This is a genomic window from Micromonospora salmantinae, from assembly GCF_022230905.1.
Lineage (GTDB): Bacteria > Actinomycetota > Actinomycetes > Mycobacteriales > Micromonosporaceae > Micromonospora > Micromonospora salmantinae.
Window position 1 is genome coordinate 571,916 of the sequence record NZ_JAKKFG010000004.1, and the last position, 57,671, is coordinate 629,586.

46 protein-coding genes (2 of these 46 running past the window's edge) are annotated in these 57,671 nt (G+C 69.8%); 24 read left to right on the plus strand and 22 right to left on the minus strand.

Going from position 1 to position 57,671, the window contains the following annotated elements:
• The 3 genes from PSH03_RS04860 to PSH03_RS04870 form a co-directional block, all read left to right on the plus strand.
• Positions 1 to 1,472, plus strand: the 3' portion of a protein-coding gene (locus PSH03_RS04860; RefSeq protein WP_238688385.1) for an AMP-binding protein. 235 nt of this gene lie to the left of the window's left edge; 1,472 of the gene's 1,707 nt are visible here — the last part of the coding sequence; its start codon lies off the left edge, out of view; the stop codon is at positions 1,470 to 1,472.
• Between the two features lie 177 nt (positions 1,473 to 1,649).
• Positions 1,650 to 2,765, plus strand: coding sequence for a serine hydrolase domain-containing protein (locus PSH03_RS04865; protein ID WP_210780604.1), 1,116 nt, complete (start codon positions 1,650 to 1,652; stop codon positions 2,763 to 2,765).
• 140 nt (positions 2,766 to 2,905) lie between these two features.
• Positions 2,906 to 3,262 (plus strand): YciI family protein, encoded by a 357-nt coding sequence (locus PSH03_RS04870; protein WP_210780711.1) that lies wholly within the window; start codon positions 2,906 to 2,908, stop codon positions 3,260 to 3,262.
• Positions 3,263 to 3,325: 63 nt separating this feature from the next.
• Here the strand turns inward: PSH03_RS04870 and PSH03_RS04875 are convergent, their stop codons facing one another.
• From PSH03_RS04875 to PSH03_RS04890, 4 genes are read right to left on the minus strand one after another with little or no spacing between them, the layout of a single operon-like run.
• Positions 3,326 to 4,486 (minus strand): epoxide hydrolase family protein, encoded by a 1,161-nt coding sequence (locus PSH03_RS04875; protein WP_210780603.1) that lies wholly within the window; start codon positions 4,484 to 4,486, stop codon positions 3,326 to 3,328.
• Positions 4,487 to 4,490: 4 nt separating this feature from the next.
• Positions 4,491 to 5,876, minus strand: coding sequence for an FAD-dependent oxidoreductase (locus PSH03_RS04880; protein ID WP_238688386.1), 1,386 nt, complete (start codon positions 5,874 to 5,876; stop codon positions 4,491 to 4,493).
• Between the two features lie 14 nt (positions 5,877 to 5,890).
• Entirely contained in the window at positions 5,891 to 7,267 is a 1,377-nt protein-coding gene (locus tag PSH03_RS04885) for a condensation domain-containing protein (RefSeq protein WP_238688387.1), read from the minus strand.
• Positions 7,268 to 7,296: 29 nt separating this feature from the next.
• Complete coding sequence (locus tag PSH03_RS04890; RefSeq protein WP_238688388.1) at positions 7,297 to 8,658, minus strand: extracellular solute-binding protein; 1,362 nt, start codon at positions 8,656 to 8,658, stop codon at positions 7,297 to 7,299.
• Between the two features lie 266 nt (positions 8,659 to 8,924).
• Here PSH03_RS04890 and PSH03_RS04895 point away from each other — a divergent pair, with 266 nt between their 5' ends.
• On the plus strand, positions 8,925 to 10,556 hold the full coding sequence (locus PSH03_RS04895) for an MFS transporter (RefSeq protein ID WP_210780600.1): 1,632 nt from the start codon (positions 8,925 to 8,927) through the stop codon (positions 10,554 to 10,556).
• 70 nt (positions 10,557 to 10,626) lie between these two features.
• Here the strand turns inward: PSH03_RS04895 and PSH03_RS04900 are convergent, their stop codons facing one another.
• From PSH03_RS04900 to PSH03_RS04920, 5 genes are all read right to left on the minus strand, one after another.
• Positions 10,627 to 11,973: an FAD-binding oxidoreductase gene (locus tag PSH03_RS04900; RefSeq protein WP_238688389.1), complete on the minus strand. Its 1,347-nt coding sequence runs from the start codon at positions 11,971 to 11,973 to the stop codon at positions 10,627 to 10,629.
• A 27-nt stretch (positions 11,974 to 12,000) separates the two neighbouring features.
• Positions 12,001 to 13,491 carry an FAD-binding oxidoreductase gene (locus tag PSH03_RS04905; protein ID WP_238688390.1) on the minus strand — a complete coding sequence of 497 codons (1,491 nt, stop codon included), beginning with the start codon at positions 13,489 to 13,491 and terminating at the stop codon, positions 12,001 to 12,003.
• Positions 13,492 to 13,633: 142 nt separating this feature from the next.
• Positions 13,634 to 14,506, minus strand: coding sequence for a phytanoyl-CoA dioxygenase family protein (locus tag PSH03_RS04910; RefSeq protein WP_210780597.1), 873 nt, complete (start codon positions 14,504 to 14,506; stop codon positions 13,634 to 13,636).
• Between the two features lie 7 nt (positions 14,507 to 14,513).
• Positions 14,514 to 14,783: a phosphopantetheine-binding protein gene (locus PSH03_RS04915; RefSeq protein WP_210780596.1), complete on the minus strand. Its 270-nt coding sequence runs from the start codon at positions 14,781 to 14,783 to the stop codon at positions 14,514 to 14,516.
• Positions 14,784 to 14,991: 208 nt separating this feature from the next.
• Entirely contained in the window at positions 14,992 to 16,173 is a 1,182-nt protein-coding gene (locus tag PSH03_RS04920; protein WP_210780595.1) for an acyl-CoA dehydrogenase family protein, read from the minus strand.
• Positions 16,174 to 16,409: 236 nt separating this feature from the next.
• Here PSH03_RS04920 and PSH03_RS04925 point away from each other — a divergent pair, with 236 nt between their 5' ends.
• The 7 genes from PSH03_RS04925 to PSH03_RS04955 all read left to right on the plus strand — a co-directional run bounded on the left by PSH03_RS04925 (position 16,410) and on the right by PSH03_RS04955 (position 26,924).
• On the plus strand, positions 16,410 to 17,564 hold the full coding sequence (locus PSH03_RS04925) for an epoxide hydrolase family protein (RefSeq protein WP_238688391.1): 1,155 nt from the start codon (positions 16,410 to 16,412) through the stop codon (positions 17,562 to 17,564).
• Complete coding sequence (locus PSH03_RS04930) at positions 17,561 to 18,499, plus strand: cyclase family protein (protein ID WP_210780593.1); 939 nt, start codon at positions 17,561 to 17,563, stop codon at positions 18,497 to 18,499. The genes PSH03_RS04925 and PSH03_RS04930 overlap by 4 nt, the downstream gene beginning before the upstream one ends.
• A 26-nt stretch (positions 18,500 to 18,525) precedes the next feature.
• Positions 18,526 to 19,683 (plus strand): methionine adenosyltransferase, encoded by a 1,158-nt coding sequence (gene metK, locus PSH03_RS04935; protein ID WP_210780592.1) that lies wholly within the window; start codon positions 18,526 to 18,528, stop codon positions 19,681 to 19,683.
• A gap of 104 nt (positions 19,684 to 19,787) precedes the next feature.
• On the plus strand, positions 19,788 to 22,994 hold the full coding sequence (locus PSH03_RS04940) for a non-ribosomal peptide synthetase (protein ID WP_210780591.1): 3,207 nt from the start codon (positions 19,788 to 19,790) through the stop codon (positions 22,992 to 22,994).
• A 13-nt stretch (positions 22,995 to 23,007) separates the two neighbouring features.
• The gene (cmdF, locus tag PSH03_RS04945) at positions 23,008 to 24,612 is read left to right on the plus strand and encodes a tyrosine 2,3-aminomutase (protein ID WP_210780590.1); all 1,605 of its coding nucleotides are present in this window, start codon (positions 23,008 to 23,010) and stop codon (positions 24,610 to 24,612) included.
• Positions 24,609 to 26,141, plus strand: coding sequence for a 4-hydroxyphenylacetate 3-hydroxylase family protein (locus PSH03_RS04950; protein ID WP_210780589.1), 1,533 nt, complete (start codon positions 24,609 to 24,611; stop codon positions 26,139 to 26,141). The genes cmdF and PSH03_RS04950 overlap by 4 nt, the downstream gene beginning before the upstream one ends.
• Before the next feature lie 6 nt (positions 26,142 to 26,147).
• Positions 26,148 to 26,924 (plus strand): SDR family oxidoreductase, encoded by a 777-nt coding sequence (locus PSH03_RS04955; RefSeq protein ID WP_210780710.1) that lies wholly within the window; start codon positions 26,148 to 26,150, stop codon positions 26,922 to 26,924.
• On the opposite strand, the gene aroH is transcribed toward PSH03_RS04955, so the two are convergent.
• On the minus strand, positions 26,859 to 27,287 hold the full coding sequence (gene aroH, locus PSH03_RS04960) for a chorismate mutase (RefSeq protein ID WP_238661001.1): 429 nt from the start codon (positions 27,285 to 27,287) through the stop codon (positions 26,859 to 26,861). The genes PSH03_RS04955 and aroH overlap by 66 nt on opposite strands.
• A 16-nt stretch (positions 27,288 to 27,303) precedes the next feature.
• Positions 27,304 to 28,107 carry a TIGR03084 family metal-binding protein gene (locus PSH03_RS04965; protein ID WP_210780587.1) on the minus strand — a complete coding sequence of 268 codons (804 nt, stop codon included), beginning with the start codon at positions 28,105 to 28,107 and terminating at the stop codon, positions 27,304 to 27,306.
• Between the two features lie 229 nt (positions 28,108 to 28,336).
• On the opposite strand from PSH03_RS04965, the gene PSH03_RS04970 reads away from it, so the two are divergent.
• Positions 28,337 to 28,774 (plus strand): SCP2 sterol-binding domain-containing protein, encoded by a 438-nt coding sequence (locus PSH03_RS04970; protein WP_210780586.1) that lies wholly within the window; start codon positions 28,337 to 28,339, stop codon positions 28,772 to 28,774.
• Positions 28,775 to 28,845: 71 nt separating this feature from the next.
• Here PSH03_RS04970 and PSH03_RS04975 read toward each other — a convergent pair whose 3' ends face one another.
• From PSH03_RS04975 to PSH03_RS04995, 5 genes are all read right to left on the minus strand, one after another.
• Positions 28,846 to 29,280 (minus strand): SgcJ/EcaC family oxidoreductase, encoded by a 435-nt coding sequence (locus tag PSH03_RS04975; protein ID WP_210780585.1) that lies wholly within the window; start codon positions 29,278 to 29,280, stop codon positions 28,846 to 28,848.
• A 377-nt stretch (positions 29,281 to 29,657) separates the two neighbouring features.
• Positions 29,658 to 30,311 carry a MerR family transcriptional regulator gene (locus PSH03_RS04980; RefSeq protein ID WP_210780584.1) on the minus strand — a complete coding sequence of 218 codons (654 nt, stop codon included), beginning with the start codon at positions 30,309 to 30,311 and terminating at the stop codon, positions 29,658 to 29,660.
• A gap of 119 nt (positions 30,312 to 30,430) precedes the next feature.
• The gene (locus PSH03_RS04985) at positions 30,431 to 31,222 is read right to left on the minus strand and encodes a helix-turn-helix domain-containing protein (RefSeq protein WP_247668695.1); all 792 of its coding nucleotides are present in this window, start codon (positions 31,220 to 31,222) and stop codon (positions 30,431 to 30,433) included.
• Positions 31,223 to 31,572: 350 nt separating this feature from the next.
• Complete coding sequence (locus PSH03_RS04990; protein ID WP_238688392.1) at positions 31,573 to 33,207, minus strand: GMC family oxidoreductase N-terminal domain-containing protein; 1,635 nt, start codon at positions 33,205 to 33,207, stop codon at positions 31,573 to 31,575.
• Positions 33,204 to 33,755 (minus strand): DUF5987 family protein, encoded by a 552-nt coding sequence (locus tag PSH03_RS04995; protein ID WP_238688393.1) that lies wholly within the window; start codon positions 33,753 to 33,755, stop codon positions 33,204 to 33,206. Before PSH03_RS04995 ends, PSH03_RS04990 begins: the two co-directional genes overlap by 4 nt.
• Positions 33,756 to 33,916: 161 nt before the next feature.
• Here PSH03_RS04995 and PSH03_RS05000 point away from each other — a divergent pair, with 161 nt between their 5' ends.
• Entirely contained in the window at positions 33,917 to 34,915 is a 999-nt protein-coding gene (locus PSH03_RS05000; RefSeq protein ID WP_238688394.1) for a DUF1702 family protein, read from the plus strand.
• A complete protein-coding gene (locus tag PSH03_RS05005; RefSeq protein ID WP_210780580.1) occupies positions 34,912 to 35,874 on the plus strand; it encodes a DUF1702 family protein in 963 nt (320 codons plus the stop codon). The genes PSH03_RS05000 and PSH03_RS05005 overlap by 4 nt, the downstream gene beginning before the upstream one ends.
• 115 nt (positions 35,875 to 35,989) lie before the next feature.
• On the opposite strand, the gene PSH03_RS05010 is transcribed toward PSH03_RS05005, so the two are convergent.
• Together PSH03_RS05010 and PSH03_RS05015 are read right to left on the minus strand one after the other, a co-directional pair.
• Complete coding sequence (locus PSH03_RS05010; RefSeq protein ID WP_210780579.1) at positions 35,990 to 36,547, minus strand: copper resistance protein CopC; 558 nt, start codon at positions 36,545 to 36,547, stop codon at positions 35,990 to 35,992.
• A gap of 1 nt (position 36,548) precedes the next feature.
• On the minus strand, positions 36,549 to 37,118 hold the full coding sequence (locus tag PSH03_RS05015; protein ID WP_238688395.1) for a hypothetical protein: 570 nt from the start codon (positions 37,116 to 37,118) through the stop codon (positions 36,549 to 36,551).
• A gap of 235 nt (positions 37,119 to 37,353) precedes the next feature.
• Between PSH03_RS05015 and PSH03_RS05020 the strand changes: the two genes are divergently transcribed.
• The 8 genes from PSH03_RS05020 to PSH03_RS05055 all read left to right on the plus strand — a co-directional run bounded on the left by PSH03_RS05020 (position 37,354) and on the right by PSH03_RS05055 (position 50,922).
• Positions 37,354 to 38,409 carry a carboxymuconolactone decarboxylase family protein gene (locus PSH03_RS05020; RefSeq protein WP_210780577.1) on the plus strand — a complete coding sequence of 352 codons (1,056 nt, stop codon included), beginning with the start codon at positions 37,354 to 37,356 and terminating at the stop codon, positions 38,407 to 38,409.
• A 37-nt stretch (positions 38,410 to 38,446) separates the two neighbouring features.
• Positions 38,447 to 39,502, plus strand: coding sequence for a carboxymuconolactone decarboxylase family protein (locus PSH03_RS05025; protein ID WP_210780576.1), 1,056 nt, complete (start codon positions 38,447 to 38,449; stop codon positions 39,500 to 39,502).
• A 361-nt stretch (positions 39,503 to 39,863) separates the two neighbouring features.
• A complete protein-coding gene (locus tag PSH03_RS05030) occupies positions 39,864 to 41,828 on the plus strand; it encodes a CRTAC1 family protein (protein WP_210780575.1) in 1,965 nt (654 codons plus the stop codon).
• A 5-nt stretch (positions 41,829 to 41,833) separates the two neighbouring features.
• The gene (locus tag PSH03_RS05035) at positions 41,834 to 42,829 is read left to right on the plus strand and encodes an RnfABCDGE type electron transport complex subunit D (RefSeq protein WP_238688396.1); all 996 of its coding nucleotides are present in this window, start codon (positions 41,834 to 41,836) and stop codon (positions 42,827 to 42,829) included.
• Positions 42,826 to 48,591: a type I polyketide synthase gene (locus PSH03_RS05040; protein WP_238688397.1), complete on the plus strand. Its 5,766-nt coding sequence runs from the start codon at positions 42,826 to 42,828 to the stop codon at positions 48,589 to 48,591. Before PSH03_RS05035 ends, PSH03_RS05040 begins: the two co-directional genes overlap by 4 nt.
• Positions 48,588 to 49,028, plus strand: coding sequence for an acyl-CoA thioesterase (locus PSH03_RS05045; protein ID WP_210780573.1), 441 nt, complete (start codon positions 48,588 to 48,590; stop codon positions 49,026 to 49,028). The genes PSH03_RS05040 and PSH03_RS05045 overlap by 4 nt, the downstream gene beginning before the upstream one ends.
• A complete protein-coding gene (locus PSH03_RS05050; protein WP_210780572.1) occupies positions 49,025 to 49,576 on the plus strand; it encodes a flavin reductase family protein in 552 nt (183 codons plus the stop codon). Before PSH03_RS05045 ends, PSH03_RS05050 begins: the two co-directional genes overlap by 4 nt.
• Positions 49,573 to 50,922: a cytochrome P450 gene (locus PSH03_RS05055; RefSeq protein ID WP_238688398.1), complete on the plus strand. Its 1,350-nt coding sequence runs from the start codon at positions 49,573 to 49,575 to the stop codon at positions 50,920 to 50,922. Before PSH03_RS05050 ends, PSH03_RS05055 begins: the two co-directional genes overlap by 4 nt.
• A gap of 215 nt (positions 50,923 to 51,137) precedes the next feature.
• Here PSH03_RS05055 and PSH03_RS05060 read toward each other — a convergent pair whose 3' ends face one another.
• Both PSH03_RS05060 and PSH03_RS05065 read right to left on the minus strand, forming a co-directional pair.
• The gene (locus PSH03_RS05060; protein WP_238688399.1) at positions 51,138 to 51,857 is read right to left on the minus strand and encodes a DUF8817 family protein; all 720 of its coding nucleotides are present in this window, start codon (positions 51,855 to 51,857) and stop codon (positions 51,138 to 51,140) included.
• A 280-nt stretch (positions 51,858 to 52,137) separates the two neighbouring features.
• Positions 52,138 to 53,298, minus strand: coding sequence for a hypothetical protein (locus PSH03_RS05065; RefSeq protein ID WP_238688400.1), 1,161 nt, complete (start codon positions 53,296 to 53,298; stop codon positions 52,138 to 52,140).
• Positions 53,299 to 53,662: 364 nt separating this feature from the next.
• Between PSH03_RS05065 and PSH03_RS05070 the strand changes: the two genes are divergently transcribed.
• Entirely contained in the window at positions 53,663 to 54,727 is a 1,065-nt protein-coding gene (locus PSH03_RS05070; RefSeq protein WP_238688401.1) for a trypsin-like serine peptidase, read from the plus strand.
• Positions 54,728 to 54,971: 244 nt separating this feature from the next.
• On the opposite strand, the gene PSH03_RS05075 is transcribed toward PSH03_RS05070, so the two are convergent.
• On the minus strand, positions 54,972 to 56,015 hold the full coding sequence (locus tag PSH03_RS05075; protein ID WP_238688447.1) for an NAD(P)-dependent alcohol dehydrogenase: 1,044 nt from the start codon (positions 56,013 to 56,015) through the stop codon (positions 54,972 to 54,974).
• A gap of 136 nt (positions 56,016 to 56,151) precedes the next feature.
• Entirely contained in the window at positions 56,152 to 56,901 is a 750-nt protein-coding gene (locus PSH03_RS05080) for an SDR family NAD(P)-dependent oxidoreductase (protein WP_238688402.1), read from the minus strand.
• Between the two features lie 157 nt (positions 56,902 to 57,058).
• On the opposite strand from PSH03_RS05080, the gene PSH03_RS05085 reads away from it, so the two are divergent.
• Positions 57,059 to 57,671, plus strand: partial view of a TetR/AcrR family transcriptional regulator gene (locus PSH03_RS05085; RefSeq protein WP_238688403.1) — the 5' portion only. Its footprint extends 125 nt past the window's final position; the window shows 613 of its 738 coding nt (coding positions 1-613); its start codon is at positions 57,059 to 57,061; its stop codon lies beyond the right edge, outside the window.

A 57,671-nucleotide genomic window follows, 5' to 3' on the forward strand; every position in this document is an offset into this window, starting at 1 on the left:
CCGCGGGTCTGCTGGATGCCGGGTTACATCCGGGCGAGTCGGTGATCCTGCAGATCACCAACAGCGCTCTCGCGGTGGCCACCTGGTACGGCCTGCTCAAGGCCGGCCTGATCCCGGTGTGCACGCTGGCGATCCACCGGCGCCACGAGATCGAGGAGATCGCGCGGCAGACCCGCGCCTCGGCCCACCTGGTGCAGGCCGATCTGCGCGGCTTCGACCTGGTGGCGTTCGCCGACGAGATCCGCCGGTTGGTGCCGAGCATCCGTCTGCTGGCCACCATCGGGGGCCGTCCCGGCGCGTCCGGTCAGGAACGGATCGAGGATCTCGTCGACCGCCCACTGTCCGACGCGCGGGCGGCCCGGCTGGCGCAGATCGACGCGAACACCGACCTCGACGCGCCCGCCGTCTTTCAGCTCTCCGGTGGCACCACCGGCGTACCCAAGGTGATCCCCCGGCTGCACCCGGAATACTGGTACAACGCGGTCGCCACCGCCCGCTGGTGGGGTTTCACCCCGCAGGATCGGCTCGGTTTCGGCCTGCCCCTGGTGCACAACGCCGGTGCCACCAACGCGTTGCACGCCGCGCACTCGGTGGGCGCCGCGCTGCTGCTCGCCACACCCGTCGCCGATGATCTGCTGGCCCTGATGGACGACGAGCGGGCCACCTGGTTCATGAGCCCGCCGGGCCTGATGAACGAGTACCTGCGGCATCCACGGTTCGACGGCGCCTTCGCCAGTGTCCACAGTTGCGTGCTGACCGCGGCGAAGGTGCCCCGGGAGCTGTTCGACGCGATCGAGGCGCGCGGGGTGCACGTCACCCAGGCGTTCGGGATGACCGAGGGGTTGTTCCTGTTCACGCCACGCGACGCGTCGCCGCACCTGCGCGCCTCAACTGTGGGCGTGCCGATCAGTCCGCTGGACGAGGTGGTCCTGCTGGAGCCCGGCACGCTGCGGCCGACGCCGCCGGGGGAAATCGGTGAGCTGTGCGCGCGCGGTCCGTACACAGTGCCCGGCTATCTCGGCGTGCCGGTCGGCACCGACTCGGCGTTCACGCCCGACGGGTTCTACCGCAGCGGCGATCTGGTCCGCGCGCACCACCTGGACGGTCTGGTCGCCTACTCGATCGAGGGCCGGGTCAAGGACCTGATCAACCGGGGCGGCGAGAAGGTCAACGCCGAGGAGGTGGAGCGGATCCTGCTCGGTCACGAGTTGGTGGTCGACGCGGCGTTGGTGGCGATGCCGGACGAGCGGCTGGGGGAGCGCGCCTGCGCCTACCTGGTGTGTCGCCCGGACGGACCGCTGCCGACGCTCGACGACGTCCGGCACTACCTGGAGGAGTTCGGCCTGGCCCGGTTCAAGTGGCCGGAGCGGATCGAGTTCGTGGACGCGTTGCCGCGTACCCCGATCGGCAAGATCTCCAAGCAGTGGCTCCGCGAGGACATCGTGCGTCGCCTGGGTGGCCCGCGCACCTGAGACCCCGCAACACCCGAAGGCCGGCCGTACGTCAGTACGGCCGGCCTTCGTCGTCGTGTTTCCGGAGAGTCGGATCTGAGTAGAAAGTGGCTTTGATGGCAAAATGCCGGGAGTGGCTCCGACCTACAGGTGAGGGGCACGCTTCGAGTGCCATGACGACCGGGTAGGAGGCAGACGATGAGCGATCTTCAGAAGCAGGTGCAGGTGCTGGTCGACGGGCTGGTGGACGACGGTGTCGAGGACGGCGTGCAGGTCGCCGTCTATCGCAACGGTGACCTGGTGGTCAACGTGGTGGCAGGGGTCGCGGACACGGCTGCCGGCCAACCTGTTCGGCCCGACACCCTCTTCTACTCGGCGTCGACGGGTAAGGCGGCGGCCTCCACCGTGGCGCACGCGCTGGTGGACGACGGTGTGTTCGACTACGACACCCGGGTCGCCGACCTCTGGCCGGAGTTCGCCGCGCACGGCAAGGGCGAGGTGCGGATCCGGCACGTACTGACACACTCGGCCGGTGTGCCGGCGGTCCCCGCGGACACCACGATCGAGCAGCTCACCGACTGGAACGGCATGTGTCAGCTCATCGCCGACATGGAGCCCTGGTGGGCGCCCGGCGAGCGGGTCGGCTACCACGCCGCCACCTTCGGCTACCTGATCGGCGAGGTCGTCCGCCGGGCCACCGGCAAACCGATCTCGACAGTTCTCGCCGAACGCGTCGCCGGGCCCATCGGGATGGCCGACGAGTTGTTCTTCGGGGTGCCGCAGGAGCAGCTCGGCCGGGTGGCCCGACTGACCGACGACCCGGGGGGCAAAGCCGCGTTCGCCTCGATGCCACCGGATTTTCCGCTGTTCAAGGCCGTTCCGCCGGCGATCGTGCCGAACGCGGACTTCGGCAACAGGGTGGACGTGCTGACCTCGGACATGCCGTTCGCCGGCACGATGAGCGCCCGGGCGATCGCGAAGATGTACGCGGCACTCACCGGTGAGGTGGACGGCGTACGGCTGATCTCCCCGGAACGGCTGCGCGAGGCCACCACGCTGGCCACCGCCGGCCTCGACGACGAGATGACCGGCGGCACCTCGACCTGGGCGCTCGGCTACTGCCTGGGCTGGCCGGGCACCTCCGACCCGTCGGACCGACCGACGGTCTTCGGCATGGTGGGCATCGGCGGCAGCGCCGCGTTCGCCGACCGGGCGACCGGAGTCACCGTCGCGGTGACCAAGAACCGGTTCAACCCGATCGAGATGAACATCGTGCAGCGGGTCACCGAACTCGCCGACGAGGCGTTCGTCTGAGCCCTCCGGACACCGGCCCGCTCGCGGGAAAAGTGGGAAAAACCGTGGATCGATGACACATTTGGCGGCGCGGCTCCGACTGCACTATGAAGGATGCCGATCCGGCACAGCCTCTGCGAAGGAGTTCTTCCGTGAAGTACATGCTGTTGATCCACGCGAACCCCGCAACTGTCACGGGACGGTCCGAAGCCGAGACCATGAAGGTCTACGCCGAGATCGACGCCATCACCAAGGAGCTGTCCGAGTCCGGTGAGCTGATCGGCGGCGAGGTCCTGGCCGACGTGTCGCAGTCGAAGGTCGTCCGCGTCACCGGCGGCGTCCCGGTGACCACCGACGGCCCGTTCGTCGAGGCCAAGGAGCACCTGGCCGGCTACCTGATCGTCGAGACCGACAGCGAGCAGCGCGCGATCGACATCGCGGCCCGGTGGCCGGACGCCAGTGAGGGCGGCGCCATGGAGGTTCGGCCCATCATGGACATCGGCGGAACCGAGATGTGAGGTGGGACTGCGGGCCGGGCCACCCCGCTGTGGCCCGGCCCGCGCCCTCGCCGACGCCGCTGGTCAGTTGGGCAGCCCACGGACGAACGTCCGCAGGTCGGTGACCAGGAGAGCCGGCTGCTCAAGGGCGGGGAAGTGACCGCCCCGGTCGTACTCCGACCAGTGCGCGAGCGTCGGCAGGATGCCCTCCGCGAAGCGCCGCACCGGTCGTACCGCGTCCTCCGGGAACGCCGCCACGCCGACCGGCATGGCCAGCGGCCACGGGCCACCCCAGGTCCGCGCGAAGTCGGCGTCGCGGTGCGTCGACTCGAAGTAGAGCTGCGCGCTCGATCCCGCGGTCGCCGTCAACCAGAAGATCGTGACCGTGGTGAGGATGTGCTCGCGGCTGATCGCGTCCTCCGGTGCCTTGTCGGCGGCGGACCACTCCTTGAACTTCTCCACGATCCAGGCGAGCTGCCCGACCGGGGAGTCGGTGAGCCCGTAGGAGAGCGTCTGCGGTCGCGTCGACTGGATCTTCTGCCAGCCCATGCCGTCCTGCTGGAAATCCAGCGCGAAGCCCAGTTTCGCCTGGTCGGCGGGGCTGAGTTCGGCGAACTCGGTGAAGTCCGGCGGTGGGAACGTCACGCACATGTTGAGGTGCACCCCGCGTACGTGCTCCGGGTCGGCCAGACCCACGCGCAGCGAGATCGGTGAGCCCCAGTCGCCGCCCTGGGCCACGTACCTGTCGTAGCCGAGGTCCGCCATCAGCCTGGTCCACGCCCGGGCGACGCGCTCGGTGTCCCAGCCGGCCTGCCGGGTCGGCCCGGAGAAGCCGTACCCCGGGATGGTGGGGACGACGACGTGGAACGCGTCGGCCGCGTCACCACCGTGAGCGGCCGGGTCGACCAGCGCGTCGATGATGTCGACGAACTCGAAGCCGGTGCTCGGCCAGCCGTGCGTGAGCAGCAGCGGCGTGGCGCCCGGCACCTGCGAGCGGACATGCAGGAAGTGCACCTGGGCGCCGTCGATCTCGGTGACGAACTGCGGTATCTCGTTGAGCCGACGCTGGGTGGCGGCCCAGTCGTAACCGGAGTGCCAGTACTCGGCCAGCTCCCGCAGGTAGCCGACCGGCACGCCACGGCTCCACCCCACGTCGGGGATCTCGTCCGGCCACCGGGTCGCGGCGATCCGTCGGCGCAGGTCGTCGATGTCGGACGGTGGAACGTCGATCTGGTACGGGCGCATCGTCCTACCTCTCGGGTTGTGGCCGGCTGACCGGGGCAGCCGCCAGGGTCGGCGCCGGCGGCGGTACGGGCCGACCGGCCTTGCGCAGCACACGGACGATCCGGTCGGGGCGGAGCAGGCTGGTCGGCGGGTCGATCAGCCCGGCCACCCGGATGAAGCCGTTGGTCAGTTCCGCGTCGTGTACTGCGGCCCGCTGGTACCGGGCGACATACGCGTTGATCGTGCGCACCTTCGCGGTGCGACGACCCTGAACTCCCGCGTAACCGAGGTCGGCGCTGGCCGAGAAGTCCCACGGTGAGTCGATCTCGGCGGCGATTCGACGGAAGAACTCCCGCCAGTGCGGGATCGCGCCCTGGCGCAGAAGGCCGCCGAGTACCACCGACTCCACAGCGGCCACGGTCATGCCCTGGGCGTAGATCGGGTTGAAGCTGCACACCGCGTCGCCGAGCACCAGGAACCGATCCGGGAACCGGGTCAGGTGCTCGTAGCGGCGTCGGACGCTCGCCGGGTAGCGGAACTGCACGGGGTCGTCGAGCGGCTCGCAGTCGGCGAGCACTTTGGCGATCTCGGGCACCGGCACCGAGCGGACGAACTCTGCGAAACCCTCCGGATCGGTGGGCGGATGGTCGCCGAGAATGCCGGTCAGCGACAGCTCCAGCCGGTTGTCGTCGCCGGGCAGGCGGTAGAAGAAGGCGCCGCGTGGCTGCGCCGGCGTGGCCGCCGGGATGATCGCCAGATCGCTGCCGAACGGGTCGTACGGCGCCTGGTAGTGCCGCGTCGTGTAGGCGAGGTCGATCTTCACCTTGTCTTCGGTGGGCCGCGCGTACCCCAGCTCCGCCAACCAGGCCGGCGTGCGCGAGCCCCGGCCGGTGGCGTCGATGACCAGGTCGGCGTCGAGCACCTCGGGAGTGCTGCCGGGTGTCTGCGCCTGGATCCGCGCGCCGGTCACTGTCGCGCCGTCCGCGGTGACCGCCAGCCCGAGGACGTCGCGCTGCTGCAGGAACCGGACGTTGGGAATGGCCTGCACCCGCTTGCGCAGATGGTACTCGAGCACGGGTCGGGTGGCGGGCACCGAGAGCAGCCCGGAGGTCGACGGCTTGAGCCGCCGCCCACCGAAGATCCACTGGATGTCGCCGTTGAAGTCACCGGGCTTGACGCCGGCGTTGACCAGGTCGGCCATCAGGCCGGGGAACTGCCGTTCGAAGATCTGCTGGCCCTTCGCGACCAGTCCGTGCGCGTGCCGACCGTGCGGGACTCCCCGCCGGTACGTCGGGTTGTCCACGACCTCGTCGCGGTCGACGAGCACCACGTCGTCGAACGACTCGGCTAGTTCCTTCGCCGCGAGGAGCGCCCCGAGGCTGGCGCCGAGCACGACCACACGGTCGCCCACCTTCCGGCCCGTTGTCACCGTTCTCCCCCGATCGTGGTCAGTGCCGCGTCCGGCCGGGTCAGCAGCTCGCGCAGCAGGTGCAGATAACGGTCGACGAGGTCGTCGATCGTCTTCTGATCGAACAGGTGGGCGCTGAACCCGATCGCGCCGACGATGTCGTCGGACGGGCCGAGATGCAGCGACCAGAGGATGCCGTCGGGCATGTCGGAACCGACCGGCTGGGAGATGACCCGCCGCCACACCGCCGAGTACTCCAGGTCGCCCACCCGCTCGCGCTCCATCACGAACGGCGGCTGGATGACCTGGAAGAGGCAGGGCACGACGCCGGGCCCGACCGACGCCATCAGCTCGGGCGCCTCCTGCAGGACGTGCAGCAGCGGCACCTCGTGGGAGTACGCGCCGAGGCAGGTGGCGCGGGTCCGGGTGACCACGTCGCGGAAGGTGGTGGCGTCGGACAGGTCGGTCCGTAGCGGAACGAAGTTGAAGAACGAGCCGACCGTCTCCTGGAACCGACCGTGCCCGCGTCCGGGAGTGAACGTCGGCACGGTCAGGTCGGTGCTGCCGGTCCAGCGGCTCGCCAGCACGTAGAAGGCGGCCAACAGCACCATGAACGGTGAGGTGTGCGTGTCGGCCGCGAGGGCCGTGGTCGCCGACCGGAGTTCGGCGTCGGTGACGAAGCGGTGCCAGGTGGTGGTCGGCACGGTGTCGGCCGCCAACTCCCGGTCCGCCGCGGTCACCATGATCCGCCCGCCGGCCAGCTTGTCCCGCCAGTACTCACGGGCCGCCGCCAGCGGTGGAGCGTCCGCCTCGTCGTGCTGGGCGGCGATGTACTCGCGGTACTGCGGGGCCGTGCCCGCGGTGGGTGTCTCCCCGGCGGCCCGCTGGGCGTACGAGCGAGCCAGGTCACGCAGGATGATCTGCATCGACCAGGCGTCGGCCGCCGAGTGATGCGTGGTGAGGACCAGCACCGAGTCCGTCTCGTCGAAGCGCCCCAGCGTGGCCCGCAGCAGGGGCAGGTCGTGCACGTCGAGCATGCCGGCCTCGATCTCGTTGATCAGCTCCTCGGCGCGGCGCTCGCGGTCGGCGGGGTCGACCCCGGGCAGGTCGCGGACGTCCACCTTCGGCGAGGTCACCGGCAACACCCGCTGCCCGTGCTCGCCGCCGCGCAGTACCGACGTACGGAGGGCCTCGTGCTGCCCGATCACGTCCGCCAGCGCCAGATCGAGAACGTCCACATCTATCCGGCCGTGCACTCGCCAACCGTCGGCGATCAGGTAGTGCGGCCCGAACGGGCCGGTGGTCTCGCCCGTGTCGAACAGCAGGAGGAACTCCTGCTGCAGGGAGAGCGGGAGATCAGCGGTCGCCGGGGGTGGTTGCTGCGAGATGGTCATGAGCGCTCCTCACGGGGGGTTGGGCGGAGTCAGTCCACGACGAACTGACGCGGCCCGGGCGGACCCGCCCGCAGGCCGAGGCAGTCGGCGTTGTAGTCGTCGAGCAGATGCTGGGCCTGCTCGGACGCGCGGGCGAAGCGGCCCGACGGGTCCGCGTCGTGCAGCAGGATGTCTTCCATCGCGTGCGTCATCAGGCCCTGGATGCGGGGAAACTCGCCGAGTACGGCTCCCCGCGCGGCAGGTGAGCCGTCGGTCGCCAGCAGCTGCTCGATGGCGACCCTCTGATGTGGCCGCTCGTCGAACCAGCCGTCGCCGGCCAGCAGGTCGATGGCCGTCGTGGTGACCGGGATGAACCAGGTCGCCTTGTGCCGCTCGGCGACGGCCCGCGGGTTGAGCAGGTGTTGCAGGAACGCGAGCGCGCCGTCCCGGACCGCCGGCTGCACGCTGTCGGTGAGCCAGATCGCGTCACCGCCGACGATGTTGCCCGCGTAGCGGACCTCGCCGTTGTGCGGCATCCGGCCGACCTCGACGGTGAAGCCGTGGTCGCGGCCGGCCTGGATCAGCCACTCCGCCTCGACCGAGGAGCTGAGGACGAACGCCACCCGCTGCTCGGCGAACGCGGCGAAGTTCTCCTGCCAGGCCCGGCCGGTGTTCTCGCCGTACGCCTGCCCGCCGGTGTAGTGGTAGTGACCGTCGCGGTACAGACCGCGCCACCACTGCGCGAAGGCCACCATCTCCGGCACGGCGAGGTCGACCTTCTCGGCGCGACCGTCGCGGCCGTTGGCGTGGTCGGCGAGCAGGCCACCCTGCTGGGCGACCGCCTGCTGGAAGATCCAGCCGTGGTTGGGCCAGGTGATCGCCGGCCCGCCGGTGTGCGCGCTGACCGCCTTGCAGGCGGCCGTCACCTCGGCCCAGGTGGTCGGCAGCGCGGTCACTCCCGCCGCCGCGAGCAACGTGGTGTTGGCGTACAGCAGGGTGGTCGAGACCAGCGGGGGAGCCGCGAGCAGCAGGCCGTCCGCCGAGTAGTACCCCCGTGCCGGGGCCACGATGTCGTCGGTGACCACCGGCTCGCCGAGCACCGTGGTGCGGTCGGCGAGCGTCGTCGCGACCGGCCGGAACAGCGGTGCGCCGTGGACGTCGCGCATGTCCCGGGCCAGTTGCGTGGAGGTGTGGAAGTACTGCACGAGGGCCGGGGCGGCACCGCGTCTGGCCGCGGCGTCCACATCGGCGGGCAACGTCTTGTAGCTCGACTCGCGAACCCGGATCCGGTAGCCGGGGTGGGCGTCGTGGAAGCTCGCGGCCAGGGCCCGGATCCCGCCCACGTAGTCGGGCACGGCCGGGTAGCTGGGCAGCCAGATGTCGATGCTGATGGGCTCGGCGTCCGTCCTCACGCAACAGTCCTCCGGCATCTCGATGGGGGTCGCCCAAAGGTTGCCCGCCGATGCGGGGAGCGGTCATCTCCGCGAGTGCTACGCCGCGCGGCGGGCGGCGACTGCGCACGACGGAAGTCGTCCCGAGCACCCGTTCGCGGCAGAACGTGGGTACGCCGGAAAGACATGTCGAAAACCGCGCGTCGGCTTCGACATGGCGGTAGAGGGGCCTCGGGGCGTCGAAGACCGCCGTCGCAGGCTCATGAGGCCGAGAAGGGATCGACACGATGGATAACTCCACGTCGGCGCCAGCGAACGACCTGGCGGGACGTAAGGAATGGATCGGGCTGGCGGTGCTGGCACTGCCGGCGATGCTGGTGGCGATGGATATCGGAGCGCTGTTCCTGGCGCTGCCGCATCTCAGCGCGGACCTCGGCGTCACCAGCGTGGAGCAGCTGTGGATCATCGACATCTACGGTTTCCTGCTGGCCGGCTTCCTGCTCACCATGGGCACCCTCGGTGACCGGGTCGGGCGCCGTCGACTGCTCATGATCGGCGCGGTCGCGTTCACGGTGGCCTCGGTGCTCGCCGCGTACGCCAACAGCGGCACCACCCTGATCATCGCGCGGGCCCTGCTGGGCATCGCCGGCGCGACCTTGTCGCCGTCGACGCTGGCGCTGATCACCAACATGTTCCGCAACGAGAAGCAGCGGGGCGTGGCGATCTCGATCTGGGCTTCCGCGCTCTTCGGTGGCACCGCGATCGGGCCGGTCGTCGGCGGCGTGATGGTCGAGCACTTCTGGTGGGGCTCGGTGTTCCTGCTCGGTGTCCCGTTCATGATCGTGCTGCTGGCCACCGGGTTCGTGCTGCTGCCCGAGTACCGCGACCCCAGCGCGGGCAAGTTCGACCTGTTCAGCGTCGTGCTGTCGCTCGGTGCGATCCTGCCGGTGGTGTACGGCGTCAAGGAGTTCGCCGCGAGTGACTCGGACAACCCGGCCGTCGCGGGCGGCGCGATCCTGCTCGGCCTGGTGGTCGGCTGGATCTTCATCCGCCGCCAGTCCCGGCTGGAGCACCCGTTGATCGATCTCGCGATGTTCCGGAACGCCGCCTTCAGCGGCACCCTCGTCACGATGATGTTCGCCTCGGCCGCGCTCGCCGGCATCAGCCTGATGAGCACGCAGTACATCCAGAGCGTCGAGGGCCTTTCGCCTGGCGCGTCCGGCCTCTGGCAGGCGCCCACCGGTCTGGGCATCGCGATCGGCAGCATGGCCACGCCGATGCTGATGAAGTCGCTCAAGCCGGCCACCGCGATCATGATCGGGCTCGGCATCTCCCTGGTGGCGATGCTGGTGCTGACCCAGGCCGGCAGCTCCGGGTGGCTGATCGCGATCGTCGTCGCGGTCGCGCTCGTCGCGCTCGGCACCGGTCCGCTGTTCACCCAGGGCACCGGCATGGTGGTCAGCTCCGTAGCCCCGGAGAAGGCCGGCTCGGCCGCTTCGCTCTCCGAGACCAGCAACGTGTTCGGGTCGACGCTGGGCCTCGCGCTGTTGGGCAGCGTCGGTGCCGCCGTCTACCGCGACCGGATGGCCGACGCGCCGTTGACCGACGTACCCCCGGAGGTTGCCGACGTGTCCCGGGAGAACGTCGCCGCGGCGACCGCCGCAGCCGACTCGCTGCCGGGCAACCTGGCCACCGCCCTCCGCGACGTCGCCGGCGAGGCGTTCACCACGGCGACGAACGTGGTGGCCGGCGTCGAGGCGTTGCTGGTCATCGCCCTGATCGTGCTGGTGGCGGTGACGCTGCGGAACAAGCCCGCCCCGCAGACGCCAGGGTCCGACCCGACGGCGTCGTCAGCGCCTGCCTCGTCGCCCGCGTCCGCGTCGTCGTCGGAGACCGTGCCCACCACCGGTGCCGTCTAGGCCGGACACCCCGATACGCCAACGGCGGCCGCCCATCCCCCCGGGCGACCGCCGTTGGTCCGTCCGCCGCCTAGCGCAGCATCGTCGTACCGGGGCTGGCGTCGAGGCGGAACAGGCCGGTGGGATCGACGCGGGTGCGGACGCGGTCCGCCCGGTCGATCTGCTCCGGGTCGAGGTGCCGTTGCGGCTGCTGCCAGCTCTCCACGAACGTGGGCGCGGTGCGGCCGGTGTCCCAGGGCGCCAGCGCCGCCCGGACGACAGCGCAGTGCTTCTCGATCGTCGCGGTGGCCTCGGGGCCGTCGGGGATCGCGTTGCCCAGATACGAGTAGCGGGCGTCGTAGTGGTCGAGCGCCCCACCCCGAGGGTCCGGCACTGCCAACGCCCCACCGAGCTGGCGCAGCTCCGCCGTGATCAGCGGCGATCCCGAGCCGGTCGCCGCCAGGAACGCGGCCGACGCCCGCTCGTCGAGGTCCGCGAGCAGCAGATGGTCGCCGACGATCGGCACCGGCTCGTCCGGCCCGAGCTGAGCGCGGACCACCTCGGCCGGCGTACACGGCAGCCACGACTCGACCACCGGGGCGGCCACCGCGCGCAGCTCGTCCAACAGCTCGGTCAGCCCGCTCGGCGCGTCGTCGGCTCGCACCTCGGTCGCCGCCACCCCGATCATCGTTCCGCTCCTCAGCTCGACCGGCACCATGGGTACGTCGGGCAGGTTGAGCACCTGGAACGCGCTGGTGACCTCCCACGGCGCGGTAGCGGCCCAGCGGGTCCACCGCCTCAGCAGCTCCGCCGCGTGCACCACCGGCCAGTACGCCGAACCGGTGACCACCGGCCGGGCCGGGAACAGCCGTATCTCGACCGCGACCACCACCCCGAACCCACCGCCGCCGCCCCGCAGGGCCCAGAACAGCTCCGGATCGTGGTCGGCGTCGACGCGGTGCAGCTCACCGTCGGCGGTGACCAGGTCGACGGCCGTCACACTGTTGGCCGCGAGCCCGACCAGCCGCCCGTAGACACTGACGCCGCCGCGCAGCAGGTAGCCGACCGCGCCGACGTCGGCCGACGAGCCGTGCGGCGCGGCCAGTTCGTACGGTGCCGCCGCGTCGACGACGGCGCCCCAGCGGGTGCCGGCGGGAATCAGCGCGGTCCGGCGCGCCGGGTCGATCTGCACCGCACCGTCCATCTCGGTACGCACCAGCACCGACCCGCTCATCTCCCGCGCCGCCGCGGCGCCGTGGCCGGTGCTGTGCACCCGCACCGGCATGCACGTCGTCCGGGCGTACGTGAGCACGTCCCGCAGCTCGGTAAGGGTGCGCACGGTGCGCGCGGCGGCCGGTCGGGGTGCTCCGTGCAGGTTGAACACCGTCGTGGCGTGCTCGTAGGCCGGATCGTGGGGGAAGTACACCTCGCCTGCCATCGTGGCTCCCTGGGTGGTGTGGACCGCTCAATCGGGCAGCCGCACCGACAGACCGTGCCGGAAGATGTCCCGGGGGTCGTAGCGGCGCTTGACCCGCTGGAGGCGGGGATAGTTGTCCTTGAAGTAGAGGGTGTGCCAGGGCACGCCGGAGGTGTTCCACTCCGGATCGGCCAGGTCGACGTCGGGGTAGCTGATGTAGGAGCCGTCACTGACGTCGCCGGACACCGGGACGCCGCCGCTCTCGGCGTAGACGTCCCGGTAGAACGCGCGGACCCAGGCGGTGTTGACGGCGTCGTCGTCGGGTGACTGCCAGGCGCCCGCGCTGTACGACGCCTTCACCACGCTGTCCCGCTGTGCCGCGGCGGTGGCGCCCGACGGCACCGCGTTGACCTGTCCGCCGAACGCGGTGAGCACGATGCCGGCAGCCGGGTTGGCGTACTCCGGGTCGGCCAGGTAGCGGAAGATCGTGGCCAGTTGCTTGTCGGTGTAGCCCCGGCGTAGATAGCCGGCCTTGTTCTTGTAGCGCCCCTTCGGGTCGCTGGGCCAGCTGTACGAGGGCATCCAGCTCGCCATCCAGTCGACCACGTTCCGGTCGACGGACCGGGGGGTCAACCCGGTGCCGTCCCCGATCGCCGCGAGCTGGTCGTCGAGCATCCGGGCGGCACCCTCGACCGCGTCGTCGATAACAGCGGTGAGCGCCACGATGCCGGCCGAGCGGTGCATGACGATGAGGTTGCTCCACAGTTGGGTCTCCGGTGCGTCGACGGCGCTGTGCCGCTCCAGCCAGCCGCAGTAGTTCGCGATCAGTCGGGTCAGTGCGTCCTCGGTCATCCCGTCCCACGACCACAGCACGTCGCAGCGGCGGATCCGGCGGGGCGCCGTGGGCAGCAGACGCGACGGGTCGTCGGAGTCGACTCCCGGGCTGCGCAGCCAGAACCGGGTGACCACGCCGAAGCTGCCGCCGCCGCCGCCCGCGGTCGCCCACCACAGCTCGTGGTGCGGGTCGTCGGGCTCCCGGGTGGCGACCACCACGTCGACGGTGCCCGACTCGTCGACGACGACCACCTCCACCGCGTACAGGTGGTCGACGACCAGTCCGTCGCGGCGGGACAGGTGACCGTAGCCGCCGCCGGTGATGTGGCCGCCGACGCCGACCTCGAAGCAGGTGCCGCCGGGGATCGTGACGCCCCACGTGTCGTAAAGGATCGGGTAGAGCGCCCCGAGAGTGATGCCGGCCTCGACCATGATTGCCCGCCGGTGCGCGTCGTAGGACACCGCGCTCATCGGCGCGAGGTCGATCAGCATCTGGATCTCGGGGTTGGCGAAGAAGTCCTCGAAGCAGTGGCCGCCGCTGCGCACCGCCACCCGCCGCCCCGAGTCGACGGCCTCCCGCACGGCGGCGGCGACCTCGGCGGTGGTGCGGACCTGACGGACGTGATCGGGGCGGCCGGTGAAGCGGTGGTTGTATCCCTCGACGAGTGCGGCGTAGCGCGGGTCGCCGGGCAGGATGTCGGTCATGTGGGTGGGTCCCTCCGCTGGGCGACGACCATCAGACCCTCACATCCGCCGGCCGGTGGACGCATCTCTGATCGTGCGAACAGGACGGCCGCCCCACCCACAGCGGGCGGGGCGGCCGCTTCGTCCACCACGTCGGACACGCTCAGGTCCGTGCGGGGCTCTCGAGCACCGCCGGGTCGGCGTCCGGGTCGGTGAGCAGGATGTGGGGGTCCTCCATCTCGTACCAGCCCACGCCAGGCGGGCAACGGTCGTAGCCGAGCAGGCGCTGGACCTCCTCGGGGAGCGTGAGGACGACGTCGCGCGGCACCGCCAGGAACTGGTTCTCCTCCTGCCGCAGGTTGCCGAGGTCGTAGGAGACGGTGAGGCTGGTCCGCGACTCGGTGGAGACGTTGCCGCCGCCACCGTGGTAGACGCCGCCCAGCCAGAGCAGCGCCGACCCGGCGGGCATCGCGGCCGGGATCGCCTCGTTGTAGCGCGGGGCACGCTCGTCGTCCCAGTGATGGCTGCCCGGGATCACGAGGGTGGCGCCGTTCTCCTGGGTGAACTCGCTCAGCGCGAGCATCAACTGCACCCGCGTCGTCGGGCCCGGGTGTCGACGCAGGTGCAGCGAGTCGTCGCGGTGCAGCGGCTGACGGCCCTGCCCCGGGTCGATCTGGATGGCCTGGGTCGCGCTGATCTGGATGTTGGGCGTCATCTCGATGCGGGCCTGACCGACCCACATGTGCACCGGCTTCTCCATGATCTGCCGCGCCGCGCCCAGATACAGCGGGTGCAGGAAGATCGGGGTCAGGTGGCTGGTACGCCGGAACAGCGACGAGACCCGTCGGGTCAGGTGACCGTCGTACCCGCTCTTGCTGTAGCGCGTGCCGTCGAGCAGGGGGCCCAGGTCTTCCCAGAGGCCGTCGAGCGTGGTCTGGTCGACGAAGTTCTCGATGATGATGCAGCCGTCGCGCTCCAGCACGGTGACCACGTCGTCGAGGGGGGCATCGGACGTCACCCGGACGAACTCCACCATGGTCGGACTACCTTCCTCGGGCTTCGGCCTTCGCGACGATGTCGCGCGTGAAAGTGGCCAGGTCGGGGTCTTCGAAGAGGTCACCAAGGTCCATCTGGACGCCGATCTCCTCCTGTACGCGGGCGACGATCCGCACGGCGGAGATGGACTGCCCGTTCAGCTCGAAGAACGTTCCGTCGGTCTGGTCGGCGGGTACGTTGAGAACGTCCCGCCAGATGGATTCGACCTGCTTTTCGATATCGGTGACGGTCAGCGTGCCAGGTGGGTCGATCGGCATGGGAATCCTCCCGAGATAAGAGCTGATGGTTGCCGCACGGGTCGGCCGGCGAATTCGGCGACCCCCACCGCATATGATGTCGGTGATATCGCCGAATGTGTTCTTCGCTATTGCGCTCTCGTCGGGCTCATTCGAATAGCCCAGACAAACGGACGGCCGGGCCCGGAGCGATTGCCGCATCCGGACCCGGCCGCGCTGTGCGCCCCTGTTACAGGTACTGCGTGTTCGGCCCCATTCCGCACAGAATCCGGCCGTACAGTTCGAGGTTGGTGTTGGGGTGCATGATCGCGTGCAGGTTCAGCGTCTGGACGTCGCGCTGGATCCGCTGGATCGGCACATGCTGGTAGACCGAGGATCCTCCGCTCGCCGTGCGGAGCACGTCGACGGCGTCCTTGGCCGCCTGGCAGGCGGCGCCGAGGTCGAGGCGTGCCTTGGCGCGTTCCTCGAGCGTCCACTCCTCGCCCGACTTGCCCTTGCGGTCCACCCGGTCGGCGGCCCGGTACTCGTGGAACTCTGCCTGGTCGATCTTGATTTCGGCCTCGGCGACCTGGAGGTGGGTCAGCGGCGCCTGGCTCTGGTCGGGATAGTCGGTATAGGTGATCTTTCGGCCGGGGAGCCGCTCGAAGAACGCCTCCTTGGCGGCGCGGGCCAGGCCCAGCGCGGTCGCGCCGACGGTCGCGCAGGCCACCGGCATGAAGGGGCCACCCCACATCGTGGTGTTCGGGTCCTGCTGCAGCGGGTGCTGACCCATGATGATCGGGACCATCGACATGACGCGCTCCTCGGGCAGGAACACGCCGTCGGCGACCGTCGAGACGCTGCCGGAGCCGCGCAGGCCCGACGTGTGCCAGTCGTCGATGACCTGCAGGTCGGCCATCGGGATCAGGGTCATGATCGGTTCGTACCCCCCGTCGGGGGTGGGCCGCACGGCGGCGTTGGCGTTCCACTGGCTCTGCGTCGCGCCGGTGTTGAACGACCACTTGCCGTTGAGCAGGTAGCCGCCCTCGGTCGGGACGGCCACGGCGGTCGGGCTGAGGATGCCACTGATCCGGACCGACGGGTCGGCGAAGACCTCTTCCCGCACCGAGTCCGGGAAGAGGCCGGTGATCCAGCTGCTGATGTGCCAGACCGCCACGGTCCAGGCGGCTGAGCCGTCACCACGGGCCAGTTCGGCGATGACCTCGACGACGGCGCGAGTGTCGGACTCGGAGCCGCCGAACCTCTCGGGCACCCGCATCCGCAGGATGCCCGCGTCACTCAACGCCTCCACGACCTCGTCGTGCAGTCGGCGATTGTCCTCGCTCCACTGGGCGTGCCGGGCCAGCAACGGCACCAGCTCGGCGGCCGCGCGGACGAGGTCGGCGCGGGGCGGAGCGTCGGTGATCGACATCGATCCTCCTCGAAGGGTTGGGGAGTCCGTGAATTGCGCGTCGGAACTGACGGCGGACGCCCATATGACCCTTGCACCACCGCTGCCGTCACGCATCTTCCGGAGTGCGCTGCTCCCGGCCGGGGCAAGAGCCGAACCGGAGCAATATGGAAGGTGCGCCGTTCCGGTTCAGGCAGGTGATATTGACTTCCGTCGTAGCGGACTTTGCTGCGCCCGTCGTCGAAGGGATTTCCGATATGGAACGGTTCCGGGTGGACATTCTTCAGGAGGACGTGGACGATCTCCGCCGCCGACTGCGGGAGACCCGCTGGCCCGTGCTCTTCGACGCCGGCTGGGACCGCGGCGTGCCCGTCGACTACCTACGCGAACTCGCGGACTACTGGTGCGACGGGTTCGACTGGCGCGCGATGGAGCGGCGCATCAACGAGGTGCCACAGTTCGTCACCACCATCAACGGCTCGCCTGTGCACTTCCTGCACGTACGCTCACCGGAGCCGAACGCTACTCCGATGATCATCACGCACGGCTGGCCCGGCTCGGTGACCGAGTTCCTCGACGTGATCGGCCCGCTGACCGACCCCGTCGCGCACGGCGGGGACGCGGCCGACGCCTTTCATCTGGTGATCCCGTCGATGCCGGGATTCGGGTTCTCCGGGCCGATGCCGGCGCCCGGCTGGAACAACCTCACTGTCGCCAAGGCCTGGGCGGAGCTGATGAGCCGGCTCGGCTACGACCGCTATCTCGCGCAGGGCGGCGACTTCGGCGCCGGCATCTCGTACGCGTTGGCCCAGATCGACGCGGAGCACGTCGTGGGTCTTCACCTGAACACGCTGGTGACCACGCCGGCGGCCGACGGCTCGGACGTGCTCGACGACGAGGATCGGCGGCGCCTGGCCCGCTCGCAGCGTTTCCTCGACGTGCTGGCCGGTTCGATGAAGCTGCAGGCGACCCGGCCGCACACCATCGCGTACGCGTTGAGCGACTCGCCGGTCGGCCAGCTCGCCTGGATCGTGGAGAAGTTCAAGGACTGGGCCGACGCCGGCAAGGTGCCCGAGGACGCGGTCGAACGGGACCGGATCCTGGCCATCGCCTCGATCTTCTGGTTCACCGGCACGGCCGGCTCGTCGGCGCAGTTCTACTACGAGACCGTCGACTACCTGCCAATCTCGAACCCCACAGTGCGCTACGCGCCGATCCGGCAGCCGCTCGGCGTCGCGGTGTTCCCGCAGGGTGTGTTCCTACCGATCCGCCGGTTCGTCGAGCGCGACTTCCCGACCCTGCGGCACTGGTCGGAGTTCGACCGTGGTGGCCACTTCGCGGCCCTGGAGGAGCCCGACCTGTTCGTCGGCGACGTGCGGGCGTTCGCCCGCGTCGTGCGGGCCGGCTCGTGACCCACACCGAACCCCGGGTCGACGACTTCCGGGCGGTGGGGGAGCGGCTGCGAAACTGGGGTCGCTGGGGCCCGGACGACGAGCGCGGCACCATCAACCTCATCACACCGGAGCGGTTGGTCGCGGCCGGCCGACTGATTCGCGCGGGACGGACCTTCGACCTGGGGATCAACCTGGACGACAAGGGGCCGCAGAACGGCCGCTTCCGCAGCAACCCCGTACACCTGATGTCGGAGACCGGCGCGGAGCAGGTGTTTCCCGGTGGCTTCCGGTACGCCGACGATTTCCTGTTCATGCCGATCCAGGCATCGTCGCAGTGGGACGCGCTGGCCCACGTCTTCTACGACGGCCAGTTCTACAACGGCTTTCCCGCCGACGAGCTGACCGTCAAGGGCGCCGCCCGCTGCGGAATCGACCGGCAGGGCAAGGGGATCGCCGGTCGGGGTGTGCTGCTCGATATCCCCGCGGTGCGCGGCGTGCCGTGGCTGGAGGTCGGCGACGTCATCACCCCCGCCGATCTGGACGCGGCCATCACCCGGCAGGGCGGCGTGGACGTCGGTCCGGGAGACATCCTGCTGGTCCGTACCGGTTGGCGGCGCAAGTTCGTCGAGCAGGGGCAGGACGCCGGATTCATGGCCGGGGAACCCGGTCTGGGGCTGGCCAGCTGCCAGTGGCTGCGGGACCGCGACGTCGCGGCGGTCTGCGCCGACAACTGGGCCGTCGAGGCGTTGCCGGGCGAGGACCCGGGCGCCTTCCTGGCCGTGCACATGGTGTTGATCCGGGACATGGGCCTGACGCTCGGCGAGATCCTCGACTTCGAGGAGCTGACCGAGGACTGCCGAGCCGACGGGGTGTGGGAGTTCTTCTTCGCGGCGCCGCCGCTCAAGATCACCCGCGCTGTCGGTTCGCCGATCAACCCGCTCGCCATCAAGTGATCCGACCACCCTGAAACGGGGAAGCCATGGGACGCCACCTCTTCACGTCCGAATCGGTGACCGAGGGTCACCCCGACAAGATCGCCGACCAGATCAGCGACGGCATTCTCGACGCGCTGCTGGCCGCGGACCCGCACAGCCGGGTCGCCGTCGAAACGCTCATCACCACAGGTCAGGTGCACGTCGCGGGCGAGGTGACCACCAGCGCCTACACCGACATCCCGACGATCGTCCGGGAGACGATCCTGGGCATCGGGTACGACTCGTCGCACAAGGGTTTCGACGGAGCGTCCTGCGGCGTCAGCGTGTCGATCGGCGCGCAGTCGCGCGACATCGCCCTCGGGGTGGACCAGGCGGGCGCCGCGCAGGGCGCGGGCGACCAGGGGATGATGTTCGGCTTCGCGTGCGATCAGACGCCGGAGCTCATGCCGCTGCCGATCGCGCTGGCCCACCGGTTGTCCCGCCGGCTCACCGCCGTGCGCAAGGACGGCCTGCTGCCGTACCTGTGGCCGGACGGCAAGACCCAGGTCACCATCGAGTACGACGCCGGGCGTCCGGTGCGGGTCGACACCGTGGTGGTCTCGGCTCAACACGCCCCCCACATCTCGCTGGAGTCGATGCTGAGCCCGGAGGTCCGGGACAGCGTCGTGCTGCCGGAACTGGAACCGCTCGACCTCGACGTGGACAATTTCCGGTTGCTGGTCAACCCCACCGGGCGATTCGAGATCGGTGGCCCGATGGGTGACGCGGGACTGACTGGGCGAAAGATCATCGTCGATACCTACGGCGGGTACGCCCGCCACGGTGGTGGCGCGTTCTCCGGCAAGGATCCGTCCAAGGTGGATCGTTCGGCGGCGTACGCGATGCGGTGGGTGGCGAAGACCATCGTCGCGGCCGGCCTGGCCCGGAAGTGCGAGACCCAGGTGGCGTACGCGATCGGCGTCGCCGAGCCGGTGAGCCTGTCGATCGAGACGTTCGGCACCGAGACCGTCGCGCCGGAGCGGATCGAGAAGGCAGTGGCGGAGGTGTTCGACCTGCGCCCGGCGGCCATCATCCGGGACCTCGACCTGCTCCGCCCGATCTATGGAGCGACGTCGGCGTACGGGCACTTTGGTCGGCAGTTGCCCACCTTCACCTGGGAGGACACCAGCCGGGCCGAGAGCTTGGCGTCGCTCGCCGCGTAGCGCCTGCGCGCCGAGAACGTAACCCCTTCAACACCGCAATTCGGAAGTTGAGGGCCGGAACCCTGCATTGACATACTTTTCCGAGCAGAAGGGGGCGGTCGCAGATGTCCATTCACGACACGACGAGCGTGCTTCCCACCTCCGCGGCACAGGACGGCCTCTGGTTCCTCGACCGTCTGACGCCCCGGTCCCCGGCGCTGCACCGCTACCGGGCGTACCGGATCGCCGGTCCGCTCGAGGTCGCCGCGCTGCGGACGGCCTGGACGACGCTTGTCGACCGGCACGAGATCCTGCGCGTCCGCTTCACCGAATCCGGCCGCGCCGTGTTCGACGAGAGCCTGCCCGCCGTGATGTCCGTGGTGGACTGCTCGACCGGCGGACGCCAGGGCCAACCGACGGTCGAGGCGTTCCTCGCCGCCGAGGTGGCGGCCCCGTTCCTCCTCGACCGGGGCCCAATGGCCCGGCTCACCGTGGCCCGGCTGGCCCCGTTGCGGCACTGCCTGGTGCTCGTCGTGCACCAGATCGTCGCCGACGAGACCTCGATGTCGACCCTGATCGACGAGCTGGGTCGGCACTACGCCGAGGCTCTGGGCGGCACACCGGCGCGCCCGGTCGGCGCGGATGCCGCACCGCGGTTCTCCGAGCACGTGCGCGCCGCACGCGCGGTCGAGGCCGCCGCCCGACGGGCCGAGAAATGGTGGCGCGAGGCCACCCCGCCGGCGCCGGTCGAGCTGCCCACCGACCGGCACCGGGGCGCCGACGTCGACTGGCGGGCCGGCGTGTACCACTTCGACTGGGGTGTCGAGCTGACCGCCGACGTACACCGGCTCGCGCTCGACGCCGGCACGGTTCCGCTCGCGGTCGTGCTCGCCGCCCTGGAGGTGGTGCTGGCCCGCTACAGCGGGGAGCGCCGGATCGCGGTCGGCACCCGGGTCGGCACCCGGCTCGCGACCACACCGACCGGGCTGGTCGGGCCGTTCGAGAACCTCGCCCTGATCGATGTCGACCTGACCGGCGCGCCGACCTTCCGAGAGCTTGTCGACCAGGTCGCCGGCCGTCTCGACGCGCTGTCCGACCAGCGGCACCTGCCGTTCGGCCGTCTCGTCGAACTGCTCGGCGCACCCCGGGACCCGCGCACGATCCCGCTGGTCAACGTGCTGGTCGACGAGGCAGCCGAGGAACACTCCACCCTGCGCCTGGCCCACACCACGGCCAGCCGGCAGGACGTCGACCCGCCGGCGACGATGGCCGACCTGGAACTGCGGGTGGCGACCCGGCCGGCGACGATCGGCACCTTCGCCTACCGCGCCGAGCTGTTCGACGACGAATCCGTCGAACGGATCGCCAACCAGGTGCTGACCGTCCTCGCCGCCGGGGTCGCCACGCCGGACACGCCGGCGACCGCCCTGCCGATGGACCAGCCGACCCCCTCCGCCCATGAGCTGGGCGGTGACGACCGGATCGCCGACGGACCACCGGTCGACGCGCCGGTGCACGAACTGGTGCGACGGATCGTCGACGCCCACCCGGAGCGCCTGGCGGTGCTCACCGACAGCGGCGGTCTCACGTACGCCGGGCTGTGGTCGCGGGCCCGGGAAATCGCCGCCGCCCTGCTCGCGCGGGGTGCGGGCGGACGGCCGGTGGTGGTGCGACTCCCCTCCGGCCCGGAGCAGATCGCCGCGTTGCTCGGGGTGCTCGTCGCCGGCGACCACCTGTGCTGGTTCGGCACCGGGGACGTGGGTGATCGCGGTCGCGCCGTGCTCGCCGACCTGCGTCCCGCGTGTCTGCTGGTCGCCGGTGACCCGGACGACGACGAGCTGGCCCGCTGGGCACGCATCGAACTCGACATCGCCGTGCACGACGTGGCGACCCTGACCGGGGCCGGGGCGCTGCCGACGGTCGACGCTGACGCGGTCGCCTACGTCGCCTACACCTCCGGATCGACCGGACGGCCCAAGGGCATCGCCCAGCCGCACTCGGCGTTCGGCCAGTTCGTCACCTGGCTCGGCACGCAGTTCGAGATGGGCGGCGGCGCCCGGGTAGCGCAGTGGGTGGCACCCGACCACGACCCCGCCCTGTGCGAGGTGTTCGCCACCCTGACCAGCGGCGGCACGCTGTGCCTGCCCGCGCCGGACATCCGGATCCACGGCGAGAGGCTCGTCGACTGGATGGCCAACCGGGAGATCACCCACCTGCAGACCGTGCCGAGTTTCGCCCGGGAACTGCTGCGGGTGGTCACGAGCCGCGCGGACCGGCCCATGCGCGCCCTGCGGCACCTGCTGCTGATGGGTGAGGCGCTGCCGGGCGAACTGGTCAACCGGTTGCACGGCAGCCTGCCCGACGTGCACCTGGCGAATCTCTACGGGCCGACCGAGACGATCGCGGCCACCTGGCAGCCGATCGACCGACCGGTGGATGGTTCGACGCCGATCGGACGGGCGATTCCCGGCCGGCAGGTGCTCGTCCTCGACGCCGACGAGCGGCCCTGTCCGCAGGGTGTCACAGGCGCCATCGTCATCCGCAGTCCCTTCGTGGCCGCCGGCTATCTCGGCGCGGTCGATCCGTCCACGGCGTTCGCCCCGGTCGGTGGACAGTCCGACATCCGCACCTACCGCACAGGTGATCTGGGCCGTTGGCGCTTCGACGGCGCCCTGGAATACCGGGGCCGCGAGGATTTCCAGATCAAGGTGTACGGCGTGCGCCTCGAACTGGGCGACGTCGAGGCCGCGCTGCAGACGCACTCCTCGGTACGTGAGTGCGGCGTGGTCGCGGTCCGCGGACCGGACGGGATGGTCAACCGCCTCGACGCGTACGTCGTGCCGATCCGAGCCGGAGAGGGCTCGCCCGAGGTGTGGCGGGCCCACCTGCGCCAGCGGCTCGGCAAGGTGATCCCCGTCGTGTTCCGTACCGTGCACGACCGGCTTCCCCGCAACATCGGGGGCAAGGTCGACCGGCGGCGGCTGCCCGAGCTGGCGCGCCCGATGGGGGCTGCGGCGACGGTGGCACTGACCGACACCGAGCAGACCCTCGCGGCCCTGTGGGCCGAGGTGGTCGACGCGGGCGTACCGGGCCTCGACGACAGCTTCTTCACGGCCGGCGGACGCTCCGCGCTGATCCCGGCTCTGCTCCACCGCGTCTCCGAACGGTTCGGCGTGCACGTGCCGATCCGCGACTTCTACGCCAACCCGTCGCTCCGCACCCTCGCCAACGCTGTCAGCGTCGCCGGCGACGAGGACGGACCACGACGGCAGGCACCGGGCGTCGCCCATTCCGGCGAGCCCACCAGACCCGACCCGGCACCACGGCTGTGATGAGGTGAGGACAGTGACAACGAACGAGAACATTGTCGTGCTGGACGGCGACACTCTCGACATTCCGGGCATTCGCCGGATCGCCGAGGACGACGCCACCTGCGAGGTGTCGCCGTCGGCGCTCGCCCGAGCGGGCAAGAGCCGCGCGATGTTCGAGGACATCGTGCGTCAGGACATCCCGGTGTACGGGGTGACCACCGGATACGGCGAGATGATCTACATGCTGGTCGACCCCTCCAAGGAGGTCGAACTCCAGACCAACCTGGTGCGGAGCCACAGCGCCGGCGTCGGCCCGCTGTTCGCCCGGGACGAGTCGCGGGCGATCGTGACCGCTCGGCTCAACGCGCTGGCCAAGGGCCACTCCGCGGTACGCCCCGAGTTGCTGGAGCGGCTCGCGCTCTACCTCAACCTGGGCATCACCCCGGCCATTCCGGAGATCGGTTCGCTCGGCGCGAGCGGCGACCTCGCGCCGCTGTCGCACATCGCGTCCACGGTGATCGGCGAGGGCTACGTGCTCGACGGCACCGGCAAGGTGCCCACCGGTCAGGTGTTGCGCAAGCACGGCATCGAGCCGTTGGAACTGCGTTTCAAGGAGGGGCTCGCGCTGATCAACGGCACGTCGGCGATGACCGGTGTCGGCGCGCTCGTGGCTGACCGGGCCATGACGCAGGTACGCCAGGCGGAGATCGTCACCGCCCTGGTGATCGAGGCGCTGCGGGGCTCGATGAGCCCGTTCCAGCCCGAGGGGCACGACATCGCGCGACCGCACCAGGGGCAGATCGACACGGCGGCCAACCTGCGGACGCTGATGCGCGGCAGCCTGTCCACTGTGGAGCATAGTGAGCTGCGCAAGGAGGTGGCCGCCGGCAAGGAGTCCGGCAAGGACGTCACGCGGACGAAGGTCTACCTGCAGAAGGCGTACTCACTGCGGGCCATCCCGCAGATCCTGGGCTCCGTGCGGGACACGCTCTACCACGCGATCAACAAGATCGGCATCGAGTTGAACTCGGCGAACGACAACCCGCTCTTCTTCGAGGGCGAGGAGATCTTCCACGGCGCCAACTTCCACGGACAGCCGGTCGCGTTCGTCATGGACTTCCTCACGATCGCGCTGACCCAGCTCGGCGTGCTCTCCGAGCGGCAGTCCAACCGCCTGCTCAACCGGCACCTGAGCTACGGTCTGCCGGAGTTCCTGGTCACCGGTGATCCGGGCCTGAACAGCGGTTTCGCCGGCGCCCAGTACCCCGCGACCGCCCTGATCGCGGAGAACCGCACCATCGGGCCGGCGAGCACGCAGAGCGTCCCGTCCAACGGCGACAACCAGGACGTGGTCAGCATGGGGCTGATCTCCACCCGCAACGCCCGCCGGGTGCTGCGCAACAACGACACGATCCTGGCCCTGGAGTACCTGGCCGCGGCGCAGGCCGTCGACATCTCCAAGCGGTACGGCGACCTGAGCCCGGTCGCCAAGGCCACCTACGACCACGTCCGGTCGATGGTGCCGACTCTGGACCGCGACCGCTACATGGCCGACGACCTGGAGACCGTCACCGCCGCCCTGTCCCGCGGTGAGTTCGCCGCCGCTGCCGCGAGCGCTCAGCAGAGCGACCTACGGTGACCAGGCCCTACACCGGCGCGGAGTACATCGAGAGCCTGCGTGACGATCGCGAGATCTACCTCTACGGCGACCGGGTCAAGGACGTCACGACGCATCCGGCGTTCGCCAACGCGGTACGCATGACCGCGCGGCTCTACGACTCGCTCCACGACCCGGCCACCGCACCGGTGCTCACCGCACCGGTGGACAGCGGCGGCACGGGCTTCACCCACCGGTTCTTCACCACGCCGCACAGCGCCGAGGACCTGGTCGCCGACCAGAAGGCCATCGCGGCGTGGGCCCGGATGAGCTACGGCTGGATGGGGCGCAGTCCGGACTACAAGGCATCCTTCCTCGGCACCCTCGGCGCGAACGCCGACTTCTACGGCGAGTACGCGGACAACGCCCGGGCCTGGTACCGCCGCTCCCAGGAGCAGGTGCAGTTCTGGAACCACGCGGTCGTGCACCCACCGGTCGACCGTAACCGGCCGCCCGACGAGGTACGCGACGTGTTCGTCCACGTCGAGCGGGAGACCGACTCCGGCCTGATCGTCAGCGGCGCGAAGGTCGTCGCGACCGGGTCCGCGCTGACCCACTTCAACTTCATCTCGCACCACGGAATGCCTGTCAAACGGCGGGAGTTCGCGCTGATCGCCACGGTGCCGATGGGCGCCCGCGGGATGAAGCTGATCTGCCGGCCGTCGTACGCCGCGACGGCAGCGGTGATGGGCAGCCCGTTCGACTACCCACTGTCGTCACGGCTGGACGAGAACGACACGGTGCTCATCCTGGACAAGGTCGAGATCCCGTGGGAGAACGTGTTCGTCTACGGCGACCTTGGCAAGGTGCAGATGTTCGGCGGGCGCTCGGGGTTCACCGAGCGGTTCACGTTCCACGGCATGACCCGGCTGGCGGTGAAACTCGAATTCATCGCCGGCCTGCTGGCCAAGGCGTTGGACATGACCGGCACGAAGGACTTCCGGGGGGTGCAGAGCCGCCTGGGTGAGGTGCTGGCCTGGCGCAATCTCTTCTGGGCGCTGTCCGACGCCGCCGCGCGCAACCCCGTGCCGTGGAAGAACGGGGCGGTGCTGCCGAACCCGGAGTACGGGCAGGCGTACCGGTGGTTCATGCAGGTGGGTTATCCCCGGGTCCGCGAGATCATCATGCAGGACGTGGCCAGCGGGCTCATCTACCTCAACTCCAGCGCCGACGACTTCAAGAACCCGGCGATCCGCGGATACCTGGACCAGTACATGCGGGGCTCCGACGGCAGCACCGCGATGGAGCGGGTGAAGCTGATGAAGCTGCTGTGGGACGCGGTCGGCACCGAGTTCGGCGGACGGCACGAGCTCTACGAGCGCAACTACTCCGGCAACCACGAGAACACCCGGGTCGAGATGTACTTCGCGCAACTCGCCTCGGGGCAGATAGACGGCTACAAGCGGTTCGTCGACGAGTGCATGAGCGAGTACGACATCGACGGCTGGACCGTGCCGGACCTCGCGTCCTTCGATCACCTGCGGTGGGCGCGCAACGATCTCTCGACGTGAGGAGCGCTGATGTTGCAGGACAAAGTCGCAGTGGTCGCCGGTGTGGGGCCCGGGCTCGGACGGGCGATCGCGCTCGCCTGTGCCCGGGCCGGCGCCGACGTCGTACTGGCCGCGCGTAACGAGTCGGTCCTCGCCGAGGTCGCCAAGGAGGTCGAACAGCTCGGCCGGCGGGCGCTCGCGGCACCGACCGACCTGACCGACGACGCCGCGGTCGCCGCCCTGGCCGACTCGGCGCTGCAGGCGTTCGGGCGGGTGGACGTGTTGGTGTACAACGCGTTCGCGGTGCCGGCCTTCGCCGACCTCACAGCGATCGACGTCGACGCCGTGCGGGCGAGCCTGGAAACCGACGTGTTCGGGGCGCTGCGGATCACCCAACGGCTGGCCCCGACGCTGACCGAGCACAACGGCGCCATCGTCATGATCAATGCGATGGTGGTACGGCAGTCGAAGCCGTCGTTCGGCGCGTACCGGATGTCGAAGTCCGGTCTGCTCGCGCTGGCGCAGAGCCTCTCGACCGAGCTGGGTCCATCAGGCGTGCGGGTGAACACGGTGATGCCCAACTACGTCTGGTCCGACGGGCTCCGCGGCTACTTCGCCTACCTGGCCCAGGAACGCGGCATCACCGAGAAGCAGGTCTACGACGAGACGGCGGCGAGCCTCGACCTGCGTCGCCTGCCCGAGGCGGACGAGGTGGCCAACGCCGTCGTCTTCCTCGCGTCAGACCTGGCCAGCGCCATCACCGGGCAGTGTCTCGACGTGAACGCCGGCGAGCTGCATCGCTGACAGATCGGGGCGCAGCACCTCGGCGCCCCCGAGATAGACGTGCCGCACGGCCGCTCGCGGCCGTGCGGTCAGCACGTGGGCCAGCATCCGCACGACCCGGGGCAGCGCGCCGGGCACGTCGATCTCGGCGGCGCACAACAGGGGTACGTCGTGCAGACCGAGCTGCCGGGCGGCGACCGCCGGGAAACAGCTCACCAGGTCGGGTGTGGCGGTGAACAGGATGCTGACGAGGTCGTCCGGCGCCAGTTCGTTGCGCCGGACGACCTCGTCGAGCAGGAGCCGCGTACCGGCCCCGACCACATCTGGACTGTCCCGGTCGACCTGGATCGCGCCCCGGATCGCCCGCAGGGTCGGTGCCGTCATCGTCGTACCCCCGTCGTCAGCGCGTCGCGGCGGCGAACTGGCCGGGCTGGCGGCCCGATCCGGCCGGACCCCGGTACGCCTGCGCGATGTCCAGCCAGTGCTCGGCGTCCGGGCCGACCGCGCTCAGCCGCAGGTCGTCGCGGTGCCGTCGGCGGGTCACCAGCAGGCAGAAGTCGACAGCCGGGCCGCTGATCCGCTGGTCCGCGTCCGGCGGGCCGAACGTCCAGGTGGCGCCGGACGGGGCGGTGAGGGTGTAGCCGAACTCCACGTCCGGAACGTCCTCCTCGCGGGCCAGGTAACCGAAGTCCCAGGTGCGTGCGGCGAACCCGCACAGGTGCCGGATCCGGTCGGTGTGCCGGCGCTCGACGCCGAGTGCGTCGGCGACGTCCTGCCCGTGGCCGAACAGCTCCATCATGCCGGCGCCCGCCAGGATGGCGGCCGGCATCGGACGGACCAGCCACGGCACGATGTCGGTCGGCGCGTGCGCCGCCAACGCCTTCTCCGCTGTCGACCGCTCCTCCTGCCACTTGGCGAACAGCGCCGGCGGTGGGGCGGCGAGGTACGGGGCCATCGCGGCGGCGACGTTGGACTCGAAGCTGCCGCTCATGGAGGAGAGGAACCGGCTGAACGTGTCCGGGTCGGACGCCGAGAGCCCCGCCAGGCGAAACACCGCGGAGAGGTGGGCCACCTGGTGGGCGACCGTCCAGCCGACGGCGGGCGTCGCGGTGCGCCAACCGGCGTCGTCCAGGTCGGCGATCAGCGTGTCGAACGCATCGCCCTCGCTGACCAGATCGGCGAACACATCGGGCTGTGCTGACATGTGGTTCTTCCTTCCGCTACAGGGCTCGTGTCGTGCCGCGGAAGGGGACACCGGTGTTCCCGCGGCCGGACGGCTGGTGCGCGGTGCGCGCCTGTGGAGCAGGTCGGATCAATCATTGGACGGTCACCCCCGCGCCGTCGTCTCGCTACGTGCGCGACCTGCGCGGATCCGCCACTGAACGCACTCTCGGAGATGTCCGTCCGGTGGCCGATCGGCCAACCTAATCCCTATGAGCGACCCCACAACAATGAGCCCGCGCGAGCTCGCGGTGTTCGTCAAGCAGACCCCCAACGGCGAGCTGCGCCGGCTGATGCACGGCCCGCGGCGGACGGACGTCATCGACGAGATCTTCACCAACATGCCCCAGGTGTTTCGCGCCGATCGTGCCGGCGCGCTCACCGCCGTGATCCACTGGCGGATCGGCGACCGGCCCGACGGCGGCGTCGACGTCTACGAGATGGTCATCGCCGACGGTGCCTGCGTCAGCACACCGGGCAACGGTCGACACCCCGATCTCACGCTCTCGCTGGGTGGGGTGGACTTCCTCAACCTCGTCACTGGCAACGCGCACGCGGTGGCGCTGGTGATGCGCGGTCGCCTCAAGACCAAGGGCGACCTGGCCCTGACCGCGAAGTTCCCCACCCTGTTCGATCCGCCAAGAGGCTGACCGGCCGGCCAAGAACGACGCCGATGACTCTCGCAGTCATCGGCGTCGTTCGGTTTGGGGTGCCGGTCGGGTCAGGCGACGCGGTCGCGCGGGCAGTTCTGGTAGACGGCGAGCAGCCACTCGCCGTCGCGGTTGACGAGAATCCAGGACGCGCGGATGGCCGCCCGGTCGGGAAGCGTCGTCTCGCCGGCCGGGATGACACCACCCTCCGTGATCAGCGCGACCGCACCCGGGGCCAGCGCCTTGATCTCCACCGGCGTGCCGGTGACCCGGGTGCCCTTGAACGGGCCGCCGAACGCTGTCGACATGAAATCGCGAATGTTGTCCTTGCCCTGGCGGTAGACACCCGGTAGCAACATCGACCCGTCGTCGACGAAGATGTCCGCGAACGCCTGCGCGTCCTGAGCCGCCCACGCTTTGACCAGGCGGCCGGGTACCGCCGCTATGGCCACTTGGTCGGCGCCGGAGATGCCAGTCACCAACGGTGCGGAAGAACTGGTGGTCATCGCTGGTCCTCGATTCTTGGATGGTGGCGAGGAGGTCGGTCGGTGTTGCATCCCGACGTTGCCGAGGCTAGTGCTGGCAGGGGCCGTTCCGTTCTCCTGGAGTGCGCGTTGGTCGCGTCCAACTCGGCATTCTCAAAGAAGACTGCGCACCGCTGTTAGCGGCATGCTCGGATGGCCACGACAACCACGGTTGAATCCGATCGGGGGCTTCGACAGGAGGACAGCCCGTGTCCGGGCATTGTCGCGTGATCTCTGGCCTCGTCGTGGACGACGACAACCACAGCGCTCCACCCGGTCAGCCCGCGCCTGGGCTGCTCACCGCACGCCGCGGCGGCTCACGCCCTTTCCGCGGCGGCTCACGCCCTGATCGCGGCGGCTCACGCCCGGTCCGCGGTGGCCTCCGCGCGAGCGGGGTGCTCGGACGAGCCCTTGCCGAGCCACTGGTTTACGTAGTGCTCGCGCGCCATCCGGTGCACAGCGGTCAGGGCGACCTCCAGCAGCACCGCTCGAACCACCGCGGCCGCCCGATCGACGTCCGCGTGGTCGGCGGGCAGCAGGGCCATCTCCTGTGCCACGAGCTGCTCGGTCATCGCCGCGTACGGTGCGAAGAACTGGATGCTGCAGTCGCAGCCGAGCCGGCGCAGCGCGGTGACGACCTGCGCGAGCTGGGCGCGCCCGGCCGCGTCGGGGTGCACCGCCCAGCCCAGCTCGTCGATGAACTGGTCGACGTCGGCGGTGGCGTCGGACAGATTGGCGGCTCCGCCGCTGAGTGAGTGCGCCACCTCGTAGAGCCCGGCCAGGGGAAGCTGGCGGTCCTCGATGCTCGCGAGCAGTTGCCGGACGGTCGACAGGTCGAGCTTCCCGACGTGGGTGAGCGCACGGATGAGTTGCAGGCGGCGCAGATGACGGTCGTCGTAGTCGGCCTGGTTGCGACCGGTGGGTCTACCAGGGGGAAGGAGCCGTTCCCGGAGGTAGTACTTGATTGTGGCGACGGGTAGGCCCGTCTCTTTGCTCAGATAGGAAATGCGCATCGGTTCCCCCAGGTAAACCCGTCATGTCGACCACTCTTCGATGAGCCGGTGTCGTTGAATCACGACCGCGTGCCCGTGCACACCGGAAGCGGGGCACGGGCACGGGTGGGTGATTCCGGTCAGGCGGCCGGACGGTCGACCGACCGGGCCGGAAAGCGTGCGGAGAGGATGGTGGCTGCCCGAGCCTTCTCCTGGGCGGCCACGACGCTGAGCGCCACCTTGCGTGCGTCGAGGAGAGCGAGCAGGACCGGCGGGTCCAGGGCCGTCACGGGCTGTAGATCGACATCCACCGTGAGCACGGTGTCGTGGGCGATGGCGAGTGGCCCGTGGGTGGCGACGAAGACGGGACGACTGTGCGGGTCGGTGGCGATCTCCGTGGGATCGCCGGTGACCGACTGGGACAGCAGGTACCAGGTGCCCGGCGGCACGCCGGTGAAGTGGAACAACCCGGGACCGGACAGGATGGTGCATCGGATCGGCCGGCCCTCGGGTATGCGGTCCGGGAAGAGACCGATGAACACGAGGCCCGGGCTGGCCTGGCTGGACGCGTGGACCTGGCCATGGATGCTGGCCTTCGATGGTGTGCCTGCGGCCGGCGTCGGCGCCACCGGAATGTGCGGGGCGTACCCGGCCAGCTTGCGGTACGCCGTCGGTGACATTCCAACGCTCTTGCTGAAACGGGAGCTGAACGTTCCGACACTGTTGTAGCCAACTCGCACGCTGATGTGTGCGACGTTGAGCGACGTCGAGACCAGCAGATCCTTGGCGCGTTGCAACCGGAGTGCCGACAGGAAACGACCTGGCGACACTCCGGTTGCGCGCTGGAATATCCTGGTGAAGTGGAATTTGCTGAACATCGCCGCTCGGGCCATGTCGCTTACGGTAATTTGCTCGCTGAGGTTCTCGCGCATTGTCTCAATTGCGCGCTTCGCTGCTTCCTCAACCGCGTCCCCCACGATTCCTCCCCAGCAATTCGTGAGAACAGCTTGCCGGTCTCACCAAAGACGTAAATCAATTTCTGAGATACGCCTCTCGGTCACCGCCGGTGTCCGGTTGGTGATCCACCGAGATCCATGTCGACGTTAGTCGATCCCGCCCTCGGCCGCAACACTGCAGATTTGCTTGGATACGGAGCGCAATCGTGGAGTAGGGGCGGCTCCGTGGTAGATAGTGATAGTCTCTAATACACGTCCAGGAGTCGAGACATCTCAAAGGGTGCGTAAAGTTCAATCTTCCGCATTGTCAATGTTCGCCCGGAGCATCAACCCGCGGGAGCGGCGACGGCGGGCGCCGTGGCTGGGGCGGGCAACGTGCCGTTGTAGCTGACCGGAACCCCTCGCGCCTGGGCCGCGGCGACGATTCCCGGCATCGCCCGCTCGGCCAGCGCCGCGATCGTCAGGGCCGGGTTGACGGTGAGGGCGCCGGGCACCGCCGAGCCGTCGGTGACGAAGATGCCCGGGTGGTCACGCAATTCGTGCCGGTCGTCGAGGGCCGAGGTCGCCGGGTCGTCGCCGATTCGGCAGGAGGCGAGTGGATGCACCGTGTACGCGCCGACCAGGTCGTTGGTCCAGGGGGCGACCCGGGCCAGCCCGTCCCGTTCGAGAATGTCCTTTACCTCGGCGTCGGACAGCGACCATCCGCGCCACGTGTTCTTCGTCGGTTCGTAGCGCAGCGAGCCCACCCCGAGCATCTGCTGCGACAGCCGATGCGCGTTGCCGGTCTCCGGTGGCGGCCCGAAGACCCCCTCGTTGTCGTCCTCCGACATCGTGAAGATCGTCAACCACGACTGCCACTGACGCAGCATCTCCTTCTTCTCCAGGCCGAACCAGCTCGGCCCGGTCGCGCCCGGAACCTGCGCCAGAATCGTGCCGAGACCGGGCGGGAAGTAGAGCTGCTCCAAGGAGAAACGCTCGTATTCGGGAAGTGAGCCGTCGAGCTTGTCCCAGGAAGCGACAGTGGGGCCGCGTCCGATCTGATAAGCGGAGTACGCGCGTCCGTCGGGTCGGCTCAGGCCGAGCACGTCGCGTACCTTTTCTTCGTCGAAAATAGCGGTATTCAGCCTTTCGCCGTTACCCGAGAAATACCGACCAACTGCGTGTGGCATTTTCCCGAGGTGTGGTTCCGAACGTTGCAGAATGACTGGAGTGGCACCGGATCCGGCGGCGACGACGACAATCTTCGCGTCGATCTCGCCGGATTCGTGCAGAATTCTGTAGTCCTCTCCGTCGACAATCCGGTAATGGACGCGATAGCCACCGTCGGAATTTCGGGACAGATGCTGCACCTCGTGCAGCGGGCGGATTTCGGCACCGTGGTCGAGAGCTGCCGGTAGATAGTTGAGCAACAGCGAGCGCTTGGCGTCGAACCGGCAGCCGGCCATCATCCAGTTGCAGTTCGTGCAGAGATCCACGTCGATCGCCGCCGGCGCCGGGTTGGCGGTCCGTCCGGCGTGCCGGCACGCCGCCCCCCAGAGCCCGCCGGCATAGGGGATGCGGTCCCAGGTCTGCTGGGTGATCGGCAGCGCCTCCGCGACCCGGTCGTACCACGGGTCTAGCGTGTCGCGGTTGATCGCCGCCGGCCACATCCGGCGGCCGATGCTGCCCTGCCGGTCGAAGACGAACCGGGGCGCCCGTGGCATGGTCGCGAAGTAGACGACACTGCCGCCACCCACGCAGTTGCCGCCCAGGATGCTCATCCCGTCGCCCACGACGAAGTCGAAGATCCGGGTGTACGACTTACCGAGTTCGAAGTCGTGGTCGAACTCGTCCGCGCGCAGCCAGGGCCCGCGCTCCAACACCACCACCGAGGCGCCACCGGCGGCGAGGTGATAGGCAGCGATCGCGCCGCCGAACCCGCTGCCGATGACGAGGATGTCGGTCGATTCCGTTGCGGTCATGCGGGGCTCCCCGTCGCTGTCGTTTGTGGATGGTGGTCGGCGAGCTGCCGTCCGTAGCTGAACTCCGGAAACCGGTAGATGCCGTCGGCGTTCGGTTGGGAATAGCCGATGGTGAGAAGCCCTGGATGGCCGCTCGCGAAGGCCGTCGGCGTGCTCATGTGGGCCGCGCTGTCAAAGGCCATGTTGCAGAAGAGGGCAAGGCTCACCCACATCTGCTTCTCGGGATGGCCGGGGTCGGTAAGGATGCGCACCAGCGCGGTGCGGTGGTCGAAGGGCAGTGCCACGAACGACGGCACCGACGCATCGAGGCTGAGCCCGGTTTCGTGCGCGTAATCGTCGGCGTGCTCGTTCAGGGTCACCGCGAGGGAATCGAGCGCTTCGGCCAGACCGCCCGCGGGCAGCTCCAGTAGTGCGAGCGCGCCGGCCGCGACCGCGCCGGCGCCGGTTGCGGCGCCCGCGATCGCGCGATCGCCCGGCCAGCGTTTCTCTCCTGGAATGATCGTGTCGGCAAAAGCCTCGATCGTGATGGTCTTGTCTGGAACTTCCACGAAATGCCTCCAGGCCGCAGATTCATCGCTGCGGACATTGTGTTCCCGCCGCGATCCGTGCCGTTCTTCCGTCGTGCCGTCGGCCGACCGCGCACGCCTGAAGACGAACCGCCGGGGCACCCGCGCGCACGATGGAACAAAACTTGGGAGGTACGAGCGACATGCCGATGCTGGGTGCGATCCGCCGGATGGCGCTGACGCCGTCGCTGACCGACGTCACGTTCGAAGGCCGGGGCTTCCCGGTCAGGCCGAGCCCGACAACCGAGCGTCTCGAAGCGATCCCACAGGCGGTGATCTGCGGCTTCGAGTGGGGTATCGAGGCGCGTGACCAGTGGGAACTGGAGCGACGCCTGGAGCTGGTCGATCAGGAGCAGCGCGGCTTCGCCTACGAGGGCGCCACCATGGCACTGACGGTCCGCGACGCCATGCCGGGCGGGCGGCGCCACCAGGCCCGGGACCTGCTGAGCGGCCCCGGCCTGCCACACACCTTCCTGACCTACATCGGGATCGGCTTCGCGATGGCCCGGCTGCCCCGTCCACTGTGGAAAAACGTGCTGCCGGACCTGACCGGCACCCCCTACTACCCGACCATGAGCTGGTTGGCTGTCGACGGCTACGGCTTCGACCGCGCCTACTTCGAGACCGACCGGTGGGTGGGGCAGCAGCGCAGGCTGGCGCCGTACCCGTGGCTCGGCCGCGCCGACTACTTCCCGCGCGCCGTCGACCAGGGAATCGGTCGTGCGCTGTGGTTCATTCACGGCGGCGAACCCGCCGACGTCACGGCGGCCGTCGAACGGTTCGCCCCGGAGCGGCGGGCCGACCTGTGGAGCGGGGTCGGTCTGGCCGCGACGTTCGCCGGCGGCACCACACCCGAAGGGCTGCGGCACCTCCGCACCGCCGCCGGTGCGCACCGCGACCACCTCGGGCAGGGCTCGGTCTTCGCCGCGAAGGCGCGTACCTTCGCCGGCTACCTGCCCGAACACAGCGAGGCGGGTGTCACCATCCTCGCCGGCCTGCCCGCCGAGAAGGCCGCGGCACTGGCCGACGAGGTCGCGGCCGTGGGTTTCGCCGACACCGAGGAACCCGACTACGAGGTGTGGCGCCACCGGATCCGGGCCCGCCTCGCCGCCATTCACGATGAGGACAGGAGGGTTCGATGAGCGTTTGGCGCAGCCTGCGACGCAGGGTGCTGACCCCCGACGTCGCGGCCACCAGGATGGACGTCCGCGGCTTCCATGTGAAGTCCGCCGCCGGGCGGGAGCGGTTGGAGACCGTCGGCCGCACATTCCTCGCCGGGTACGCGTTCGCGGCCGAGGCGAAGCGGCCCACGGATGCCGAACCGTCGCTGGAACAGGTGCCGACCGGCTATCGCGGCTTCGCCTACGAGGGCGCCGCGATGGCCCTGGCGATGCGCGACGGGTTGCCCGGCGGCGGGACCCGGCACGTCGCCGACTTCCTCGACGGGCGGGCCCGACACCACGTCTACATGGTCTACGTCGGGGTGGGCTGGGCGATGGCCCGACTTCCCCGTTTCCGCTGGTCCACCCTGTACGCCCCGGACCCGCTGCTGCGCTGGCTGGTCCTCGACGGGTACGGGTTCCACCAGGCCTACTTCGTCACCAAACGCTACGTGCACCAGCAGTTCCGCGACGAACGCTTCCCGTGGCCGGGCCACCCGTACGCCAACAACGCCATCGACCAGGGCATCGGCCGGGCGTCGTGGTTCGTCGGTGGCACCGATCCCGAGACGGTGGCCGGCCTGCTCAACCGCTTCCCGGTGGCGCGGCGACCCGACCTGTGGGCGGGCACCGGCCTCGCCGCGGGGTACGCGGGCGGCGCGTCGGACACCGAGCTGCGCCGGTTGCGGGACCTGGCCGGCCCATACCGCCCCCAGCTCATGCAGGGTGTCGCCTTCGCGGCGGCGTCCCGGGTCAAGGCCGACCTCGTGCAGCCTCACACCGAGCTGGCGACCGAGCTGCTCTGCGGCATGTCGCCGGCCAGCGCCTCGAAGGTCACCGACGAGGCGCTTGTCGACCTGCCCGCTGACGGGCAGACCCCGGCGTTCGCGGTCTGGCGCGAGCGCATCGCCGCGGCCATGGTCGCCAACTTCGGCAGTTGACCGGCGGCAAGGGGCCCCGCCGTCCGGCGGGGCCCCTTCTGCTTGTGACGTGCAGCCGCCGGTCACCTACTCAGCCGGTGGCCTTGTGGACTGGTCACCGGCGCCGCCGGAATGATCACGGACGCGGGTCGGGCGTGTCGGGCGCGGCCTGGTAGGGCCGGCGGAGGTACAGCAGTGCCAGCACGACCACCACGGCGAGCCCGTCGACGAAGAGCAGGAAGGCGCTCATCGGGTCGATCGAGTGTTGGTGCGCGGTGAGTGCGTCGGCGGTGGCCTGCCGGACGACCTCGGACGGCGCCGGAGGTGCCACCCCGGTGCCCACGCTGAACCGCAGGCTTCCGGTGGCCTCGCCCCCGTTGGTGAGTGCCATGTGGAAGGCGACCGTCAGGTTGCCCGGACGGGCGACGGTGATCGGCACGGTCACCGTGCGCTCCGGGCCCTGTCGCGCGTCGCCCGACTGGATCGGGTTGCCCGCGTCGTCGAGCACGGCGACGTGGGAGAGCGCCAGGTCCGGCGCGTCGGAGAACGTGAGCGCGACGGCCGCGGGTGCCACCGAGACGGCGGCACCCGCGGCAGGGTCGCTGGTGATCAGACCGCCGTCGGCGGAGGCCGACGACGCGACGCTGGACAGCAGGAGGACGATGAGCAGCAGCGCCCCACCTCGGCGGACCACGTCAGGCCAGCGACGCTACGGGACGTGGCGCGCAGCTGCACCGCATCGCCTCGACCTCGACCCGGCTCGGCCGCAGGTGGTAGTAGACCGCGACCAGCATCGGGATGAAGACGATCGAGTTGTAGAACAGGTGCAATTCGACGCGGGGCATGACGAGCTGCAGGACGCTGGTCGGCACCGCGGCGCCGAAGAGGTTGAAGCCGGCCTGCACCTGGATGAGGAGCAGCAGGTGCTCGATGTGGTGCCAGAACTGGATGGCGAGAGCGATCGTCCACCAGGTGCGGGCCCGACCGACGAAGCCCGGCCGGAGCAGGAAGAGACCGACGAGCATCACGATGGCGTAGCCGTAGTGCAGGTACTCCGAGGTGACCAACCACGGCCAGAACTGTCCGAGCACGCCACGCGACGCGGGTCGGGGCATGTCGAGCACGAAGATCTGGTACGCCTGCACGAGGTGTTCCGCCCAGTGCGCGATCACGATCACCATGAAGGTGTTCAGGGCGGCGCGGTGGTGCCGGCCGTTGAGGGACGCGAGGAAACCCGACCTCGGTGGGGCCGCAACAGCGGACATGGACACTCCATTCGTCAGAGGGCGTGGCCCGGCGTTTACGGTAATCAATGGGTGACGGAAGGATTTCTTTCGACGTGCTCTTGTGCCCCGACCCGGGCCCGGGCGGCCGGCCGATTTTCTGCGGCCACCACCTGGTGCGCGTGCGGATCGACCCGATACCGCAAGTTCGGAGACGGCCCCGGCCCGTCGATATCGACATCCTTGGGCTTGCGGTCGAAGGGAGAGCGTCGTGGGCATGATCATGATTCGAGGCACCCGCCGGGCCGCGGGGACGGTACGGCACGTCACGCCGGTGCCGATCGCCGTGGCCGAGGGACTGGTTGCCACTGTGTACGAGCACGTCGAACGCGACTTCGGAATGCTCGCCCCGCCGGTTGCCCTGCACTCACCGGCCCCCGAGCCACTCGCCGGGTGCTGGATGATCCTGCGGGAAACGCTTGTCGCGAGGGGTGTCGTCGACCGGGGAACGAAGGAGGCGGTGGCGACCGCCGTCTCCCTCGGCAACGCCTGCCCCTACTGCGTCGACGTGCACAGCTCGACGATGCACGGCCTGGCTCGCGGGCGGGAGTCGGCGCAGATCGCCTCGGGCAACCTCCACCAACTCGTCGATCCGGGCCTTCGGGCGGTCGCGGGCTGGGCACGCGACAGCGGGCACGTCGCCGCGGCGGTCCCGGTGCGGGCCGCGGCGGTCCCCGAGGTGCTGGGCGTGGCGGTGGTGTTCCACTACATCAACCGCATGGTCAACCTGTTCCTCCCGGAGTCGCCGTTCCCGCCGCGGCTGCCCGGCGCCGCACGGACGACGGTCCGGAGGGTGTTCGGGAGGTTGATGGATCTGCGCGGGAGCGGGCCCGAGCCGGGGGCGGCGCTGGCGCTGCTCCCCGCCGCGGCGGCGACAGCGGTGCCGGAGTGGGCCGCCGGCAGTCCGAGCATCGGCGACGCGTTCGCGCGGGCCGGTGCCGCCTTCGACCGCGCGGGCCTGCGTTCGGTGCCCGGCCCGGTGCGGTCGCTGGTCACCGCTCGGCTGGACGCCTGGGACGGGCGGCCTCCGGGGGCCAACCGCGGCTGGTTGAGCGAGGCGGTATCGGCGCTCGCGCCGGCCGACCAACCCGCCGGCCGGTTGGCCCTGCTGGCGGCGTTCGGCTCCTACCAGTCGATCGACGCCGACTTCGACGCGCTTCGGGCGACGGGGGTTGGCGACCGGGAGTTGATCGAGGTCACCTCCTGGGCGGCGATGAAGGCGGCGCTGCGGGTCGGCACGCTCGGAGTGGGGTCGGCGGCGTTACCGGCGTGATGCTAGTGCGACGTCCACACCCTCAACGGAGGTAACCATGGTCGCCGCCCGCGTCGTCTCGTCGGTCGTTCAGCGCCAGGTGAAGTACGTGACGCCTGTCGCACCCACCGCAGCCGACGGTCTGGTGGCCGAGGTCTACCGGCAGGCCACCGACGAGATGCGCCTGGTCGTACCGCCGCTGCTGCTGCACTCGCCGGCCCCCCGGACACTCGCCGCCTACTGGATGCTGATGCGCGAGCCGCTGATGACCGGTGGCGCCGTCGACCGGCTGGCCAAGGAGGCGGTGGCGTCGGCGGTGTCGGTTGCCAACATCTGCCCCTACTGCGTCGACATGCACAGCACCGGCATGTACGACCTGTCGACCGAGCACGACGCCGAGGCGATCGTCGCCGACCGGGTCGAGGACGTCGTGGATCCGCGGGTGCGTACGCTCGCCGGCTGGGCGCGGGCCGCCCACCAGCCGGCGGCTTTCCCGGCGTTCGACCTGACGCTCACCCCGGCGGAGCGCGCCGAGTTGGTGGGCGTCGTGGTGGGGTTCCACTACCTGAGCCGCATGGTCAACGTCTTCCTGTCGAGTTTCCTGCTGCCACCGCAGCTCGGCTCCCGGGCCAAGCGGAGGATGAAGCGCGGCGTCAGCCGGTTGCTGCACCCCATCCTGCGCGAGGAGCACCCGGCCGGTCGCTCACTGTCCCTGCTACCCGCGGCCGACCTGCCGCCGGAGGCGGGCTGGGCGCTGGGCAGCGCGTCGGTGGCGGACGCGGTGGCTCGCGCCAACGCGGCCTTCACCGCTGCCGGGGAGCGGTCGGTTCCTCCGCGGGTGCGCGCGCTCGTCGCCGCGCATCTCGATGCCTGGCAGGGTGCCGACACCGGCCTGAGTCGTGAGTGGTGCGAGCGGGCGATCGCCGACCTGCCGGAGCCCGACCGGTCCGCGGGCCGGCTCGCCCTGCTGGCGGCCTTCGCGTCGTATCAGGTCGACGAGGAGACCGTCGCGGAGTTCCAGGCCTGGCACGAGGGCGACGCCGTGTTGGTCGAGACGGTCGCCTGGGCCAGCTTCGCCACCGCGCTGGCGGTCGGCAGCCGACACCTTCGGTAGTCGGCCGGAGATCACAATTATCACCCGGGGCGGTGCCCCGAGAATATTGACGTATGTCCGGGTATTGGGCGCACCGCACGAACGAAGAAGCCCCCAGCACAGACGAAGAAGACATCGTTAAAGGCCCCTGCGACGCTCTATCCAGCGTGTTCACCGAAATCGGTGAGTCGGGATGTGTGGTGATAGTCCGTCGCCAAACTCCCTGTTCGAAGGGGTCGGAACTGGAAACTCGCGCTCGCGGCTATCGGTGCTGATGCCCGTTCCGTGGAGCCGTCCAGGAATCGGTGAAATGCCATTACCAAACCGATGGTAATGGGATTCCCGGCCCCGTACCCGTCCGTCACAATCGGAGGTCAAGTAGATGTCGCAGAAGGGTTCATGGCTGCATCGGCGGCTACCCGCAATCGTGGCGCTGGCCCTGGTCGCCCTGCTCTTCCAACTGGGGCGGTTGCCCTCCGCCTCGGCATCCGAGCTGGCGCGGACCGCGAGCGGGTTCGCGTTCCAGCCGGCCTCGATCGCGATGCCGGGGGGCTACCCGCAGCAGACCGTCCGCAAGGTCAACCAGAAGTACCAGGACATCAACGCGTGGATCTCGTCGGTCGGCTCGGGCGTCGCGATGAACGATCTCGACGGGGACGGGCTGCCCAACGACCTGTGCATCACCGATCCCCGTATCGACCAGGTGGTGGTCACCCCCGTGCCCCGCCCCGGCACCCCCCGCTACGCGCCGTTCGCGCTCAATCCGGCGCCGTTGCCGATGAGCGACACGATGGCGCCGATGGGGTGCGTCCCTGGCGACTTCAACGAGGACGGCCGCACCGACGTGCTGGTCTACCTCTGGGGACGTACGCCGATCCTCTACCTCGCCAAGGCCGGCGCGGTCGGCCTGACGATGGACACCTTCCGACCGGTCGAGGTGTTGCCCCAGTCGCCCGGTGACCGCTACGACGGCCCGCAGTGGAACACCAACACCGTCGCGGTCGACGACTTCGACGGTGACGGCCACGTCGACATCTTTGTCGGCAACTACTTCCCGCACGGCCCGGTCCTCGACGACACCAAGAAGGACGGTGTCGCGATGAACCATTCGATGTCGCAGGCGTTCAACGGCGGCGAGGACTACTTCTTCCGGTGCACCGGCGCCACCGCCGGCGCCGAGCCGACGGCAACCTTCGAACTGGTCAGCGACGTTCTTCCGCGCGCCGTGTCGAAGGGCTGGGCCCTCGCTGCGGCCGCCAACGACGTCGACGGGGACCTTCTGCCGGAGCTCTACGTGGCCCACGACTTCGGCCCCGACCGGATGCTCTACAACAGGTCGACCCCCGGCAAGATCGAGTTCGCTCCGGTCAAGGCCGTCCGTGACCCGCTCGTCCCCAAGTCGAAGCGGGTGGGCGCCGACTCGTTCAAGGGCATGGGCGTCGACTTCGGCGACCTGGACGGCGACGGCCTCTACGACATGTACGTCAGCAACATCGCCACCACGTTCGGCCTGGAGGAGAGCCACTTCGCCTTCGTCAATTCCGCGAAGGACCACAAGGACCTTCGCACCCACCTCGACGACGGCACCGCCCCGTTCAAGGACGAGAGCGCGCCGCTCGGGCTCGCCTGGTCCGGCTGGGGCTGGGACGTGAAGATGGCGGACTTCAACAACAGCGGCGACCTGGTCGTGGCGCAGACGACCGGCTTCGTCAAGGGCGAGGTCAACAGGTGGCCGCAGCTGCAGGAACTCGCGATGTCCAATGACAACCTGCTCACCAACACCACCTGGTGGCCGCACGTGCGCCCCGGTGACGACATCGGCGGCAGTCAGCGGTTGCACTTCTTCGTCAAGTCCGACGGTGGCCGCTACGTGGACATCGCGCCGCGGTTGGGCCTCGACGCGCCGGTGCCGACCCGCGGCATCGCGACCGGCGACGCCGACGGCGACGGACGCCTCGACTTCGCGGTCGCCCGGCAGTGGGACGAGCCGGTCTTCTACCACAACCAGAGCCCGAACCCCGGTGCCTTCCTCGGCCTCCGCCTGACCCATCCCGCCCCGGCCGGCGCGACGGCCGCGACCGGGACCGCTGGTTCGCCAGTCGTCGGCGCCCAGGTCAAGGTCACGACCGCGGACGGTCGGGTGCTGCTCGGCCGTGTCGACGGTGGCAGCGGCCACTCCGGCAAGCGCAGCAGCGAAGTCCACATCGGACTCGGCAAGAACGTGACCGGCCCGGTGCGGGTCGAGCTGAACTGGCGTGATCGCACCGGTCAGCCGCATCAACAGGAGCTTTCGATGACCCCGGGCTGGCACTCGCTCGAGCTCGGCGCCCAGGCCCAGGAGAGGTGAGCGACATGGCAACCAGTACCGTCACCCCGCCACGTCACGACCCGAAAGTCAACATCGCACTTCGCAACTTCGCTATCTCGATCACGGTCTTCAACATCCTCGGCTTCACCGTCCTCGGCTTCGAGCAGCCCTGGACCTGGCCCCTCATCGCGGTCTTCGCCGGCTACACGATCGAGATCGCCCTGGAGGCCATCGGTGCCCGCGTCGAGGGCCGAGCCCCGCGATTCAGCGGCCGAGGGCTGCGCGGGCTGATCGAGTTCCTCTATCCGGCGCACATTACGAGCCTCGCGCTCAACATGCTGATCTACGTCAACGACCAGCTCTGGACGATGCTCTTCGGTGTCGCGGTCGCCATCGGCGCCAAGTGGGTCCTGCAGGCCCCCATCCGGGGCCGGATGCGGCACTACATGAACCCGTCGAACTTCGGCATCGCGGTGATCCTGATGGTGTTCCCGTGGGCCAGCGTCGCACCGCCCTACCACTTCACCGAGTACATCTCGGGCTTCTGGGACTGGCTGATCCCGGCGATCATCATCGTCGGCGGCACGATGATCAACGGCAAGCTGACCGGTCGGATGTGGCTGATCATGGGCTGGCTGTCCGCATTCGCTCTGCAGGCGATCGTGCGTGGGGTGCTGCTCGACACGTCGATCCCGGCGGCCCTGGGCATGATGACCGGCGTCGCGTTCGTGCTGTTCACCAACTACATGGTCACCGACCCGGGCACCTCACCATCGGCGCCGGCCGCGCAGGTGGCGTTCGGTGCCAGCGTGGCCGTGGTCTACGGCCTGCTCACCGGCTTCGGCATCGCGTACGGCATCTTCTTCGCCACCGCCGCCGTCTGCCTCATCCGCGGCGGCTTCCACTGGACCCTGCACTTCATCGAGAAGTCCAAGGCGGACCGGGCACCCAGCCTCGACACGGCCGCGATGCCGGTGCCAGCGAGCACCGGCAACGGCAACGGCAAGGAACACACCGGCAAGGAGGTCGTCCCCGCATGACTCGTGTAGCGATAGTCGGCATGGCGTGCCGCTATCCGGACGCCACGTCACCCCGGGAGCTGTGGGAGAACGCCCTCGCCGGGCGGCGCGCGTTCCGCCGTCTCCCCGACGAGCGGATGCGGCTCGAGGACTACTGGGACCCGGACCCGAACACGCCCGACAAATTCTACGCCCGCAACGCCGCCGTCATCGAGGGGTACGAGTTCGACCGGATCGCCTACAAGGTCGCCGGGAGCACCTACCGCTCGACCGACCTGACCCACTGGCTCGCCCTCGACATGGCCGCGATGGCCCTGGCCGACGCCGGCTTCCCGATGGCCGAGGGACTGCCCCGGGACCGTACCGGCGTGGTGGTCGGCAACACCCTGACCGGTGAGTTCACCCGCGCGAATCAGCTGCGGCTGCGCTGGCCCTTCGTCCGGCGCATGGTCGCCGCGGCGCTCAAGGACCAGGACTGGGACGACGACCACCTGATGACCTTCCTCGACTCGTTCGAGGCGACCTTCAAAAGTCCCTTCCCGGAGGTCGACGAGGACACACTGGCCGGCGGGCTCTCCAACACCATCGCGGGCCGGATCTGCAACCACTTCGACCTCAAGGGCGGTGGCTACACCGTCGACGGCGCCTGTTCGTCGTCGCTGCTGTCGGTCGCGACCGCCAGCAAGACCCTCATCGACGGTGACGTCGACGTGGCCGTCGCCGGTGGTGTCGACCTGTCGATCGACCCCTTCGAGATCATCGGGTTCGCGAAGACCGGCGCGCTGGCGACCGGTGAGATGCGCGTCTACGACCGTGGGTCGAACGGCTTCTGGCCGGGCGAGGGCTGCGGGATGGTCGTCCTGATGCGCGAGGACGACGCTCGCGCCGCCGGCCACCGCATCTACGCCACCATCGCCGGATGGGGGATCTCCTCCGACGGCAAGGGCGGGATGACCCGACCCGAGGTCAGCGGCTACCGACTCGCGCTCGACCGGGCGTACGAGCGCGCCGGCTTCGGGATCGAGACGGTCGGCCTCTTCGAGGGACACGGCACGGGTACGCGGGTCGGTGACGCCACTGAGTTGACCGCGCTGTCCCTCGCCCGTCGTTCCGCCGACCCGACCGCGGCTCCGGCCGCAATCGGTTCGATCAAGGGCATGATCGGGCACACCAAGGCCGCCGCCGGTGTCGCCGGCCTGATCAAGGCGGCGCTTGCCGTGCACCACCAGGTGCTGCCCCCGGCCATCGGCTGCGTCATGCCGCACGAGATCCTGGCCGACGACAACGACCCGGCGCTGCGCGCACTGCGCAAGGCGGAGCCGTGGCCCGACCTGCCGAACGTCCGGGCCGGGGTCACGGCGATGGGCTTCGGCGGCATCAACACGCACATCGTGCTCGAGGGTGGCCCCTCCCGACGTCGGCGCGGGTTCGACAGCCGGACCAGCCGGCTGGCCTCCTCCGGCCAGGACGTCGAGCTGCTGCTGATCGACGCCGCCTCCCGGGAGAAGCTGCGGGAGCGGCTGGACAGGCTCGTCGAGTTCGTCGACGGCGTCGCGTACGCCCAGCTGGGCGACCTGGCCGCGACGCTGCACGGGGAGTTGCGCGACCTGCCCTACCGGGCGGCCGTCGTGGTCTCGTCACCGGCCGACGCGGTCGCGCGGCTGCAACGTCTCTGCGCCGTACTGGACGCCGGCGAGACGAGCCTGGTCAGCGCCGACGAGCGCTGCTTCCTGGGCCACGTCGGCGGTCCGGGCCGGATCGGCTATCTCTTCCCCGGGCAGGGCTCGGGGCAGGGGACGAGCGGCGGTGCCCTGCGCCGCCGGTTCAGCGAGGTCGACGAGGTCTACACCAAGGCGGCCCTGCCCACCTCGGGCGACATGGTCGCCACGACGGTGGCCCAGCCCCGGATCGTCACCGGCTCGCTGGCGGGCCTGCGCGTGCTGTCGGCGCTCGGCATCGAGGCGACCACCGCGGTGGGGCACAGCCTCGGCGAGATCACCGCCCTGCACTGGGCGGGCGCGTTCGACGAGGACGCCCTGCTGCGTACCGCGATGGTCCGTGGCCAGACGATGGCCGAGCACAGCTCGTCGGGGACGATGGCGAGCATCGCGGCGGCACCCGAGGCGGTCCGGCCCCTGCTGGCCGACCTGCCGGTCGTCATCGGTGGCTTCAACGGTCCACAACAGACGGTGATCGCCGGCACTGCCGAAGGGATCGAGGAGGCCTGCCGCCGCGCCGGCGAAGCGAGCTTCGCCACCACCCGGTTGCGCGTCTCGCACGCGTTCCACTCACCGCTGGTGGCACCGGCCGCCGACGCGTTCGGCGACCGGTTGACCGATGAGCAGTTCGACCCGCTGTCGCGCCGGGTGGTGTCGACGGTGACCGGCGATGTCCTCCCGGTCGACACCGACGTGCCGGCCCTGCTGCGCCGCCAGATCACCGACCCGGTGCTCTTCACCCAGGCGGTGGCCTTCGCGGCGAAGGACCTCGACCTGTTCATCGAGGTCGGCCCCGGTCGGGTGCTGGGAGCGTTGGCGACCGCGGCGACGGACGTGCCGTCGGTGTCCCTCGACACCGATGACGAGTCGGTCGCCGGTCTGCTCAACGCCGTCGGTGCCGCGTACGTCGTCGGCGCGTTCCGGGTCGACGACGGGCTGTTCCAGGGTCGCCTGACCCGGCCGCTGCAACTCGGGGCGAAGTTCAGCTTCTTCGCGAGCCCCTGCGAGGCCGCGCCGCCGCTGACAGTGCAGCCCGTGCGGCGGGCCGTCGAGGCGAAGAAGATCGAGGCCGACACCGACGCCTCCGAGCCGCCGCTGCACCTGCTGCGTCGGTTGGTGGCCGACCGCGCCGAGCTTCCGATCGAGATGGTACGCGGCGAGAGCCACCTCCTCGACGATCTGCACCTCAGCTCGATCACTGTGGGACAGGTGGTCAACCAGGCCGCCCAACTGCTCTCGGTGCCGAGTGCCCAGACGCCGACGAACTTCGCCGTCGCCACGGTAGGGGAGTTGGCCCAGGCGTTGGAAGACCTGGCCAGCTCCGCCGGGGAGGGTAGCGCGGCGACGGCGGCCACTGTGGCTGGTGCGGCCGCCTGGTCCCGGGCGTTCTCCGTCGACCTCGACGCCCTGCCGCTGCCACCGCGCGTCGAGGTGGAGGCCAACGGCCCCTGGCGGCGCTGGTCGCGAGACGGCGACTCGCTCGCCGAGTCTCTGCGGCAGGCGTTGGAGCACGGCGGCGTCGGTGGCGGGGTTCTGGTCTGCCTGCCGGCCGACTGCACCGAGGCCGACCTGGCGCTCGCACTGGACGGGGCCAAGGCGGCGATCGCCGACAAGCAGCGCGACCGGTTCGTGGTCGTGCAACGTGGTCGGGGCGCCGCCGGGCTGGCCAAGTCGCTGCGGTTGGAGATGCCCCGGATCCGGACCACCATCGTTCGCGTACCCGCCGACTTCGACGACCCGGCGTTGCTGGTCGCGGAGGTGGCCGCCACCGGGCGGTTCCATGAGGTGCGCTACGACGCCGACGGCGTGCGGCTGGTGCCCACCCTGCGGGCGATGCCGGTGCGACCGGCCCGGGAGATCATGCCGCTCGACGCGTCGGACGTGCTGCTCGTGACCGGCGGTGGCAAGGGCATCACCGCCGAGTGCGCGCTCGCCGTCGCGCAGGACACCGGCGCGGCGTTGGCAGTGCTCGGTCGCAGCGACCCGGCGACCGACGCGGAGTTGACCGCCAACCTCGACCGGATGACGGCCGCCGGGGTGCGCCTGCACTACGCCCGCGCCGACGTCACCGACCCGGCGCAGGTCAGGACCGCGGTCGACGGCGTACGCCAGAAGCTGGGCCCGGTGACGGCGGTCCTGCACGGTGCCGGCCGCAACGAGCCGGCGACCCTGGCCAACCTGGACGCGGCGGCCTTCCGGGCGACGTTCGCCCCGAAGATCGACGGGCTGCGCGCCGTCCTCGACGCCGTCGAACCGGGCGCGCTGCGGATGCTCGTCACCTTCGGCAGCATCATCGGCCGGGCGGGACTGCGCGGTGAGGCGCACTACGCGACCGCCAACGACTGGCTGGCCGAAATCACCGCGGACTTCGCGGCGGCGCACCCCGAATGCCGGACGCTCTGCCTGGAGTGGTCGGTCTGGTCCGGCGTCGGCATGGGCGAGCGGCTCTCGGTCGTGGAGGGTCTGCAGCGGGACGGGATCGTCCCGATCTCGCCCGACGAGGGCGTACGCCTGATGCGTCGCCTGATCGCCGACCCCGACGCCCCGCCGGTGGTGGTGATCAGTGGCCGCACCGAGGGCATCGACACAGTGCGTCGGGAGACGCCGACGCTGCCGCTGCTGCGGTTCGTCGGCACGCCGCTGGTGCACTACCACGGTGTCGAACTGGTGACCGAGGTCGAACTCAACGCCGGTACCGACCTGTATCTCGCCGACCACCTGCTCGACGGCAACCTGCTGTTTCCGGCGGTGTTTGGCATGGAGGCCATGGCGCAGACCGCCACCGCGCTCACCGGGCGCGCTGACGTGCCGGCGATGGAGGACGTCGAGTTCCTCCGGCCGATCGTGGTACCCGTCGACGGCAGCGCCACGATCCGGATCGCGGCGGTGGTGACCGGCGACGAAGATGTCGACGTCGCCATCCGGGCCGCCGACACCGGCTTCGCGGTCGACCACTTCCGCGCGCGGCTGCGCTTCGGCGACCGCGGAGAACTCGACGGCCCACCGGACGAGACCGGCGCCGGCCTACCGCTGGTGCCCCTCGACCCGGCCACGGACCTGTACGGGGGCATCCTCTTCCAGGGCCAGCGGTTTCAGCGGCTGCGCGGCTACCACCGGGCGGCGGCACGGCACGTCGACGTCGACGTGTCAGCGGTCGCGACCGACGACTGGTTCGCCAGCTTCCTCGGCGGTGACCTGCTGCTCGGTGACCCCGGAATGCGGGACGCGCTCATGCACGGCCTGCAGGTCTGCGTACCGCACGCGACGCTCCTGCCGGCCGGCATCGAACGCGTACACGCCGCTGGCCCGGTCCTCGCCGACAAGGGTGAGGCCCGGTTCACGGCGACCGAGCGCAGCCGCGACGGCGACACCTACCTCTACGACATCGCCGTCCGCACGCCGGGCGGCGAGGTGGTGGAACGGTGGGAGGGCCTGCGCCTGCAGGCGGTGCGCAAGGGCGACGGGCGCGGCCCGTGGGCGGCGCCGCTGCTCGGCCCCTACCTCGAACGGTCGCTCGACGACCTGCTCGGTGCCCAGGTCGCGGTGGCGGTCGAGCCACACGGCTCGGACGACCCGCCCCGACGCGCCATGACCGGCCTCGCGGCCGGACGGGTGTTCGGCCGCCCGGTCGAGGTGCGCTACCGGCCCGACGGCCGGCCGGAGATTGACGACGACCGGGTCGTCTCGGCGGCACACGGTGCCGGTGTGACCGTCTGCGTCGGCGGTCGGGGGGTGCTGAGCTGCGACATCGAGGCGGTCTCCGAGCGCGACGCGGGGACCTGGTCGGCGTTGCTCGGCCCGCACGACGGCCTGGTCGGCCAGCTCACGAGGGACACCGACGAGGACATCGACACCGCGAGCACCCGGGTCTGGACGGCGATCGAGTGCCTCCGCAAGGTCGGACTGCCGGTACAGACCCCGATCACGCTGAGCGCGGTCGGTCCGCACGGCTGGCTCACCCTGGCCTCCGGCACACTGCGGATCGCCGTGCTCGTGACCCGGCTGCGCGACCACGCCGACCCGGTCGTCGTCGCGGTGCTCACCGACGGGTGGTCGCTTCGATGAGCAAGTACTTCGAGTACCCCCACACGGTCGGCTTCGAGGAGACCAACCTCGTCGGCAACGTCTACTACGTCAACTACCTGCGCTGGCAGGGGCGGTGCCGGGAGATGTTCCTCAAGCAGCGGGCACCGGACGTGCTGGCCGACCTGCAGGACGACCTCAAGCTCTTCACTCTCAAGGTCGACTGCGAGTTCTTCGCCGAGATCACGGCGTTCGACGACCTCTCGGTCCGGATGCGGCTCGTGGAACTGGCGCAGACCCAGATCGAGTTCGGCTTCGACTACGTGCGGCTCGACCCGGACGGCGGCGAGACGCTCGTCGCCCGAGGTCGGCAACGGGTCGCGTGCATGCGTGGCCCCAACAACCGGACACTGCCGGCGCGGGTACCGGAGGCGTTGGCCCGCGCACTCGAACCGTACGCAAACGGGGAGGCGAGATGAGCGACGAACTGCTCACTCCGAGCGAGGTGGCCGGATCGAAGCTGTTACGGCGGGCGTTCGGGACGTTCGCGACAGGCGTCACCGTCGTAACGGTCGGCGGCGCCACACCACACGGCATGACGGCCAACTCGTTCGCGTCGGTCTCGCTGGACCCGCCGCTCGTGCTGGTCTGTGTCAGCCGCGACGCGATCATGCATCAGATCCTCACCGAGGCCGGCACCCTAGGCATCTCGGTGCTCGGGCACCGGCAGGAGAAGGTGGCACGCCACTTCGCCGATCGGTGGCGGCCACTGGGGTTGGCGCAGTTCGGCTCGGTCGAGTGGACGCCGGGCAGCGTCACCGGCGCCCCGCTGATCGACGACGCGGTGGCTCACTTCGAGTGCCGGGTCTGGCGGACGTACGACGGCGGTGATCACACGATCTTCCTGAGCAGCGTGGTGTCGCTGCGCTGGGAGAGCACCGGTGACGTGTTGGTCTTCGTCAACGGGCAGTTCCGCGGCATGACCGAGCCGGCGCAGGTGCCCGAGCCGAGCGAGGCGGCGACATGACACTCACCGCGTCGCGGCGGCGGCCGCCCGGACCACCGTTCTGGGCGGCGCCGAAGCTGCTGTGGAAGCTCGGCCGGGACCGGCTCGGGCTGATGTCGTCGGCAGCCGACACCTTCGGTGACGCGGCCCGCATCGCGATCGGCCCGAAGGTTCTCTTCTTCTTCAACCACCCCAACCACGCCAAGCATGTGCTCGCCGACAACCCGGACAACTACCACAAGGGCGTCGGGCTGGCCCAGGCCAAGCGGGCCCTCGGCGACGGGCTGCTCACCAGCGAGGGCGATCTGTGGCGCAAGCAGCGACGGGTGATCCAGCCGGTGTTCCAGCCCAAACGGATCGCCCGGCAGGCCGACGTGGTGGCCGAGGAGGCCGGTCGGTTCGTGGACCGGTTGCGTGGCCACGTCGGGCGGGGTCCGGTCGACATCGCGGGCGCCGCCACCGGGCTCACCCTCGGTGTGCTCGGCCGTACCCTGCTCGACGCGGACCTCGGCGGGCTCGGCGACGTCGGCGGGTCCTTCGAGGCGATGCAGGACCAGGCGATGTTCGAGATGGTCACGATGAGCGCGGTGCCGATGTGGGTGCCGCTGCCGCACCAGGTGCGGTTCCGCCGCGCCCGTCGTCACCTGCAGACGGTTGTCAACGAGTTGGTCGAGGCGCGCGGCGGCCGGCTCGACGGCGACGACGCCCTGAGCCGGCTGATCCAGTCGACGAACGCCGAGCCCGACGTCGCGGTCGGGCAGCGGCGGTTGCGCGATGAGTTGGTCACGCTCTGCCTGGCCGGCCACGAGACGACGGCCAGCACCCTGAGCTGGACGTTCCACCTCCTCGACGAGAACCCGGCCGTCTGGGAGCGGCTGCGGGCGGAGGCGCTGTCGGTGCTCGGAGACCGACAGCCGACGTTCGACGACCTGCACCGCCTGCGTTACACGGCGACCGTGATCGAGGAGGCGATGCGTCTGTACCCGCCGGTGTGGATGCTTTCCCGCATTCCGCAGAAGGCGGACACCATCGGCGGGTACGACGTGCCGGCTGGGGTCGATGTGTTGATCTGCCCGTACACGCTGCACCGTAACCCGGAGTTCTGGCCGGAGCCCGAACGGTTCCGCCCGGAGCGGTTCGACAAGGACGGTACGGCCTCGCGACCCCGGTACGCCTACATCCCGTTCGGCGCCGGCCCGCGGTTCTGCGTCGGCAACAACCTGGGGATGATGGAGGCGGCGTTCGTGGTCGCGATGGTCGCGCGGGAACTGCGGCTGGCCAAGGTGCCGGGATACCGGGTGGTGCCCGAGCCGATGCTGTCGCTGCGGGTTCGCGGCGGGTTGCCGATGACAGTGCACGAGGCATAGCGGGATCGGATCGGAGCGAACTGCGGCTCCGCGAGGGCGTCCCCTTCACCGTGGTGGCCCTCGCGGAGCCGCAGTTTGCGCGGTGGGCGCCCGACTCACGTCTGGGCCTCAGGCGCTCATTTGAAGAGAGTCGGCGCCATCGACGTACCGCTCCGGGCCGTCCTGCTGCTGTCGGTATGCCTCCCGGGCGGTGCGGGAGGCGCTCGTCTGGTGAGTCACCGCAGTGCTGTTGTGAGTTCGGCGGCGTTGTCGAACGCGGGTGCCGCCCTTTCGGATTCGTCTTCCGTGAGCGTGACGGACTGGGCGCGGGCCAGCATCTCGGCCGCGGTCTTTGGATCGTGCAGCACCATCGCGAGTTCGGCGCGGTAGACCAGGACCTCGACCTGCTCGACCGGGTCGTCGTCGGCTTGCGGGCGGGCCAACGCGCTGTCGAGGATCCGAACGGCCTGTCCGACGCTTCCCCTGGAGTCGGCCTGCACGACAGCATTCGCTAGGGCCTTGGCCAGCCGCCCGGCAGGCGTGGCGGCCGGCATGGGCGCGGTGGCGGCGTCCCGAAAGACGCGGATCCAGTTGCCGCCCGGGTCGATGACGCTGAACCCGCCCAACCCGTCGGCGTTCTTCCGCGCCCTGGGCCGGGTCATCCGCGGCGTTCCGGACACCAGTACCTTGCCGTACGCGGCGCGCATGCCGGCCGCGAATGCCCGATGGAGTCCCTCGACGTCCGCGGTGAGTACCAGGCAGGAGCCATAGGACTGCTCCGGGTCGAATCCGGCGATCTCGAAGAACTGCAGACGCAGGTCTTCGCGCTGCACCCCCACACACGAGTAGGGCTTGCGTTGCTTGTACGTGGTGCGGAAACCGAGAACTCCGTAGAAGGTCTCGATGTCGTCAATGGATGCGCACGGCAGCAGGGGAACGGTCACCTCGTTGGTCATGCCTCCTTCCTAGGCGTCGCAGGGTGTCCGTCGCACATAGAAATAGCCGATCATCGCCTTTGGTTATCCGATCGGCTGATGACCCAGAAGCCCAACGCCGCCCGGCCGAGCTATCGACGGTGCCATCCTGCCTGCCAGCTGTCCCGCCAAGGCGTTGGTGGGGGGTCGGGCGATCAGGCGGATTGCCGGCGGCGGTGTAGGCGGGGAGTTGGGCGGGGATACCGAGGTGGACGGTGATGCCGAGGATGCGGGACAGGCCCAGGGCAGCAGCGCGAGCTGGTCATTCCACACCGTCAGCGCGCGTTCCAGGCCCACTACCGAGACCGGGGCGGACAGCACGCCGAGGGGCACACCCGCGGCGGTGAGGGTCAGCCCGAACGGCGCTTCGGCGGCGCAGGCCGTACCGGTCCCGCAGGATTACGGCGACGGCAACGAACAGCCAGCAGAACGCCGCGAACGCGACGGTGACGTACGCCGCGCGCAGACTCGGCGCAGTCCAGAAGGCGAACCAGTAACCGCCCGGTCCGCGCCCGGCGAGTACCGCCAGCAGCAGCGCGACGCCACCGACCACGGCCCACAGGTGGAACGGATCCCGCCGACCGACGACGAGGCGTACGACGACTGTGAACAGCGCCCACCCACCGAGGGTGACCAGCAGGTGCGCCGGCGCGGCGAACCAGGTCAACACGAGCCGGCTCGCCACCAGCACCACGGCCGGGATCAACCACACCAACACCCGGTCCGCCCGCGTCACGGGCGTCGGCAGCGCGGCGACCCGCCACGGCCGGAGCGCGCCGAGCAGCAACCCGCGCGCGGCGGCTGAGCCGAACCCGCGCCCGTACAGGCCGAGCAGCACCACCAGCAGGATCGACCCGAGCAACGCCCGGGCCGCCCAGGCCATCGCCGGGTCCCGGTCGGCGCGCCGCGCCCCGAGGTCGGCGGCGGTGAAGTTGTACGCGGGCAGGTCCACGTCGGCGCCGTAGCGCTGCCGGTGCGCGTCGCGCGCGTCGTGGTACGCCGCCGCGGCCAGCCGCCAGTCACGGTGGGCGGCCGAGGCACCCGTGTCCAGCCACTGCGCGTGCCGCAGCACCATGGCCCGGTACGCGCTCAGCGTCTCGAACAGGTCGACCTGGTAGTCGAGAGTGGCGGTGAAGCGCCCGCGCAGTTCGGCATCCCGCCAGGTCGCCGGTTCGGTCGCGGCGACCAGGTCGCGCATGCGCCGGGCCAGCACGACGGCCTGCGTGCCCTCCTCGATCGCCTCGTCGACGCGGCCGCCGGTGACCGCGTAGATGCTGTCCAGCGCCGCGGAGTCGCCGGTCGGGATGTCCCACTCGAAGATCCACATCATGGGCGGCGGTTCCAGCCCGAGCGCCCGCACCGACCGGTCGGCGTACGGACCGATGTAGAGGCCCTTGGTGACCGCCTGCCGGGACAGCGCCATGGCCTGCCCGATCGCGGCGACGGTGCCCGGGTCGCCGGAGAACGTGCGGTACGCCCAGTCCGGGCCGTGATCCGGACATGAGGCGGACGAAGCGGCGCGGCAGGCAGCTATGACATAGATGGGATTACATGTCTAGCGTGAACTCAGGTATGAAGGCCGAAGGCACGTCTCGGTGCTGATTCCTGAGAAGGAGCGACAGATGAAACATGCACTGCGCCGCCTACGAACGGGGGCGGTCGCGCTCGCTGCCTGCTCACTTGGGCTGAGCCTACTGTCGGTACCCGCCGCCGAGGCGTACTCGGTTGCCCCTCTCGCGCCACAATCCGAGCGAGCACCGGAATCGAACCAGTTCTCGGCAGAGGGTGTGACCACGATCGGTGAACTCCGCACCGTCAACAGCTCGCTGTCCTACGCCCCCAACGGCGGGACACAGATCATCCAGCACCCCGGTGCCACCTACGTCAAGGTGCACTTCAGCTCACTGCGACTGGCCCAAGGCGACTACGTCACCGTCTCGAGCCGCGACGGCAAGGAGAGCTACCGGTACGACCGCCACCTGAACCGGGCGACCGGTTCGGACTACACCACCGACGGACAGCCGGGTTTCTGGGCGATGTCGGTGGAGGGCGACACCGCCGTGGTGACACTGCACAGCAGCCGCCCCTCACGTGCCAGCGCCGCCACCATTGACCGGTTCTGGCGCGGATACGACCGCACGGAAATCGCCGCGCACAACTTCTCCACCCAGTCCGTGTGCAGCACCGACGCCCGCCGGGACGTGGTCTGCTACCAGAACAGCCACCCCACCGAGTACGCCCGTGGCAGGGCGGTGGCGCGGCTGCTGATCAGCGGCGGTGGACTGTGCACCACCTGGCGGGTCGGCAACACCAACCGGATGCTGACGAACAAGCACTGCTTCTCGACGCAGTCCGCCGTGAGCGGCAGCGAGATGCAGTTCAACTACCAGTGCGCCACCTGTGGCGGCGCGAATCCCGGCGCCGGCACCAAGGTCAGCGGTGCCACCCTCTACAGGGTGAGCAGCGGCGGCTCCAGCCAGCTGGATTACGCCCTGTTCTCGGTCAACAACTTCGCCGCCATCCAGGGGTTCGGCACGCTGTACCTGGCAACCACCGCCACCAGCACCGGCACCCGGATCTATGTCCCCGGGCACGGTGACGGCACCGCGAAGCGGCTGTCGATCTACGAGGACACCCAGAACGGCGCGACCTGCGCCGTCCGGAACGCGAACTACAACACCTGGAACATCAGTTACAGCTGTGACACCTCCGGCGGCAACTCGGGTTCGCCAGTGTTGAACGCCAGCCACCGGGTGATCGCCCTGCACCACCTCGGCGGTTGTCCGTCGAACCAGGGCGCGAAGGCGCACCTGATCTACAACGAGATCGCCAGCCTGATCGACAACGGCTGAGACGGTGGGCCGCCGATGCGCGCTCTGCGCCTTGGCGGCCCATCGGCGTCCTCGCCACTCGACCTCGGCGACCGCTGGGGGTGCCGGCGAACATCGTCGCCGACGTGCAGACAGTGCTGGGCAGGCGTCGCCGGACGACGCCGCGCGTCGATGACGTCGAACGTGGACCACCGCCGGCCACCGGTCGCCCCGGCTGTGCGCCAGGGCCCGCCGTTCGGCGGACCCTGGCGCGCGACACAGAAGATCAGCGCAGGGTGTCGATGTCGATGACGAACCGGTACCGCACGTCCGAGGCGAGCACCCGCTCGTACGCGTCGTTGACTGCCTCGGCGCCGATGACTTCGACCTCGGGAGCGATGCCGCGCTCGGCGCAGAAGTCCAGCATCTCCTGCGTCTCGGCGATGCTGCCGATGCTGGAGCCGGCGAACGAACGTCGATTGCCGAACAACGCGAAGACGGGCACCGGCAGCGGCTCCGGCGGGGCACCCACGCTGACAAGCGTGCCGTGCAGACGCAGCAGGCCGAGGTAGCTGGCCATGTCGATCGGCGCGCTGACCGTGTTGATGATCAGGTCGAAGCTGTTCTTGAGCACCTCGAACGTCACCGGGTCCTTGGTGGCGTGGTAGTGCTCGGCGCCGAAGCGCAGGCCGTCGTCCTTCTTGCCCAGCGTCTGTGACAGCACCGTCACCTCGGCGCCCATCGCCGCGGCGATCTTGACAGCCATGTGGCCCAGACCACCCAGGCCCACCACGGCGACCTTCTTGCCGGGACCGGCGTTCCAGTGCGCCAACGGAGAGTACGTGGTGATGCCCGCGCACAGCATCGGCGCGGCCGCCTCGTACGGGATGCTTTCCGGCACCCGCAGCACGAAGTTCTCGTTCACGACGACGTGGGTCGAGTACCCGCCCTGGGTCACGGTGCCGTCCCGGTCGACGCCCGCGTACGTCTGGGTGTTGCCCTTGAGGCAGTACTGCTCGTTTCCGGTGCGGCAGTTCTCGCACTCGCGACACGAGTTGACCATGCAGCCAACACCAGCACGGTCGCCGACCGCGTGGCGGGTGACGTCGGGGCCGACCTCGGTGATCCGGCCGACGATTTCGTGGCCAACGGTGAGCGGGTAGGGAACACTGCCCCAGTCGCCGCGCACGGTGTGGATGTCAGAGTGGCAGATGCCGGCGTAGCGGATTTCGATGAGAACATCGTGCGGGCCCAGGTCCCGCCGTTCGATCGTGGTACGCACGAGCGGTTCGGTGGCAGAAGGCGCGGCGATGGCGTTGACGGTGAAGATGATGTCCTCCGGTGACGTGATGCTGACCTGCCTGCACCTCACCACACGCGTGCTGGATGCGATCGTCGGCCTGGGCGTCAGGCTTTTTCTACAGCAGGGGTCATCTGTCCGCGCTCACCATGCTGGTCTGCGTGGTTCAGGCGGTTTCCTTCTGCAGTGCGGGGCCGAGGAGCAGCCCTCCGTCGATGACATACTCGGCGCCGGTGATGAAGGCCGCGTGCGGCGATGTGAGGAACAACAGCAGCGCAGTGATGTCGGCGGGCTGCCCGAGTCGCGGGACGGCGAACGGCTCGGGCGAGTAGAAGTCGGCGATCGGGGTGTCGCTGCCGGCCGCCGGCTCGGTGATGAACGGAGTGGCGACAACGCCGGGGTGAATTGCATTGACGCGGATGTTGTCGCGGCCCAACTCGAGGGCAGCGGTCTGAGTGAGCCCCCGAACCGCCCACTTGCTGGCGACATAGGGCGCGTAGAAGGCCGTACCGCCGATGCCCATTGTGGAGGCGATGTTGATGATCGTTCCTCCTCCCGCGCGCCGTAGCGCCGGGGCGGCTGCCTTGATGCCGAGGAAAGTGCCGGTGAGATTGATGTCGAGGATGCGAGCCCACGTAGCCCGGTGGGTGGACTCGATGAGGGCCGGTGGGTTCTGCACCCCGGCGTTGTTGACCAGGATCGTGAGCGCGCCGAAGACCTTCTCGGTCTCCGCGACGGCGGCGGCCCACGACTCCTCCTGGGACACGTCGAGGCAGACGAAACGCGCCCCATCTCCCAACTCTGCGGCGAGGCCAGCACCACGCTCGGCATTGATGCCACCGATGACGACGTTGGCGCCTTCGGCGTGCAGGGCGCGAACGTGGCTGGCCCCCTGCCCACCGGTGCCGCCGGTCACGAGAACGGTCTGATTGGCGAAGCGGGACAAAAGATCCTCCGGGTGCGTGCGAGGGATGACAACCCGAAACCGGGTGGCGAGTCGACCGACTCACCACGTCGAAGCTACCTCTCCTGCGAGTGGTGAGTCAACCCACTCACCTCGCTATGATGGCCGCATGACCCCAGCGCCGTCGGCCTATCACCAGCGCGTGGCGGAGGAGAAGCGCGCGCTCATCGTGCGGGCCGCCACCGAGCTTTTCCTCGAGGTGGGCTACGACCGGGCATCACTGGCGCGTGTTGCCGACAGTGCTGGCGTGTCGAAAGCAACGCTGTTCAAGCAGTTTCCGACAAAGGCAGCGTTGTTCGATGCCATCGTCATCGACTCGTGGGCCGAGAACGACGTCGCCGACGTGCCGCCCGCCGGTGACCTGACGGCCGGCCTGACGGTTCTGGGAAGGCGCTACGCGACGCTGTTGAGCCAGCCGGAGATGACCGCCCTGTTCCGCATCGTCATCGCCGAACTGCCACGCTTTCCTGAACTGGCCAAGGCGCATTTCTCACAGGGAAAACTGCCGTACTTCGAGTCCGTCCGGATCTACCTCCTGGCCGAGCGCGACGCGGGAGCCGCCGACATCGCTGACCCGGAGATGGCCGCTACGCAGTTCCTCGGGATGATCTCGAACTACCTGTTCTGGCCGAGCCTTCTGCTCCCGGACTGGACGGTGACCCCTACCCGCACGACCGCGGTTGTGGAAGAAGCCGTCCGAACCATGGTTGCGCGATATGGCA

Coding starts and splice junctions, on each gene's coding strand:
- PSH03_RS04940 (WP_210780591.1), top strand. CDS start 19,788: ATGTCCATTCACGACACGACGAGCGTGCTTCCCACCTCCGCGGCACAG.
- PSH03_RS04900 (WP_238688389.1), bottom strand. CDS start 11,973: ATGGCAGGCGAGGTGTACTTCCCCCACGATCCGGCCTACGAGCACGCC.
- PSH03_RS05050 (WP_210780572.1), top strand. CDS start 49,025: ATGAGCGACGAACTGCTCACTCCGAGCGAGGTGGCCGGATCGAAGCTG.
- PSH03_RS04865 (WP_210780604.1), top strand. CDS start 1,650: ATGAGCGATCTTCAGAAGCAGGTGCAGGTGCTGGTCGACGGGCTGGTG.
- PSH03_RS04895 (WP_210780600.1), top strand. CDS start 8,925: ATGGATAACTCCACGTCGGCGCCAGCGAACGACCTGGCGGGACGTAAG.
- PSH03_RS05035 (WP_238688396.1), top strand. CDS start 41,834: ATGGCAACCAGTACCGTCACCCCGCCACGTCACGACCCGAAAGTCAAC.
- PSH03_RS04970 (WP_210780586.1), top strand. CDS start 28,337: ATGAGCGACCCCACAACAATGAGCCCGCGCGAGCTCGCGGTGTTCGTC.
- PSH03_RS05045 (WP_210780573.1), top strand. CDS start 48,588: ATGAGCAAGTACTTCGAGTACCCCCACACGGTCGGCTTCGAGGAGACC.
- PSH03_RS04905 (WP_238688390.1), bottom strand. CDS start 13,491: ATGACCGACATCCTGCCCGGCGACCCGCGCTACGCCGCACTCGTCGAG.
- PSH03_RS05005 (WP_210780580.1), top strand. CDS start 34,912: ATGAGCGTTTGGCGCAGCCTGCGACGCAGGGTGCTGACCCCCGACGTC.
- PSH03_RS05065 (WP_238688400.1), bottom strand. CDS start 53,298: ATGGCGCTGTCCCGGCAGGCGGTCACCAAGGGCCTCTACATCGGTCCG.
- PSH03_RS04965 (WP_210780587.1), bottom strand. CDS start 28,107: ATGTCAGCACAGCCCGATGTGTTCGCCGATCTGGTCAGCGAGGGCGAT.
- PSH03_RS05040 (WP_238688397.1), top strand. CDS start 42,826: ATGACTCGTGTAGCGATAGTCGGCATGGCGTGCCGCTATCCGGACGCC.
- PSH03_RS05015 (WP_238688395.1), bottom strand. CDS start 37,118: ATGTCCGCTGTTGCGGCCCCACCGAGGTCGGGTTTCCTCGCGTCCCTC.
- PSH03_RS05055 (WP_238688398.1), top strand. CDS start 49,573: ATGACACTCACCGCGTCGCGGCGGCGGCCGCCCGGACCACCGTTCTGG.
- PSH03_RS04920 (WP_210780595.1), bottom strand. CDS start 16,173: ATGTCGATCACCGACGCTCCGCCCCGCGCCGACCTCGTCCGCGCGGCC.
- PSH03_RS05030 (WP_210780575.1), top strand. CDS start 39,864: ATGTCGCAGAAGGGTTCATGGCTGCATCGGCGGCTACCCGCAATCGTG.
- PSH03_RS05060 (WP_238688399.1), bottom strand. CDS start 51,857: ATGACCAACGAGGTGACCGTTCCCCTGCTGCCGTGCGCATCCATTGAC.
- PSH03_RS05020 (WP_210780577.1), top strand. CDS start 37,354: ATGATCATGATTCGAGGCACCCGCCGGGCCGCGGGGACGGTACGGCAC.
- PSH03_RS04875 (WP_210780603.1), bottom strand. CDS start 4,486: ATGCGCCCGTACCAGATCGACGTTCCACCGTCCGACATCGACGACCTG.
- PSH03_RS04980 (WP_210780584.1), bottom strand. CDS start 30,311: ATGCGCATTTCCTATCTGAGCAAAGAGACGGGCCTACCCGTCGCCACA.
- aroH (WP_238661001.1), bottom strand. CDS start 27,287: ATGACGGCACCGACCCTGCGGGCGATCCGGGGCGCGATCCAGGTCGAC.
- PSH03_RS05025 (WP_210780576.1), top strand. CDS start 38,447: ATGGTCGCCGCCCGCGTCGTCTCGTCGGTCGTTCAGCGCCAGGTGAAG.
- PSH03_RS04910 (WP_210780597.1), bottom strand. CDS start 14,506: ATGGTGGAGTTCGTCCGGGTGACGTCCGATGCCCCCCTCGACGACGTG.
- PSH03_RS04925 (WP_238688391.1), top strand. CDS start 16,410: ATGGAACGGTTCCGGGTGGACATTCTTCAGGAGGACGTGGACGATCTC.
- PSH03_RS04870 (WP_210780711.1), top strand. CDS start 2,906: ATGCTGTTGATCCACGCGAACCCCGCAACTGTCACGGGACGGTCCGAA.
- PSH03_RS04990 (WP_238688392.1), bottom strand. CDS start 33,207: ATGACCGCAACGGAATCGACCGACATCCTCGTCATCGGCAGCGGGTTC.
- PSH03_RS04915 (WP_210780596.1), bottom strand. CDS start 14,783: ATGCCGATCGACCCACCTGGCACGCTGACCGTCACCGATATCGAAAAG.
- PSH03_RS04885 (WP_238688387.1), bottom strand. CDS start 7,267: ATGACCATCTCGCAGCAACCACCCCCGGCGACCGCTGATCTCCCGCTC.
- PSH03_RS04975 (WP_210780585.1), bottom strand. CDS start 29,280: ATGACCACCAGTTCTTCCGCACCGTTGGTGACTGGCATCTCCGGCGCC.
- PSH03_RS05000 (WP_238688394.1), top strand. CDS start 33,917: ATGCCGATGCTGGGTGCGATCCGCCGGATGGCGCTGACGCCGTCGCTG.
- metK (WP_210780592.1), top strand. CDS start 18,526: ATGGGACGCCACCTCTTCACGTCCGAATCGGTGACCGAGGGTCACCCC.
- PSH03_RS04985 (WP_247668695.1), bottom strand. CDS start 31,222: ATGCGCGAGAACCTCAGCGAGCAAATTACCGTAAGCGACATGGCCCGA.